The sequence below is a fragment of the Bacillus sp. 7705b genome (assembly GCF_002289525.1).
GTDB classification, from domain to species: domain Bacteria; phylum Bacillota; class Bacilli; order Bacillales; family Bacillaceae; genus Bacillus; species Bacillus halotolerans.
Map to the genome: position 1 here is coordinate 1 of NZ_NSDH01000040.1, position 50220 is coordinate 50220.

Annotated in this window: 54 protein-coding genes, 1 pseudogene and 2 other annotated features; of the genes and pseudogenes, 46 read left to right on the forward strand and 9 right to left on the reverse strand. The window is 44.3% G+C overall.

Going from position 1 to position 50220, the window contains the following annotated elements:
• Positions 1-1164, forward strand: a 1164-nt coding sequence (locus CJU60_RS15925; protein WP_141243791.1) for a LysM peptidoglycan-binding domain-containing protein, incomplete at its 5' end; no start/stop codon positions are given.
• A 32-nt stretch (positions 1165-1196) separates the two neighbouring features.
• The gene (gene cotN, locus CJU60_RS15930) at positions 1197-2222 is read left to right on the forward strand and encodes a spore coat protein CotN (protein WP_095714285.1); all 1026 of its coding nucleotides are present in this window, start codon (positions 1197-1199) and stop codon (positions 2220-2222) included.
• 19 nt (positions 2223-2241) lie between these two features.
• Here the strand turns inward: cotN and CJU60_RS15935 are convergent, their stop codons facing one another.
• Positions 2242-2433 carry a hypothetical protein gene (locus tag CJU60_RS15935; RefSeq protein ID WP_024122364.1) on the reverse strand — a complete coding sequence of 64 codons (192 nt, stop codon included), beginning with the start codon at positions 2431-2433 and terminating at the stop codon, positions 2242-2244.
• 166 nt (positions 2434-2599) lie between these two features.
• Positions 2600-2822: a binding site (T-box leader), on the forward strand.
• A 59-nt stretch (positions 2823-2881) separates the two neighbouring features.
• On the opposite strand from CJU60_RS15935, the gene valS reads away from it, so the two are divergent.
• From valS to rpmA, 16 genes are all read left to right on the forward strand, one after another.
• The gene (gene valS / locus CJU60_RS15940) at positions 2882-5524 is read left to right on the forward strand and encodes a valine--tRNA ligase (protein ID WP_095714286.1); all 2643 of its coding nucleotides are present in this window, start codon (positions 2882-2884) and stop codon (positions 5522-5524) included.
• Between the two features lie 59 nt (positions 5525-5583).
• Positions 5584-6876, forward strand: coding sequence for a bifunctional folylpolyglutamate synthase/dihydrofolate synthase (locus CJU60_RS15945; RefSeq protein WP_095714287.1), 1293 nt, complete (start codon positions 5584-5586; stop codon positions 6874-6876).
• 140 nt (positions 6877-7016) lie between these two features.
• Positions 7017-7763: a prepilin peptidase gene (locus CJU60_RS15950; RefSeq protein WP_095714288.1), complete on the forward strand. Its 747-nt coding sequence runs from the start codon at positions 7017-7019 to the stop codon at positions 7761-7763.
• A 132-nt stretch (positions 7764-7895) separates the two neighbouring features.
• Positions 7896-8894 carry an SPOR domain-containing protein gene (locus CJU60_RS15955; RefSeq protein ID WP_095714289.1) on the forward strand — a complete coding sequence of 333 codons (999 nt, stop codon included), beginning with the start codon at positions 7896-7898 and terminating at the stop codon, positions 8892-8894.
• A 150-nt stretch (positions 8895-9044) separates the two neighbouring features.
• Positions 9045-9614, forward strand: coding sequence for a Maf family nucleotide pyrophosphatase (locus CJU60_RS15960; protein WP_024122358.1), 570 nt, complete (start codon positions 9045-9047; stop codon positions 9612-9614).
• Between the two features lie 37 nt (positions 9615-9651).
• Positions 9652-10347: a RadC family protein gene (gene radC, locus CJU60_RS15965; protein WP_024122357.1), complete on the forward strand. Its 696-nt coding sequence runs from the start codon at positions 9652-9654 to the stop codon at positions 10345-10347.
• Positions 10348-10438: 91 nt separating this feature from the next.
• Complete coding sequence (gene mreB, locus CJU60_RS15970; RefSeq protein ID WP_010335164.1) at positions 10439-11452, forward strand: cell shape-determining protein MreB; 1014 nt, start codon at positions 10439-10441, stop codon at positions 11450-11452.
• Between the two features lie 30 nt (positions 11453-11482).
• Positions 11483-12355 carry a rod shape-determining protein MreC gene (mreC, locus tag CJU60_RS15975; RefSeq protein ID WP_010335163.1) on the forward strand — a complete coding sequence of 291 codons (873 nt, stop codon included), beginning with the start codon at positions 11483-11485 and terminating at the stop codon, positions 12353-12355.
• Positions 12352-12870, forward strand: coding sequence for a rod shape-determining protein MreD (mreD, locus tag CJU60_RS15980; protein ID WP_010335162.1), 519 nt, complete (start codon positions 12352-12354; stop codon positions 12868-12870). The genes mreC and mreD overlap by 4 nt, the downstream gene beginning before the upstream one ends.
• Before the next feature lie 52 nt (positions 12871-12922).
• On the forward strand, positions 12923-13603 hold the full coding sequence (gene minC, locus CJU60_RS15985; RefSeq protein WP_024122354.1) for a septum site-determining protein MinC: 681 nt from the start codon (positions 12923-12925) through the stop codon (positions 13601-13603).
• Position 13604: 1 nt separating this feature from the next.
• On the forward strand, positions 13605-14411 hold the full coding sequence (gene minD, locus CJU60_RS15990; RefSeq protein WP_024122353.1) for a septum site-determining protein MinD: 807 nt from the start codon (positions 13605-13607) through the stop codon (positions 14409-14411).
• A gap of 149 nt (positions 14412-14560) precedes the next feature.
• A complete protein-coding gene (locus tag CJU60_RS15995) occupies positions 14561-15355 on the forward strand; it encodes a M23 family metallopeptidase (RefSeq protein WP_095714290.1) in 795 nt (264 codons plus the stop codon).
• Entirely contained in the window at positions 15348-16214 is an 867-nt protein-coding gene (locus CJU60_RS16000; RefSeq protein WP_095714291.1) for a M50 family metallopeptidase, read from the forward strand. Before CJU60_RS15995 ends, CJU60_RS16000 begins: the two co-directional genes overlap by 8 nt.
• A gap of 57 nt (positions 16215-16271) precedes the next feature.
• Positions 16272-16349: a sequence feature (ribosomal protein L21 leader region), on the forward strand.
• Positions 16350-16362: 13 nt separating this feature from the next.
• The gene (gene rplU, locus CJU60_RS16005) at positions 16363-16671 is read left to right on the forward strand and encodes a 50S ribosomal protein L21 (RefSeq protein ID WP_003222620.1); all 309 of its coding nucleotides are present in this window, start codon (positions 16363-16365) and stop codon (positions 16669-16671) included.
• A gap of 2 nt (positions 16672-16673) precedes the next feature.
• The gene (locus CJU60_RS16010) at positions 16674-17015 is read left to right on the forward strand and encodes a ribosomal-processing cysteine protease Prp (protein ID WP_024122350.1); all 342 of its coding nucleotides are present in this window, start codon (positions 16674-16676) and stop codon (positions 17013-17015) included.
• A gap of 12 nt (positions 17016-17027) precedes the next feature.
• Entirely contained in the window at positions 17028-17312 is a 285-nt protein-coding gene (gene rpmA, locus CJU60_RS16015) for a 50S ribosomal protein L27 (RefSeq protein WP_003222623.1), read from the forward strand.
• Positions 17313-17432: 120 nt separating this feature from the next.
• Here the strand turns inward: rpmA and CJU60_RS21420 are convergent, their stop codons facing one another.
• Positions 17433-17555 (reverse strand): hypothetical protein, encoded by a 123-nt coding sequence (locus tag CJU60_RS21420; RefSeq protein WP_125825434.1) that lies wholly within the window; start codon positions 17553-17555, stop codon positions 17433-17435.
• A 77-nt stretch (positions 17556-17632) separates the two neighbouring features.
• On the opposite strand from CJU60_RS21420, the gene CJU60_RS16020 reads away from it, so the two are divergent.
• Genes CJU60_RS16020 through pheA form a run of 4 tightly spaced genes read left to right on the forward strand, consistent with a single transcriptional unit; the run spans position 17633 to position 20905 of the window.
• On the forward strand, positions 17633-18211 hold the full coding sequence (locus CJU60_RS16020) for a sporulation initiation phosphotransferase B (RefSeq protein WP_095714292.1): 579 nt from the start codon (positions 17633-17635) through the stop codon (positions 18209-18211).
• Positions 18212-18245: 34 nt separating this feature from the next.
• Entirely contained in the window at positions 18246-19532 is a 1287-nt protein-coding gene (gene obgE / locus CJU60_RS16025) for a GTPase ObgE (RefSeq protein ID WP_024122348.1), read from the forward strand.
• Between the two features lie 54 nt (positions 19533-19586).
• Complete coding sequence (thrR, locus tag CJU60_RS16030) at positions 19587-20030, forward strand: transcriptional regulator ThrR (protein ID WP_010335153.1); 444 nt, start codon at positions 19587-19589, stop codon at positions 20028-20030.
• A gap of 17 nt (positions 20031-20047) precedes the next feature.
• Positions 20048-20905 (forward strand): prephenate dehydratase, encoded by an 858-nt coding sequence (pheA, locus tag CJU60_RS16035; protein ID WP_024122347.1) that lies wholly within the window; start codon positions 20048-20050, stop codon positions 20903-20905.
• A 21-nt stretch (positions 20906-20926) separates the two neighbouring features.
• Here the strand turns inward: pheA and CJU60_RS16040 are convergent, their stop codons facing one another.
• Both CJU60_RS16040 and CJU60_RS16045 read right to left on the reverse strand, forming a co-directional pair.
• Positions 20927-21469, reverse strand: a complete 543-nt coding sequence (locus CJU60_RS16040; protein ID WP_095714293.1) for a transcription repressor NadR — start codon at positions 21467-21469, stop codon at positions 20927-20929.
• Positions 21435-22616 (reverse strand): IscS subfamily cysteine desulfurase, encoded by a 1182-nt coding sequence (locus CJU60_RS16045; protein WP_095714294.1) that lies wholly within the window; start codon positions 22614-22616, stop codon positions 21435-21437. Before CJU60_RS16045 ends, CJU60_RS16040 begins: the two co-directional genes overlap by 35 nt.
• 101 nt (positions 22617-22717) lie before the next feature.
• On the opposite strand from CJU60_RS16045, the gene nadB reads away from it, so the two are divergent.
• The 6 genes from nadB to CJU60_RS16075 all read left to right on the forward strand — a co-directional run bounded on the left by nadB (position 22718) and on the right by CJU60_RS16075 (position 29086).
• Entirely contained in the window at positions 22718-24313 is a 1596-nt protein-coding gene (gene nadB, locus CJU60_RS16050; protein WP_095714295.1) for an L-aspartate oxidase, read from the forward strand.
• On the forward strand, positions 24267-25136 hold the full coding sequence (nadC, locus tag CJU60_RS16055; RefSeq protein ID WP_095714296.1) for a carboxylating nicotinate-nucleotide diphosphorylase: 870 nt from the start codon (positions 24267-24269) through the stop codon (positions 25134-25136). The genes nadB and nadC overlap by 47 nt, the downstream gene beginning before the upstream one ends.
• The gene (gene nadA / locus CJU60_RS16060; protein ID WP_095714297.1) at positions 25123-26226 is read left to right on the forward strand and encodes a quinolinate synthase NadA; all 1104 of its coding nucleotides are present in this window, start codon (positions 25123-25125) and stop codon (positions 26224-26226) included. Before nadC ends, nadA begins: the two co-directional genes overlap by 14 nt.
• Positions 26227-26341: 115 nt before the next feature.
• Complete coding sequence (safA, locus tag CJU60_RS16065; protein WP_095714298.1) at positions 26342-27505, forward strand: spore coat assembly protein SafA; 1164 nt, start codon at positions 26342-26344, stop codon at positions 27503-27505.
• 146 nt (positions 27506-27651) lie between these two features.
• Entirely contained in the window at positions 27652-28263 is a 612-nt protein-coding gene (locus tag CJU60_RS16070; RefSeq protein ID WP_024122340.1) for a YhcN/YlaJ family sporulation lipoprotein, read from the forward strand.
• 103 nt (positions 28264-28366) lie between these two features.
• Complete coding sequence (locus CJU60_RS16075) at positions 28367-29086, forward strand: YebC/PmpR family DNA-binding transcriptional regulator (RefSeq protein ID WP_095714299.1); 720 nt, start codon at positions 28367-28369, stop codon at positions 29084-29086.
• 48 nt (positions 29087-29134) lie between these two features.
• Here CJU60_RS16075 and CJU60_RS16080 read toward each other — a convergent pair whose 3' ends face one another.
• Positions 29135-30589 (reverse strand): alanine/glycine:cation symporter family protein, encoded by a 1455-nt coding sequence (locus CJU60_RS16080; RefSeq protein ID WP_095714300.1) that lies wholly within the window; start codon positions 30587-30589, stop codon positions 29135-29137.
• Between the two features lie 267 nt (positions 30590-30856).
• A complete protein-coding gene (locus tag CJU60_RS16085) occupies positions 30857-31183 on the reverse strand; it encodes a DUF5412 family protein (RefSeq protein ID WP_254517810.1) in 327 nt (108 codons plus the stop codon).
• A gap of 204 nt (positions 31184-31387) precedes the next feature.
• Between CJU60_RS16085 and CJU60_RS21425 the strand changes: the two genes are divergently transcribed.
• Complete coding sequence (locus CJU60_RS21425) at positions 31388-31510, forward strand: hypothetical protein (RefSeq protein WP_024122335.1); 123 nt, start codon at positions 31388-31390, stop codon at positions 31508-31510.
• A gap of 41 nt (positions 31511-31551) precedes the next feature.
• On the opposite strand, the gene CJU60_RS16090 is transcribed toward CJU60_RS21425, so the two are convergent.
• Positions 31552-32202, reverse strand: coding sequence for a phosphotransferase (locus CJU60_RS16090; RefSeq protein ID WP_024122334.1), 651 nt, complete (start codon positions 32200-32202; stop codon positions 31552-31554).
• Between the two features lie 237 nt (positions 32203-32439).
• On the opposite strand from CJU60_RS16090, the gene iolG reads away from it, so the two are divergent.
• From iolG to yajC, 9 genes are all read left to right on the forward strand, one after another.
• The gene (gene iolG / locus CJU60_RS16095) at positions 32440-33465 is read left to right on the forward strand and encodes an inositol 2-dehydrogenase (RefSeq protein WP_024122333.1); all 1026 of its coding nucleotides are present in this window, start codon (positions 32440-32442) and stop codon (positions 33463-33465) included.
• 83 nt (positions 33466-33548) lie between these two features.
• Positions 33549-34856 carry an MFS transporter gene (locus tag CJU60_RS16100; protein ID WP_024122332.1) on the forward strand — a complete coding sequence of 436 codons (1308 nt, stop codon included), beginning with the start codon at positions 33549-33551 and terminating at the stop codon, positions 34854-34856.
• 47 nt (positions 34857-34903) lie between these two features.
• A complete protein-coding gene (locus CJU60_RS16105; RefSeq protein ID WP_024122331.1) occupies positions 34904-35413 on the forward strand; it encodes an intercompartmental signaling factor BofC in 510 nt (169 codons plus the stop codon).
• 138 nt (positions 35414-35551) lie between these two features.
• Positions 35552-36157, forward strand: a complete 606-nt coding sequence (gene ruvA, locus CJU60_RS16110; RefSeq protein WP_024122330.1) for a Holliday junction branch migration protein RuvA — start codon at positions 35552-35554, stop codon at positions 36155-36157.
• 10 nt (positions 36158-36167) lie between these two features.
• Positions 36168-37172 (forward strand): Holliday junction branch migration DNA helicase RuvB, encoded by a 1005-nt coding sequence (gene ruvB / locus CJU60_RS16115; RefSeq protein WP_024122329.1) that lies wholly within the window; start codon positions 36168-36170, stop codon positions 37170-37172.
• Positions 37165-37365, forward strand: coding sequence for a DUF2905 domain-containing protein (locus CJU60_RS16120; RefSeq protein ID WP_003222669.1), 201 nt, complete (start codon positions 37165-37167; stop codon positions 37363-37365). Before ruvB ends, CJU60_RS16120 begins: the two co-directional genes overlap by 8 nt.
• A 26-nt stretch (positions 37366-37391) precedes the next feature.
• On the forward strand, positions 37392-38420 hold the full coding sequence (queA, locus tag CJU60_RS16125; protein ID WP_095714302.1) for a tRNA preQ1(34) S-adenosylmethionine ribosyltransferase-isomerase QueA: 1029 nt from the start codon (positions 37392-37394) through the stop codon (positions 38418-38420).
• Positions 38421-38446: 26 nt separating this feature from the next.
• Positions 38447-39592, forward strand: coding sequence for a tRNA guanosine(34) transglycosylase Tgt (gene tgt, locus CJU60_RS16130; protein WP_024122326.1), 1146 nt, complete (start codon positions 38447-38449; stop codon positions 39590-39592).
• A 47-nt stretch (positions 39593-39639) separates the two neighbouring features.
• Entirely contained in the window at positions 39640-39906 is a 267-nt protein-coding gene (gene yajC, locus CJU60_RS16135; protein ID WP_024122325.1) for a preprotein translocase subunit YajC, read from the forward strand.
• A 59-nt stretch (positions 39907-39965) separates the two neighbouring features.
• Here the strand turns inward: yajC and CJU60_RS16140 are convergent, their stop codons facing one another.
• Positions 39966-40352 (reverse strand): TIGR04086 family membrane protein, encoded by a 387-nt coding sequence (locus CJU60_RS16140; RefSeq protein WP_024122324.1) that lies wholly within the window; start codon positions 40350-40352, stop codon positions 39966-39968.
• A gap of 196 nt (positions 40353-40548) precedes the next feature.
• Between CJU60_RS16140 and CJU60_RS16145 the strand changes: the two genes are divergently transcribed.
• Complete coding sequence (locus tag CJU60_RS16145) at positions 40549-41205, forward strand: DUF421 domain-containing protein (protein WP_095714303.1); 657 nt, start codon at positions 40549-40551, stop codon at positions 41203-41205.
• A gap of 3 nt (positions 41206-41208) precedes the next feature.
• On the opposite strand, the gene spoVB is transcribed toward CJU60_RS16145, so the two are convergent.
• Positions 41209-42765, reverse strand: coding sequence for a stage V sporulation protein B (spoVB, locus tag CJU60_RS16150; RefSeq protein ID WP_024122322.1), 1557 nt, complete (start codon positions 42763-42765; stop codon positions 41209-41211).
• A gap of 115 nt (positions 42766-42880) precedes the next feature.
• Here spoVB and CJU60_RS16155 point away from each other — a divergent pair, with 115 nt between their 5' ends.
• From CJU60_RS16155 to relA, 7 genes and pseudogenes are all read left to right on the forward strand, one after another.
• Positions 42881-43177, forward strand: a complete 297-nt coding sequence (locus CJU60_RS16155; protein ID WP_095714304.1) for a post-transcriptional regulator — start codon at positions 42881-42883, stop codon at positions 43175-43177.
• A 37-nt stretch (positions 43178-43214) separates the two neighbouring features.
• On the forward strand, positions 43215-45428 hold the full coding sequence (secDF, locus tag CJU60_RS16160; protein ID WP_095714305.1) for a protein translocase subunit SecDF: 2214 nt from the start codon (positions 43215-43217) through the stop codon (positions 45426-45428).
• Between the two features lie 159 nt (positions 45429-45587).
• Positions 45588-46085 carry a cation:proton antiporter regulatory subunit gene (locus tag CJU60_RS16165; protein ID WP_024122319.1) on the forward strand — a complete coding sequence of 166 codons (498 nt, stop codon included), beginning with the start codon at positions 45588-45590 and terminating at the stop codon, positions 46083-46085.
• A 76-nt stretch (positions 46086-46161) separates the two neighbouring features.
• Positions 46162-46497, forward strand: a complete 336-nt coding sequence (locus CJU60_RS16170; RefSeq protein WP_024122318.1) for a LapA family protein — start codon at positions 46162-46164, stop codon at positions 46495-46497.
• Positions 46498-46563: 66 nt separating this feature from the next.
• Positions 46564-48924: a single-stranded-DNA-specific exonuclease RecJ gene (gene recJ, locus CJU60_RS16175; RefSeq protein ID WP_095714306.1), complete on the forward strand. Its 2361-nt coding sequence runs from the start codon at positions 46564-46566 to the stop codon at positions 48922-48924.
• A 5-nt stretch (positions 48925-48929) separates the two neighbouring features.
• On the forward strand, positions 48930-49442 hold the full coding sequence (locus CJU60_RS16180; protein WP_010335123.1) for an adenine phosphoribosyltransferase: 513 nt from the start codon (positions 48930-48932) through the stop codon (positions 49440-49442).
• Between the two features lie 167 nt (positions 49443-49609).
• Positions 49610-50220 (forward strand): annotated as a pseudogene (relA, locus tag CJU60_RS16185) (GTP diphosphokinase); the annotation flags it as partial.

A 50220-nucleotide genomic window follows, 5' to 3' on the forward strand; every position in this document is an offset into this window, starting at 1 on the left:
GCAGAGGACAGCGGCGGTATAAAAGCAGAAGAAGCGTCAGTTGATCCGCCAGAGCTTGTTGTCTCGGAAGCGAGGCTTCGTGAAGAACAGGAAAATGAAAAGAAGGAAGCTGAGCGATCAGAATCAGCTGCTTTAAAAGCAGAGGGCAGCAAAGATATAAATGCAGAAGAAGCGAAGCCGCCGGAGCTCATTCTTTCAGAGGCAGGGCTTCGTGAGGAAGCGGAAACAGTAGAAGCAGATTCCCCAAAGGCTGCTTCAGGAATAGAGATCCGCGAAAAAGCAGAGACGGAAGAAGAGCAGGCTGAACTGTCAGAACCGCTTGTTTCGGCGGCGGAAATATCACCTGCTGTAGAAGCTGAGCTTCAGCAAGAGGCTGAGCGTGGTGAAGAAAAAACAGAAAAACCAGATTCTTCTATTCTTGAGCATGCTCTGCGTCAAGAATCCCAAAAAACAGAATCGGAGCTATCGGATCACATAGAGCCTGCACCTCGACAGGATGCAGAACAACTGAAGGAAGTCCAGGAAACTATACATGAAGACGTTGTTTCTTTAGAAGGAAGCAGAGAGCAGGAAGAAGCGCCAGCTGCACTTTTAAAGGAAGAAGCAGCAGCTCCAACCCTGCATTTTAATCAAAAGATAAGTGCTGAAGGGGAATCTCAGGAAGAAGAGCTTACGCCGGCCTACCGTACCTTCCTGCCGGAACAAGATTCAGAAGAGCATTCCTTTTATTCAGCGCCTAAGCTGATGGAGGAAGAAGAGCAGAAGAAAGAAAGCTTTGAAATTGAAGTGAGAAAAACACCTACACCTGAAGAATCTGAGGAAGAGGCGTCTTTTCATTCTTACCAGCTGCCAGACACTTCCGAACCTGAAAGGAAGGAAACAGATGCTATTGCTGGGGCTGTTCCTGCTGCTCAAACAAAGGGAACTGAAACAAAGGAAAATCATAATTCTCTTTATTTAACAAAACTCTTTACGAGAGAAGAGGATGAGTTTTCTAGAATGAAAATCTGTATTGTTCAGCAGGAAGATACCATTGAACGTTTATGCGAACGGTACGACATTACCTCCCAGCAGCTGATCAGGATGAATTCTTTGGCGCTGGATGATGAATTGAAAGCAGGGCAGATTCTTTATATCCCTCAATACAACAGCAGCCATGCGTAAGCCGTAAGCGATCGGAAAATGTGGTGAATGGAATGGAAGATGTCCAATCGGTTCTTCAGGAATACGGACTGACGGCTCAATTTATTGAGCCAGTCAGTTCTCGTGTGTGGAAAGTGTATTCAGATTATGGGGTATTTGCGCTGAAAAAAATGAAATCGGTTCGCGGCAAACATTTTACAGATCAAATGGTGGCAATTGAGGAAAAAGGCTTTCATTCCTTTGTTCCCATTTACAGAACAAATGGGGGAGAGTTTTTCTCCGGGGGCGTACAAACTGGAGACTCCTATTACTTAATGCCTTGGCTCCAATTTGACCAAGAGGAAGAGCGGGATCAGAAACATGCCTATCTATTTAGAGAAACAGCCCGCCTTCACGAGAGAACTGCGCAGGAAATCAAGGTCAGGCGTGAAGACATTGAACGCCACTATGAACAAACGAGAAAAAAGTGGGAAAATGAAAAGGTCATTTATGAACAGTTTGTAGACAGAGCTGAGAAAGAATGGTACCTTTCCCCCTTTGAATTGCAGGCTGTAACCTATTATTCAGAAACCATTTCCGCCGTAAACTTTGCGCTTGAGCGGATTAAGGACTGGTATGAAGCGGCAAAAGAAAAAGGCTCCTCAAGGGTTGTCATTACCCACGGCAGCCTGTCTATTCACCATTTTCTGTATAATGATGCAGGGACCGGATACTTTACGAATTTTGAGAGAGCGTCTGTGGGGCCGCCGCATAACGACTTGCTCGGCTTTTACACACGAATGTTCAGCGGTTTTCCAAAAGCTTGTCCGGAGTGTGTCGATTGGTTTTATGCATATACGAAAGCATTTCCTCTGCATGAGGCTGAAATCAGTCTTTTTCTCAGTTACATGGCTTATCCGGCAACGGTGTACAAAGTGCTGAACCGCTATCAGACCGGGAAAAGACGGCGTGAAAAAGATGAATGTACACACTTATTAAAGGCATACTGGCAAATGAAAAATATTGAGCCGTTTGTGATGAAAATCCATCAAATTGAACAAGAGAAAAAATTTCAGGCGGAAAACGAGTCCACGTCTTAATTGGCGCGGACTTGTTTGTTTATATCCATTCCAAATGAAGCGCACAGGCTAACAGAATCAATATTGCGAGCAGCAAGACATCAAAGGTTGTCGGAAAGAAAATGGTTCTGATACCTTGGAAAATTGTAATCGGGATAATCACTTGCGCGGATACAAGCCGAATTTGCCTGACCCACGGCGGCAGGGAATAAGAGCTGAAACGTTTCTTCACGGTGCATCCTCCTCAACGCATTTACAAGCATTATATGTATACTTGGTCAATAGGTGCCTGCCCATCTTGTATAGGACGCAGTATTTTTGGAAAAGATGATTGACGAATCAAAAACACTTTTACTATAATAAAGAACATAAATAAAGTATATAATGAGCTGATAGATACACCTGCTTAGAACGGGAAGAGTACAAGAAAGACGCATGCAGAGAGAGAAGCCGCTTGCTGAAAGGCTTCTTATGTTGTCTGATTGGAAGGTCGCCCGGGAGCATAATTTCTTGAAAGAAGAGTAGAGAAATTCGGGAAACCCCCGTTATCCGTTGAAGCGCATGAACTGACAAAGTTCATGAAAAAAGGTGGTACCGCGAAAGAGCTTTTTCGTCCTTTTCCCAAGGATGAAGGGCTCTTTTTTCGTTCTCAGCCATTTTAAACATGCTGGAGGGTTATGATGGAAACGAATGAACAAACAATGCCGACGAAATACGATCCGGCTGCGGTTGAAAAAGACCGATATGATTTTTGGCTAAAAGGTAAGTTTTTTGAAGCAGGCAGCGATCAGACAAAAGAGCCGTACTCTGTCGTTATTCCGCCGCCAAACGTAACAGGAAGGCTTCACCTTGGCCACGCTTGGGATACCACGCTGCAAGACATTGTAACAAGAATGAAACGCATGCAGGGGTATGATGTACTGTGGCTTCCGGGTATGGACCACGCCGGTATCGCGACACAGGCTAAAGTTGAAGCGAAACTTCGTGAAGAAGGCACAAGCCGGTACGATTTAGGCCGTGAGAAATTCCTTGAAGAAACGTGGAAGTGGAAGGAAGAGTATGCTGACTTCATCCGCAGCCAGTGGGCGAAATTAGGGCTTGGCCTTGATTATTCCCGTGAACGCTTCACGCTTGATGAAGGCTTAAACAGAGCGGTTCGCGAAGTATTCGTCAAACTTTATGAAAAAGGCTTGATCTACAGAGGCGAATACATCATAAATTGGGACCCTGCAACAAAAACTGCTTTATCAGACATTGAGGTCATTTACAAGGATGTTCAAGGTGCGTTTTATCACATGAGCTATCCGCTTGCTGACGGATCAGGTTCAATTGAAATCGCGACGACACGTCCAGAAACGATGCTTGGTGATTCGGCCGTTGCGGTTCACCCTGAAGATGAGCGCTATAAGCACCTTATCGGAAAAACGGTTATTCTGCCTATCACAAATCGTGAAATACCGATTGTCGGCGATGACTATGTTGATATGGAATTTGGTTCAGGTGCGGTGAAAATTACGCCTGCCCACGATCCGAACGACTTCGAACTTGGCAACCGTCATAACTTAGAGCGCATTCTTGTCATGAATGAAGACGGCACGATGAATGAAAATGCGTTGCAATATCAAGGCATGGATCGCTTTGAATGCCGTAAAAAGCTCGTTAAAGATTTACAGGAGGCAGGCGTTCTCTTCAAAATCGAGGACCATCTGCACTCTGTCGGACATAGTGAACGGAGCGGAGCGGTTGTTGAACCATATCTTTCTACCCAATGGTTTGTGCGTATGCAGCCGCTTGCTGATGCAGCAATTGAATTGCAGGAGAAAGAAGAAAAAGTCAACTTTGTTCCTGACCGCTTCGAAAAAACGTATTTGCATTGGATGGAAAATATCCGCGACTGGTGTATTTCCCGTCAATTATGGTGGGGCCACCGCATTCCTGCCTGGTATCATAAAGAAACAGGCGAGTTATATGTCGGTCTTGAAGCGCCGGAGGACAGCGAAAATTGGGAGCAGGATACAGACGTGCTGGATACATGGTTCAGTTCTGCGCTCTGGCCTTTCTCCACTATGGGCTGGCCTGATTTGCCAGCTGAAGACTTTAAACGCTATTATCCGACTGACGTTCTCGTTACAGGCTACGACATCATTTTCTTCTGGGTGTCACGCATGATTTTCCAAGGGATTGAATTTACTGGCGAACGTCCGTTTAAAGATGTTTTAATCCATGGCTTAATCCGTGATGAGCAAGGCAGAAAAATGAGTAAATCTCTTGGCAACGGTGTCGATCCGATGGACGTGATTGACAAGTACGGAGCCGATTCCCTTCGCTATTTCCTGGCGACTGGAAGCTCTCCTGGCCAAGATCTTCGCTTCAGCTATGAAAAAGTGGAATCGACTTGGAATTTTGCCAATAAAATTTGGAACGCTTCTCGTTTCGCATTAATGAACATGGATGGCATGACATATGATGAGCTTGATCTTTCAGGTGAGAAATCAGTAGCTGACAAGTGGATTTTAACGCGTTTAAACGAAACGATCGAAAGTGTGACACAGCTAGCTGATAAATATGAATTTGGTGAAGTCGGCCGCCATTTATATAACTTTATTTGGGACGATTTCTGTGATTGGTATATTGAAATGGCGAAGCTTCCTCTATACGGAGAAGACGAAGCGGCTAAGAAAACAACCCGTTCCATTCTTGCTTATGTTCTGGATCAAACGATGCGCCTGCTCCATCCGTTTATGCCATTCTTAACGGAGGAAATTTGGCAGCACCTGCCTCACCAAGGAGAATCCATTACTGTAAGCAAATGGCCTGCTGTTGTGCCTGAGCATACAGACACTGAAGCTGCTGCTGACATGAAGCTTCTCGTTGAACTGATCCGTTCTGTGCGTAATATCCGCAGCGAAGTAAACACACCGATGAGCAAGCAAGTTGAATTGTACATTAAAGCGAGCACGGACGAGGTCGCAGCCCGTCTCGAAGCAAACCGTTCTTATGTGGAACGCTTTACAAATCCGAGCGCGCTGAAAATCGGTACAGATATCGAAGCTGTTGATAAAGCAATGACGGCAGTTGTCACAGGAGCAGAGGTCATACTTCCGCTTGAAGGTTTAATTAATATCGATGAAGAAATCGCCCGTCTGCAAAAAGAATTCGATAAGCTGACGAAAGAAGTCGAGCGTGTCCAAAAGAAACTTGGAAACGAAGGATTTATAAAAAAAGCGCCTGCGCACGTAATTGATGAAGAACGTGAGAAAGAGAAAGATTATGTGGCAAAGCGTGACGCTGTTCAAAAACGAATGGCTGAGCTGAAGGGCTAATGAAAAGCCGAGGCGGTTTCTTGAGAAACCGCCTTGTCTTATAAAAGAGGGGATTATCATTGTTTACTGCATATGAAGAAGCGCGCAGCTGGATTCACAGCCGTCTAAAATTCGGAGTGAAGCCCGGTCTTGATCGAATGAAGCAGCTGATGGCGCGATTGGACCATCCTGAAAAGAAAATCCGCGCGCTCCACGTGGCGGGAACAAACGGCAAAGGATCAACTGTCGCTTTTATCCGTTCTATGCTGCAAGAAGCGGGATACACTGTCGGTACGTTTACATCGCCTTATATCATCACATTTAATGAGCGCATCAGCGTAAACGGCACACCTATTACAGATGAGGAGTGGGTCACACTCGTTAATCAGGTGAAACCGATCGTTGAAGAGCTTGATCAAACTGAACACGGTCAGCCGACAGAATTTGAAATTATGACGGCTTGTGCATTTTTATATTTTGCTGCGTATCATCAGGTCGATTTTGTTATTTTTGAAACAGGTCTGGGCGGAAGGTACGATTCTACTAATGTTGTCGAGCCGCTTTTAACTGTCATCACAAGCATCGGACACGACCATATGAACATTTTAGGAAACACCATTGAAGAAATCGCAGGCGAAAAAGCCGGGATTATAAAAGAAGGCATTCCGATCGTGACAGCCGTTACCCAGCCGGAAGCCTTACAGGTAATCCGGCATGAAGCTGAGCGAAAACCTGCTCCTTTTCAGTCATTGCATGATACAAGCAGGATTTATAATGAAAAGGCTCTCCCTGCAGGAGAACAGTTTTCTTTAAAAACCGGAGAAACGTGTTATGAAGATATGCGAACATCTCTCATCGGTACGCATCAAAGACAAAATGCGGCATTGTCCATTTTGGCTGCCGAGTGGCTTAACAGGGAAAACATTGCTGAAATTAGTGGTGCTGCGTTAAGAAGCGGGCTCGTAAAGGCTGCTTGGCCGGGCAGATTAGAGTTGGTTCAGGAACATCCGCCGGTATATTTAGACGGCGCCCATAATGAAGAAGGGATCGATAAGCTGACTGAAACGATGAAGCAGCGTTTCCCAGATTCCGATATTTGTGTGGTGTTCAGTGCGTTAAAGGATAAGCCGTATCATGACATGATTAAGAAACTGGAAACGATCGCGCACTCGATTCATTTTGCTTCTTTTGATTTTCCGCGTGCTTCTCTTGCGAAAGATCTGTATGATGCTAGTGAAATCAGCAGCAAAAGCTGGAATGAAGATCCGGAGCATGTGATCAAATTAATAGAAAGCAAAAAAGGCTCAAATGATATCGTGCTCATTACGGGATCACTTTATTTTATTTCTGACATTCGAAAAAGAATGCTGTAATGACTTTGGCCCGGCAGAATCAATAATGATATTCTGCCGGGATTTTTTTTGTCAAAATCTAAAATTGCTTATTATAGATCAATATGCTTGCTGTGCTACAATCCATAACATAATCTAAAGAGAGTAAAGGTGTGTTGTCTATGATTCCGATTCTTTTTGTCCTCGGCCTTATCCTCGGTTCATTTTATTATACGGTTGGATGCCGTATCCCCTTGCACATATCCATCATAAGTCCGCGTTCGGCATGTTCCTTTTGCCGTCGAACCCTAACCCCGACGGAATTAATCCCTGTTTTATCTTTTATTCTGCAAAAAGGCAATTGCAAAAGCTGCGGCCAAAAGCTCTCTCTTATGTACCCGGCGGCAGAGCTCTCGACAGCGAGTTTATTTGCAGCCGCGGGATTTCGTTTCGGTTTGTCTTGGGAACTGATTGTTGCTTTGGTGTTTCTATCTCTTCTAATTATTGTTTCTGTGACAGATATTCACTTTATGCTGATTCCAAATCGCATATTGCTATTCTTTCTTCCCTTTCTGGCGGCTGGCAGAATCATTTCTCCGCTTCTTTCTTGGTATGAAGGCTTTATAGGCGCGGCTGCCGGTTTTCTTTTACTGGCCTTTATTGCCGTCATCACTCATGGAGGAATAGGGGGAGGGGATGTTAAATTATTTGCCGTTATCGGCCTTGTGCTTGGTGTAAAAATACTTGCTGCCGCCTTTTTCTTTTCAGTTTTTATAGGCGCATTGTACGGAGCTGCCGCTGTACTGTTCGGAAGGCTGGCCAGAAAACAGCCGATTCCCTTTGCCCCGGCAATTGCGGCTGGAAGTATTTTCGCTTATTTATACGGTGACTCTATCATTTCCTTTTATGTCAAAACGGCGTTAGGCTGACTGTTGAAAAATTTGACGAACGTTTTTTGGACAAGACGACAAAAGTCTTGTTCTTTTTTTTTTCGCCTGTGCTAAAGTGTGTAGCATGAAAAGCCACAAGAACGGTCACACAAATGAAGGGAGGAAGCAGAATTGAAAAAAAGGAAGCAAAAAAAAATCAGTAAAGCGGAAGAAAAAGCCCTTAAGGTGACGATTAATGGAAAAGAAGAAACAGTTTATGAACAAGAGACACCGGAGACAGAGCAAGAAAAAAACATGACGTTTTCAAATTGGGAGGAAAAGAGAAAGGCGGAGCAGGAGGTTGCGGCATCCCATGAACATCCTGATGAAGATGAATTCAACTGGGATTCAGACGAGGATAAGGTGTTTAAAGATGACCCCAAAGTTGTTCCGCCTTATCAAAAGAAGAAATCGAAGCTCTATTCAAAAGGAAAGTCAGGGTCGGCCAAGCCAGTAAAAAGAGTGGCGGCGACAATTGCCTTTGCTGCGGTTTTAGGCACAGGCTTAGGGCTATTCGCATTGAATATATCAGGCAATAAAGAAGCGTCGGCGCCAGCCTCCTTAGACGATTCTTTAGGCAGCCAGACGGCAAAAGCAGGAGATACATCTGCGGAGAAACAAAGCACCGGCGGTGAAAAACAAGCGGCACAAACGGAAGGTACATATAAAACATATGCAGTTCAAGCAGGAAAGTTTTCAAATGAAAAGGGTGCTGAGACGTTAACTGAACAGCTGACTGAAAAAGGATATTCCGCCGTCTCCCTGTCAAAGGATGACGGGTACACGTGTGTCATTGCGGGCCTGGCAAATGATAAGGCTGTATCACAGCAGTTAGGGCAGCTTTTGATCGACAGCGATTTTGAAGCTTGGGGAGGCAAGGAATTATCCTTATCAATAGAGTCGGATATGACAGATTCTTTCAAGAAAACAGCAGAGCTCTCTGCGAAGGCGATTCTCGGAGAAGATATCACAAAAGCAAGTGTTAAAAAAATAGAAAAGTCGCTCGGTGAATCAGAAGCGGCTGAAACGGGAGAGAAAAAAGCAGTTTTGCAGGCGTTAAAGGAATTAGAGGACCCAAGTGCTGAAGCCGGATGGAAGGCTCAGCAGCAGCTTTTAGCCGTAATTAAATAATAGAAAGTGCCTGAGCCTTCGTCCTTAGTGACAGGCTTTTTTTATTTTGTCATGAAAAAGTTATTTTTCTGAAATTGTGGCGAGCCTCATGATTTGGTAGGATAAATGAGTATCTTTTTTTCTTAAGCAAACCCTGAAAGGATGACGAACATGGCTAAGCCGCTTATACTTGCATCACAATCTCCGCGAAGAAAAGAACTCCTCGATCTGCTTCAGATCCCCTACACCATTATTGTCAGTGAAGTAGAGGAAAAATTAAATCGAAACTTTTCACCTGAAGAAAACGTCCAATGGTTGGCAAAACAAAAAGCTAAGGCTGTGGCCGATCTCAATCCGGGCGCAATCGTAATCGGTGCTGATACAATGGTATGTCTTGACGGTGAGTGCCTTGGAAAACCGCAAGATCAAGAAGAAGCCGCTGCAATGCTTCGCAGGCTTTCCGGCCGTAGTCATTCAGTGATAACCGCTGTCAGTATTCAAGCCGCAAATCACAGCGAAACGTTCTATGATAAGACTGAGGTTGTGTTTTGGCCCCTCAGTGAAGAAGATATTTGGACTTATATTGAAACGAAAGAACCGATGGATAAAGCAGGTGCTTACGGCATCCAAGGAAAAGGCGCACTTTTTGTAAAAAAAATAGACGGAGATTATTATTCAGTCGTAGGGCTCCCTATATCAAAAACAATGAGAGTTCTGAAGGATTTTGATGTAGAAGCCTGACGATTTTTATAAACGGGAAGGGAAAGAAAAGGAGGGCTTGATCATACACGATCTGCCATTAAAACTCAGAGATTTCCCAAAGAAAGAAAAACCTAGAGAACGGCTGCTGAAAGTCGGAGCCGAGAACTTAGCAAACAACGAACTTTTGGCTATTTTATTGCGGACAGGCACAAAGAACGAGTCTGTTATGAACCTTTCAAACAGGCTTCTGCGCTCGTTTGACGGGCTGCGTCTGCTGAAAGAAGCTTCCGTTGAGGAGCTGTCCAGCATCCCGGGAATCGGTCTGGTGAAGGCTGTGCAAATACTGGCAGCAGTTGAACTGGGAAGCCGTATTCATAAATTAGCCAATGAAGAACATTTTGTAATCCGCTCCCCGGAAGACGGCGCAAACCTGGTCATGGAGGATATGCGCTTTTTAACCCAGGAGCATTTTGTCTGTTTATATTTAAATACAAAAAACCAAGTCATCCATAAACGCACTGTTTTTATCGGAAGTCTGAATTCATCTATTGTCCACCCCCGGGAGGTATTTAAAGAAGCGTTCAAACGATCTGCCGCTTCCTTTATTTGTATCCACAATCATCCTTCGGGGGATCCGACGCCGAGCAGGGAAGATATTGAAGTGACAAGACGGCTGTTTGAATGCGGAAACCTGATTGGCATCGAGCTGCTTGACCATTTGGTGATTGGCGACAAAAAATTTGTGAGTTTAAAGGAAAAAGGATATTTGTAACACTTTTTTTTTCGTCGAATTAAGCTATAATAGAGTTTATGAGTTTTTCCCTTTAGGGTATTTTTGCTTTAAGAAAGGAAGATACATACATATGTTTGGAATTGGTACAAGAGACCTTGGTATAGATCTTGGAACTGCGAATACGCTTGTTTTTGTGAAAGGTAAAGGAATTGTTGTGAGAGAGCCGTCAGTCGTTGCTCTGCAAACGGATACGAAATCGATTGTTGCTGTCGGAAATGATGCGAAAAATATGATTGGACGGACTCCTGGAAACGTAGTAGCTCTTCGCCCGATGAAAGACGGCGTTATCGCTGATTATGAAACGACGGCTACCATGATGAAATATTACATCAATCAGGCCATTAAAAATAAAGGCATGTTTGCCAGAAAACCTTATGTGATGGTTTGTGTGCCATCCGGCATTACTGCGGTTGAAGAGCGTGCTGTTATCGATGCGACAAGACAAGCCGGAGCGCGTGACGCGTATCCGATCGAAGAACCGTTTGCTGCGGCTATCGGCGCCAATCTGCCGGTTTGGGAACCGACTGGAAGCATGGTTGTTGATATCGGTGGCGGAACGACAGAAGTTGCGATTATTTCCCTCGGAGGTATTGTAACATCTCAATCCATCCGCGTTGCCGGTGATGAAATGGACGATGCGATTATCAACTACATCAGAAAAACATACAACCTGATGATCGGGGACCGCACTGCTGAAGCGATTAAAATGGATATCGGCTCTGCTGAATCCGCAGAAGAATCCGATAAAATGGAAATCCGCGGCCGTGACTTGCTGACAGGTCTGCCGAAAACGATCGAAATTACTGGAAAAGAAATTTCTAATGCTTTGCGTGACACTGTGTCAACTATTGTAGAGGCAGTGAAAAGCACACTTGAAAAAACACCGCCTGAGCTTGCCGCAGATATCATGGACAGAGGTATTGTGTTAACCGGCGGCGGAGCGCTTCTTCGTAATTTGGACAAAGTCATCAGCGAAGAAACAAAAATGCCGGTCCTTATCGCTGAAGACCCGCTTGATTGTGTAGCGATCGGTACAGGAAAAGCACTGGAGCACATCCATCTTTTCAAAGGAAAAACAAGATAATCGGGAGTTCAATAGAAGAGGTGTAACACGATGCCGAATAAACGGTTAATGCTATTACTTCTGTGTATTATCATATTGGTGGCTATGATTGGATTTTCGCTGAAGGACGGCCGTAATACCACCTGGCCTGAGAAACTGATCGGTGATACGACGGGAGTATTTCAAAACATTTTTCATACGCCTGCCGAATTTTTTGCAGGGATATTTGAGAACATTAGTGATTTAAAAAACACATACGAAGAAAACGAGCGTCTGAGAGAAAAGCTTGACGGACAGACAAAATATGAAGCCAAGCTCCAAGAACTTGAAGACGAAAACAAATCCTTGCGTGACGAACTCGGCCATGTGAAATCAATAAAAGATTACAAGCCGATTTTGGCGACAGTCATTGCCAGAAGTCCTGATAACTGGGCGAAGCAGGTGACTATTAACAAAGGGACTCAGCAAAACGTAGCGAAAGATATGGCTGTAACGAACGAAAAAGGCGCATTAATCGGGAAGATTAAAAGCTCCGGCCTTAATAACTTTACGTCTACGGTCCAGCTTTTAAGCGATACTGACCGGAATAACAGAGTCGCAACAACCATTTCCGGGAAAAAAGGCAGCAAAGGCTACGGTTTAATCGAAGGCTATGATAAAGACAAAAAACGGCTTAAGATGACCATAATCGAACGCAAGGATAAACAAGATGTGAAAAAAGGCGATCTGATCGAAACGTCGGGCACAGGAGGCGTATTTCCAGAAGGGCTGACAATCGGTGAAGTGACTGAGATCGAGTCTGACTCTTATGGATTAACGAAAGTTGCCTATGTAAAACCTGCGGCTGATCTTTCTGATTTAAATAATGTGATCGTTGTTAATCGTGATGTGCCGACTGTCGATACAGAGGAGGAAGGATCGTGAAACGTTTCCTTCTCCCTTTCGTTATGATGTTGGTTTTTTCGGCGGAAAGCATCTTTACTGATCTGGTGCATTTCCCGTTCGTCACGGACGACCAGGTGCTTGTCCCGCGTTTTCTGATGCTTGTGCTGATTTTTATGTCGGCTTTTATCAATCAAAAACACGCGGTGATCTACGGTTTTATTTTCGGCTTTCTATATGATATGAATTATACAAGTCTATTAGGTGTTTATATGTTTGGCTTTGCGGGGCTAAGCTATTTGGCGTCAAAAGCGTTTAAAGTGCTGCACACAAACGCTTTTGTCGTCATCCTGATTGCTGTTCTCGCAGTTTGCCTGCTTGAATTTTATGTATTCGGCATTCAGTCGCTGATTCACAAAGACATTATGACGTTTAATGGCTTTGTGCTAGACCGGTTTATACCGACAGTTTTATTAAATATGATAAGCGCACTCATCCTGGTTCTCCCATTTAGATTATTTTTTATGAGTCTAAAGAAAGAATTGAGAGATGAGTAAAAAGGATTTTATCTTTTTTTGACGAAATGAGTATGTTGTTGAGGTGAATATTGTGAAGACCAAAAAGCAGCAATATGTAACGATAAAAGGAACAAAGAATGGTTTGACATTGCATCTTGATGATGCATGTTCTTTTGATGAGCTTCTCGATGGTCTTCAGAATATGCTGTCAATTGAACAATATACAGATGGAAAAGGCCAGAAAATCAGCGTTCACATTAAGCTGGGCAATCGCTGCTTATATCAGGAGCAAGAGGAACAGCTGACCGAATTAATTGCGTCAAAGAAAGATTTGTTTGTTCATTCTATTGAGAGTGAAGTCATTACTAAAAAAGAAGCACAGCGTATGAAAGAGGAAGCTGAAATTATTTCTGTTTCAAAAATTGTCCGTTCAGGCCAAGTGCTCGAGGTGAAGGGCGATTTGCTTCTAATCGGAGATGTGAACCCGGGCGGGACAGTCAGAGCCGGCGGAAACATTTTTGTTCTGGGTTCGCTGAAAGGGATTGCCCACGCCGGATTTAACGGAAATAATCATGCGGTCATTGCTGCCTCTGAAATGCTGCCGACACAGTTAAGAATCAATCACGTGTTAAATCGCTCCCCAGACCACATTCAAAAAGGGAACGAAATGGAATGTGCTTATTTAGATACAGACGGAAATATGGTCATTGAACGCCTTCAACATTTGGCTCATTTAAGACCTGATCTAACAAGGCTTGAGGGAGGAATGTGAATTGGGTGAGGCTATCGTAATAACTTCGGGAAAAGGCGGAGTAGGTAAAACAACAACATCTGCTAACCTCGGTACCGCCTTAGCCATTTTAGGGAAGCGTGTATGTTTAGTAGATACTGATATAGGACTGCGCAACCTGGATGTAGTAATGGGTCTTGAAAATAGAATTATTTATGATCTCGTAGACGTTGTAGAGGGCAGATGTAAAATGCATCAGGCGCTCGTAAAGGATAAACGTTTTGATGATTTGCTCTATTTAATGCCCGCTGCTCAAACGAGCGATAAAACGGCTGTTGCTCCTGAACAAATTAAAACTATGGTCCAAGAGCTCAAGCAGGAATTTGATTATGTCATCATAGACTGCCCCGCAGGAATTGAGCAAGGATACAAAAACGCCGTTTCCGGGGCTGACAAGGCGGTAGTGGTCACAACGCCTGAAATTTCAGCTGTGCGAGATGCTGATCGCATTATAGGGCTTTTGGAACAAGAAGAAAATATTGAACCGCCGCGGCTCGTCGTAAACAGAATCAGAAATCACCTGATGAAAAACGGTGACACGATGGATATCGATGAAATCGTTCAGCATTTGTCGATTGATTTGCTCGGTATCGTTGCCGATGATGATGAAGTGATTAAGGCATCTAACCATGGTGAACCGATTGCAATGGACCCTAAAAATCGCGCCTCCATCGCATATCGCAATATTGCCCGCCGCATTTTAGGCGAATCTGTTCCTTTGCAGGTGCTTGAAGAGCAAAACAAGGGAATGATGGCTAAGATTAAGTCATTTTTCGGAGTAAGATCATAATTTCATAGAATAAAAGAGAAGAATCTGACAAAGCAAATGCTGTGTCAGGTTTTTTTGTTTCTGACTGCTCTGTGCTGAAGGTAAATCGAATAATTGCCGTGGACAAGACATATGATGTACAAACCCAACGAATGCAAAGGATGATGGCAATGAGTCACAGAGCAGATGAAATCAGAAAACGATTAGAGAAAAGAAGGAAACAGGTTTCCGGCTCAAAACGTTTCCCTACTCAGACAGGTTCCGAAAAGCAAAAACCGCCGTCCTGGGTCATGATGTCTGAACAGGAAAAACATGGAACCCTCCCGGTATATGAAGATGGCAATTCGAATTTCAGCGGAAGACACCCTTTGGTGAAAACAGACTCAATTATTCTGAAATGTCTTCTATCGGCCTGCCTTGTTCTTGTTTCTGCCATAGCCTATAAAACAAATATTGGACCCGTCAGCCAGATCAAGCCGGTCGTTGCACAAACCTTCGAAACAGAATTTCAATTTGCTTCAGCAAGCCATTGGTTTGAAACGAAATTTGGCAGCCCGCTTGCATTTCTCGCTCCTGAAAAGAAAAATAAGGAACAGCAGGTTGAAGTGGGTCAGGATCTCGTCGCACCCGCATCTGGTAAAGTTCAGCAGGATTTTCAGGACAACGGGGAAGGCATTAAAGTCGAAACAAGCAGTGATACAATCGATTGTATAAAAGAAGGCTATGTTGTTGAAGTCAGTAAAGACGGTGAGACGGGGCTGACAGTGAAAGTGCAGCATGCTGACAATACCTACAGCATTTATGGCGAAATGAAAGACGTGGATGTCGCTTTATATGATTTTGTAGATAAAGGAAAAAAGCTCGGTTCGATTAAACTCGATGATCATAACAAAGGGCTCTATTATTTTGCCATGAAAGACGGCGACAAATTTATTGATCCGATTCAGGTGATCTCATTTGAATAAATGGCTTGACCTCATCTTGAAAATTCATGTTCATCCTTTTCTTTGGATTATCGTGGCGCTGGGGCTGATTACAGGGCATATGAAAGCATTGCTGTGTTTGCTTGTGATTGTTCTGATCCATGAGCTGGGGCATGCCGCTCTGGCCGTGTTTTTTTCTTGGAGAATCAAGCGTGTTTTTTTGCTGCCATTTGGAGGAACAGTTGAAGTGGAAGAGCACGGAAATCGGCCGTTAAAGGAAGAGTTTGCGGTTATTATTGCCGGACCTCTTCAGCACATTTGGCTTCAGCTTGCGGCTTGGATGATTGCAGGCCTCTCAATAATTGATCAGCAGACCTTTGAACTGTTTACATTTTATAATCTATCTATTTTATTTGTGAATCTGCTGCCGATTTGGCCGCTTGATGGCGGCAAGCTGTTATTTTTAATTTTTTCAAAGCATCTGTCTTTTCAAAAAGCGCACCGGCTGAATCTGAAGACTTCACTTGTGTGCTGCCTGCTTCTCGCATGCTGGGTTTTATTTGCGGTTCCTCTGCAAATCAGTGCATGGGTTTTGTTTGTCTTTCTGGCTGTTTCTCTGTTTGAGGAGTACAGGCAAAGACACTACATCCATGTGAGGTTTCTCCTGGAAAGATATTATGGGAAAAACCGTGAGCTTGAAAAATTGCTACCGCTTACCGTTAATGCTGAGGACAAAGTCTATCATGTCATGGCGGAATTCAAACGAGGCTGCAAGCATCCCATTATTATAGAAAAATCCGGCGAGAAGCTAAGCCAGCTGGATGAGAATGAAGTGCTGCATGCCTACTTTGCTGATAAACGGACAAATTCCTCCATGGAAGAGCTGCTGCTCCCTTATTAAAATCGATTGACAAACGCCTTGTATTCTGATATATTTTTTAATGTTATGGATGTAGCACCAATGCTACAACCGCTCAGTACAGGTGTTAAGAGTTGTTTTACAGCCCCCTGGTATCTGGCGAGTCTTAGTCTAATAGGAGGTGCAGAGAATGTACGCAATCATTAAAACAGGCGGTAAACAAATTAAAGTTGAAGAAGGCCAAACTGTTTACATCGAGAAACTTGCTGCTGAAGCAGGTGAAACAGTTACTTTTGAAGACGTTTTGTTTGTTGGCGGAGACAATGTGAAAGTCGGCAACCCTACAGTTGAAGGCGCAACAGTAACGGCTAAAGTTGAAAAACAAGGCCGCGCGAAAAAAATCACTGTTTTCAGATACAAAGCAAAGAAAAACGTTCATAAAAAACAAGGTCATCGTCAGCCTTACACTAAAGTGACGATCGAAAAAATCAACGCGTAAGCATGATTCAGGCAACAATCAGACGGTCCCGTACTGACAAAAGCTTATTGTCTTTTGAAATGACGGGCCACGCCGACTTTGCTGAACATGGACAAGATCTCGTTTGTGCCGGAGTAACAGCCGTTGTGTTTGGATCCGTTAACGCGGTCATCGCGCTGGCGGGCTTCGAGCCGCTTCTTGATATAGGAGAAGACGGGGGTTATTTCTACTTTGAATTCCCTGAATCTCTTGATCCGGAGGCGCGCCAAAAAGCTCAGTTGCTGATCGAAGGCATGATTGTTTCGTTAGAGACAATTGAGCGGGATTATAAAGATCACTTGCGTGTGACCACAAACATAATATAGGAGGTGAGCTACATGCTTAGATTAGATCTTCAGTTTTTCGCTTCTAAAAAAGGAGTAGGTTCTACAAAGAACGGACGTGACTCTGAGGCTAAACGTTTAGGTGCTAAACGTGCTGACGGTCAATTCGTAACAGGCGGTTCTATCCTTTACCGTCAACGCGGAACAAAAATTTACCCAGGTGAAAACGTGGGCCGCGGCGGAGATGACACTCTTTTTGCGAAAATCGACGGAACTGTTAAATTCGAACGTTTCGGCCGTGACCGCAAAAAAGTGAGCGTATATCCTGTAGCTCAATAATGATTCAAAAACTCCGGTCGATGATGACTGGAGTTTTTTTTTGCAATATGCGGAGTAAGCATCAAGAATGTTATGCAGAGTATGTGCGAGCAGACCCCGCCAAGAATGAGAACGAATGTCTCAAACCCACTGGATATGTTCCCCAAGCAGTAATACATAAAATGTTCTGCCTGGCTGAAAATCAACCGAAGCCAGAAAAAAGGAACATGATATTTCTGGGAAAAACAATTGTTTTTCTATCAAAGCCTTCTCTGTTATAATTCATAATACACACTTATACAGACTCCTAAATAAGAAATCAAATGATTGGGAGTGCGAAAATGAAGGATGTTTCAAAAAATCAAGAAGAAAATATAAGCGATACGGCTTTAACAAATGAACTGATTCATCTTCTTGGCCATTCCCGGCATGATTGGATGAATAAGCTGCAGCTAATTAAAGGAAACTTAAGCTTGCAGAAGTATGACCGCGTCTTTGAAATCATTGAAGAAATGGTGATAGACGCTAAGCACGAATCAAAGCTCTCAAACCTGAAAACACCGCATTTAGCGTTTGATTTTCTTACGTTTAATTGGAAAGCCCAATGTATGACACTTGAATATGAAGTTCTCGGGGAAATTAAGGATTTGTCAGCTTATGATCAAAAATTGGCGAAACTGATGAGAAAGCTGTTTGATCTGTTTGAACAAGCAGTCACTAGAGGCAGTGAAAATCATTTAACCGTTTCGCTTCAAACCGATCATCCTGACAGACAGCTGATTCTGTACCTTGATTTTCACGGCACTTTTGCCAATATATCTGCCTTTGACGATTTTCGGCAAAATGGATATGAGGACTTTGATATCATGCGTTTTGAGATCACAAGTCACGAATGTCTGATTGAAATTGGGTTGAACTAGCGGAGTTTTTTAACGGTTTAGAACGGAGGACATTATGTTTGTAGATCAGGTGAAAGTGTATGTAAAAGGCGGCGACGGAGGCAACGGGATGGTTGCGTTTCGCCGTGAAAAATATGTGCCGAAAGGCGGCCCTGCCGGCGGCGACGGCGGAAAAGGAGGAGACGTCGTTTTTGAAGTGGACGAAGGTCTCCGTACTCTTATGGATTTTAGATATAAAAAACACTTTAAAGCGATTCGCGGCGAGCATGGCATGTCAAAAAACCAGCATGGACGAAATGCTGATGATATGGTCATTAAAGTTCCGCCTGGCACTGTTGTGACAGACGATGATACAAAACAGGTCATTGCCGATTTAACCGAACATGGACAGCAGGCTGTCATCGCAAGGGGCGGAAGAGGCGGAAGAGGGAACTCACGCTTTGCCACACCGGCGAACCCCGCACCTCAGCTCTCAGAAAACGGTGAACCGGGAAAAGAACGCTATGTTGTTCTTGAATTAAAAGTGCTTGCAGACGTCGGGCTTGTCGGGTTCCCAAGTGTAGGGAAATCGACTTTGTTGTCCGTCGTTTCATCTGCAAAACCGAAAATTGCGGATTATCATTTTACGACACTTGTTCCGAATCTTGGCATGGTCGAAACAGATGATGGACGGAGCTTCGTTATAGCCGATTTGCCTGGACTGATTGAAGGGGCTCATCAAGGCGTCGGGCTTGGCCACCAATTTTTGCGCCATATTGAGCGGACCCGTGTTATCGTTCATGTCATTGATATGTCCGGCTTGGAAGGCCGCGATCCGTATGAGGATTATGTGACAATTAATCAGGAATTGAGCGAGTACAATTTGCGTCTCACTGAGCGCCCGCAAATTATTGTCGCAAATAAAATGGACATGCCGCAGGCGGCGGAAAATCTTGAAGGGTTTAAAGAAAAGCTGACGGATGATTATCCGGTGTTCCCGGTCAGTGCAGTGACAAGAGAAGGTCTTCGCGAGCTTCTGTATGAAGTTGCCAATCAGCTGGAAAACACTCCGGAATTCCCGCTGTATGACGAGGAAGAGCTTACGCAAAACCGTGTTATGTACACGATGGAGAATGAAGAAGTGCCATTCAGCATTACGCGAGATCCTGACGGAGTCTTTGTGCTTTCAGGAGACAGTCTTGAGCGGTTATTCAAGATGACTGATTTCTCACGTGATGAATCTGTTAAACGATTTGCAAGACAGATGCGGGGAATGGGTGTTGATGAAGCACTCAGAGAACGCGGGGCCAAAGACGGAGACATTATCAGACTTCTTGAATTCGAATTTGAATTTATTGATTAATGATGGGTGAGAGCCTGGATATCAGGCTCTCTATTTTCAAAAGGGGGGATGCAAGTGAAAGAGGAGACGTTTTATCTTGTCCGTGAAGATGTGTTGCCTGATGCGATGAGAAAAACATTGGAAGTCAAAAAACTGCTGGATCGAAAAAAAGCAGAATCAGTGGCAGATGCCGTTCAAAAGGTGGATTTAAGCAGAAGTGCATTTTATAAATACAGAGATGCCGTTTTTCCTTTTTATACAATGGTTAAAGAGCAAATTATCACACTTTTCTTTCATTTAGAGGATCGCTCCGGGGCGTTATCTCAGCTCCTTCAGGCGGTGGCTGACTCTGGAAGCAACGTTCTTTCCATTCACCAGACCATCCCGCTTCAAGGGAGAGCAAACGTAACGCTGTCTATCAGTACATCTGCAATGGAAGAGGATATTCATACATTAATGAACAAGATGAGAAAGTTTGACTTTGTAGAAAAGGTTGAAATATTAGGTTCAGGAGCGTAAGGGGAGAGAATATTGTCATGAAAGTCGGTTATTTAGGTCCAGCAGCTACATTCACACATCTAGCAGTCAGTTCTTGTTTCCAAAATGGCGCCGAGCATGTTGCTTACCGCACGATACCGGAATGTATAGATGCGGCAGTCGCAGGTGAGGTTGATTTTGCTTTTGTTCCTTTAGAGAACGCATTAGAAGGATCAGTAAATTTAACAATAGACTATTTAATACATGAACAGCCTCTGCCCATCGTAGGTGAAATGACATTACCGATTCATCAGCACTTACTCGTTCATCCTTCCAGAGAAAATGCGTGGAAAGATCTAGACAAAATTTATTCTCACTCACATGCGATTGCGCAGTGCCATAAATTTCTCCATCGGCATTTTTCTTCCGTGCCGTATGAATACGCCAATTCAACCGGAGCGGCGGCAAAGTTTGTCAGTGACCATCCCGAGCTGAATATCGGGGTGATTGCCAATGAAATGGCGGCTTCTACATACGAATTAAAAATCGTAAAACGGGATATACAGGATTATAGAGACAATCATACGCGATTTGTCATTCTGTCTCCTGATGAAAATATAACCTTTGAAGTGAATTCAAAATTGAATTCAAGACCAAAAACAACACTGATGGTGATGCTTCCGCAGGATGATCAGTCCGGAGCGCTGCATAGAGTGCTGTCTGCTTTTTCTTGGAGAAACTTAAACCTGTCAAAAATCGAATCCCGTCCGACCAAAACCGGGTTAGGGAATTATTTCTTTATTATTGATATTGAACAGGCGTTTGATGAAGTATTAATCCCTGGGGCTATGCAGGAGCTTGAAGCGCTCGGATGCAAAGTAAAGCTGCTTGGTACATATCAATCTTATCAATTATAAAAAGCCCTATTAGGGCTTTTTTTAGTCTTCAATCAAAATACCGGCTTCTTCGAGTGCTTGACAGGCTTGATCGATGCGATGTTCATCGGGTGCTGTCAGTGTATGAAGATGCACACCATCTGTCAGCTGTGATAAATAGGCGGCATTTGTGGAATTGATCTTTTTGATGAAATGTTCGACTTCTTTTCGCGTGCCGACTTGGATCGCTGCAGTTAAATCTCCGTATACAGGGTGCTCAATTTTTACGTCTTTTACAGTTACCCCTTCATCCACGATGAGCTGCAATTCTTCTTCTGTCCGTTCAGGCCCGTGCAGACACGCTATGATTCTTTCTGCCTGCTGATGCTTCTGAGCGGCGGCGTCCAGATAGACATAGCCTTGGCTTGTGGCGATAATCGGCTCGTTTCTCGCTTTTAAAAGCGAGATATCCTGAACGATCACCTGTCTCGAAACATTTGCTTTTTTTGCGAGCTCTCCTCCTGTCAGCGGCGATGTGGATTCCTTCAGCCACAAAAGAAGCTGCTCACGCCTATTGGCGCCCAAGAGCTTTAATTCTTCGGTCAATATGATATTCTCCTTTCCTTTGTTCCAAAAGCGCTGTAAACGTATGTAATAACATATCCAGCTGTTCAGTTGTTGTGTTTTTTCCGAAAGAGATGCGGATAAATTGCAGGGCTTCCTGTTCTGTTTTTCTTAACGCTTTCATCGTTTCAGACGGCCCGTGATAACCTGCAGAACAAGCGCTGCCCGTTGAAATGCAAATATTATTCCGATTACATTCTAACATAACATATTGTCCTTCAAATGAGCCAAAAAAACACCCGATAATATGGGGCAGACATTCTGTGTTTGCACCATCTGCCGCAAGGGTTACAGGGAGAGACCGAATACGGATTTGTTCTAAAAAGTATTGTCTTAACATTTGATTATGGGATATCTGACTTTCCATTTCACTTACGATCAGCTCCGCTGCCGCTGTAAAGGCTCCGATACCCGGTACGTTTATCGTGCCTGCTCGAAACCCATTCTCATGAACAGTGTCAGGGTACACCGGTTTCCAATTGACGTCCGGCCGAATATAGACAGCTCCGACTCCTTTAGGGCCGTGAATTTTGTGACTGGAAATAGAGAGAGCATCCACCCCCATTTCTTCAGTATGGATGGGCAGTTTGCCGAATGTTTGAACCGCATCACAATGAAGAAGAATTTTCCTGTTGTGAAGATACGATGACAGGTGTTTAATGGGCTGAATAATTCCTGTTTCTGAATTGGCATGCTGAATAGAAACCAGGCCTGTGTCCGGGCGAATATGAGCTGCCAATATTTCCTCGGTAATAAGTCCGTACTCGTTAGGCTTAATGATTGTCACGTCAAAGCCATGATTCTGCAGTAAAGCAGCACAGTTATGGATTGATTGATGTTCCATGGCAGTCGTAATAAAATGTCTTTTTGTTTTTGGCAGGCCGTTTAACAATGATTGAATGGCAAGAAAATTGGATTCAGTGCCGCCGCTTGTAAAATATATACCGCCTGTTTCTCCGCCGATTATGTCAGCTATTTTCCCCCGGCAGTACTCCAGTATATGATTTGCTTTTCCCCCAGCGTCATGCAAGCTGCTGGCATTCCCGTACATATCAATGCTGAGCTTCTGAAATACGTCCAGTGCTTCCTCGCAAATTGGCGTGGTTGCTGCATAATCTAAATAAATCATCCGGTCTTTCCTCCATAGTTCTTCATAAAAAACTCTTGAGTTTATTTTATCGTTGTGTAAATATAGGTGTCAAGACAGGTGTAAACAACAGGAGGTGGCATATGTCTATAAAGGCGATTGCGGTTATTGGTTCAGGAGCGGCGGCACTTGCCCTGGCTTCTGCACTTCCGCCATCATACCAGGTGACTGTCATCACGAAAAAAAGCACAAAAAACAGCAATTCAAGACATGCACAGGGCGGAATTGCGGCGGCTTATGCAAAAGATGACTCGATTGCGTCTCATATGGAGGATACGTTATATGCAGGCTGCGGACATAACGATCAAAACATCGTATCAGACGTTTTACTTGATGGAAAAACCATCATTGAGAACTTTTTGGAGAATGACTTTCCATTTGACCGGGATAAACAAGGCAAAGTCAGCCTTGGCAGGGAAGGAGCCCATACGCGTAACCGCATATTTCATGCGGGCGGAGACGCTACAGGCAGCATGCTTATTGATTACTTGCTGAAACAAATCAATAGCCAAATCGAAGTCATCGAGAATGAAACAGCGGTTGATTTGCTGATGAAGAATGGGCGCTGTGCCGGTGTAGTGACGAAAGACAGCCGCGGCCGGATCAATTTGCGGCATGCGGATGAGGTTGTGCTGGCAGCTGGCGGATGCGGAAGCTTGTTTCAGCACCATACGAACGATCCATCTGTCACGGGTGATGGTCTTTCACTTGCTTACCGGGCCGGAGCGGAATTAACTGATTTAGAGTTTACCCAGTTTCATCCTACACTTCTAGTCAAAAATGGCGTCTCGTGTGGGCTTGTTTCAGAGGCAGTCAGAGGTGAGGGCGGTTTTATAACAGACCAAAACGGCCGCCGTATTATGGCCGGACGGCATCCGCTGGAGGATTTAGCACCACGGGACGTCGTCTCGCGGGTGATTCATGAAGAAATAGCAAAAGGAAAACGTGTGTATATTGATTGCAGCGCTATTTCTGACTTCGAAGTGCGTTTTCCCACAATCACCTCTATTTGCGAAAAGGCAGGGGTTGATATTCGTAAAAGAAAAATACCTGTTGCGCCGGGAATGCATTTCTTAATGGGAGGCGTTTCAGTCAATCGGTGGGGAGAAACAACTGTGCCCAGGCTATACGCGATAGGGGAAACTGCATGCACCGGCTTACACGGAGCCAATCGTCTTGCGAGCAATTCCTTGCTGGAGGCACTTGTGTTTGGTAAAAGAGCAGCAGAACATATCATGAGAAAACCGGTTGATAACAGGTATAGTCAATTCAACGGTGAAACCAGCGGAGTTTATGAGGTGCCGAATATCGAGCTTTCTGAACTGCAAAACAGAATGACAAGCGACATGTCCATAGTAAGAGAAAAAGACAGACTGATTGAGATGAGCAATTGGCTTTATGGGCTCCCATCTCAGAAGATAAATGTGAAGGATATCACAATTCCGCAGCTGGAGCTTTCTCACTTGTGGCAGGTTGCAAAGCTGATGACTTCGTCTGCTCTATTGCGGGAAGAAAGCAGGGGGGCGCATTTTCGAATTGATATTCCTCAGGCTGATGCAGGCTGGCAAGGAAAACAAATTGTCCATACAAAAAAGGGAACCAAAATGAGAAAAAACGAAGGGATTTGGAAAAATGAATCATTTACAGCTGAAAAAATTGCTGAATCACTTTTTTCATGAGGATATAGGGACGGGAGATCTTACATCACAGTCCATCTTTGAAGGACAGAACTGTGAGGCCTCAATTGTTGCAAAGTCAGACGGCATTTTCGCCGGAGCTGCGGTAATAAAGGAAGGCTTTTCCTTTTTAGATGAAAAGGTTCAGACGTTTTTACACAAAAAAGATGGAGATCATTTGCGAAAGGGTGATGTGATTGCCGTCTTACGCGGGCCGGCCGCTGCTCTTCTTTCTGGAGAGAGGGTAGTATTAAATCTTATTCAAAGGCTGTCGGGTATTGCGACGATGACAAGGCAGGCTGTTGAACGGCTTGATGATGAACAGATTAAGGTTTGTGACACAAGGAAAACGACGCCGGGGTTAAGAATGCTCGAAAAATATGCGGTCAGGGTCGGAGGGGGATATAACCATCGATTCGGCCTGTACGACGGAATCATGATCAAAGATAATCATATTGCAGCTTGCGGTTCCATTGTAAAGGCGTGTGAAAAAGCGCGGCAGGCAGCAGGGCACATGGTGAATATTGAAGTGGAAATTGAATCTGAGGAGCAGCTCAGAGAAGCCATTCTTGCTGAAGCTGATGTCATTATGTTTGACAATTGCCCGCCTGACACTGTCCGCCATTTTGCAAATATCACACCGGATCACATTAAAACCGAAGCTTCCGGAGGAATTACATTAGAATCTCTGCCCGCTTTTAGAGGGACGGGTGTGAATTATATTTCCTTAGGATTTCTGACTCATTCGGTCAGAAGCTTAGATATCAGCATGGATGTAGCGTTAACAAATCAGTCAGTGGAGGAATGCGGTTATGTCAATTCTTGATGCAATCAAACAATTTGAAATGATGCCTGACCATTATAAAGGGCTGTCAATGAAAGAGATGGAGAGACGTGTTGCAGCCATTAAGGAAAAGTTCGGGAGCAGGTTGTTTATTCCAGGCCATCATTATCAAAAGGATGAAGTAATTCAATTTGCTGACCAAACGGGCGATTCACTCCAGCTTGCCCAAATGGCGGAAAAAAATAAGGATGCGGAATATATTGTATTTTGCGGCGTACATTTTATGGCAGAGACCGCTGATATGCTGACAGGTACGGACCAAACGGTCATCCTGCCAGATATGAGAGCGGGCTGTTCTATGGCTGATATGGCTGACATGCAGCAGACGAACAGGGCGTGGGAGAAACTTCAGCATATATTCGGCGACACCATCATACCATTAACCTATGTGAATTCTACAGCGGAGATCAAGGCTTTTGTCGGAAAGCACGGCGGAGCGACTGTAACCTCATCCAATGCCAAAAAAGTGCTTGAATGGGCGTTTACACAGAAAAAACGCATTTTATTTCTGCCTGATCAGCATTTAGGAAGGAACACCGCTTATGAACTGGGTATCCCGCTTGAGGACATGGCTGTCTGGGACCCGATTCAAGATCAATTAGAGAACGAGGCAGAACAAAACGATATCAAGGTTATTCTTTGGAAAGGCCACTGCTCTGTACATGAAAAATTCACCGTGAAAAACATAAATGATTTGAGAGAACGAGATTCTGACATCCGGATCATTGTTCATCCTGAATGCTCCCATGAAGTCGTAATGCAAAGCGACGACAGCGGATCAACGAAATATATTATTGATACAATCAGCCACGCTCAGCCGGGAAGCAAATGGGCAATCGGTACAGAAATGAATCTTGTTCAGCGACTGATTCAAGAGCATTCCGACAAACAGATCGAATCACTCAATCCGGATATGTGTCCATGTCTGACGATGAATCGAATTGACCTCCCGCATTTGCTCTGGTCTTTAGAACAAATAGAAAAAGGAGAACCAGCAGGCGTGATCAAAGTGCCGAAAGTCATTCAGGACGATGCCCTTCTAGCGCTGAATCGAATGCTTTCCATCACGTAAATCAGAAATATTTCCCCTCCTGTACTCATAATTTCTTTTGATCAGGCATATGTTGTGAAGAAACATATTGTAATCACAACTGAACTGTTCACGTTTTGCATAGGAGGGGAAAACGTTGAAAATCCATATCGTTCAAAAAGGCGATTCACTCTGGAAAATAGCTGAAAAATACGGAGTTGATGTTGAGGAAGTAAAAAAACTCAATACGCAGCTCAGCAATCCAGATTTAATCATGCCTGGAATGAAAATAAAAGTGCCTTCTGGGGGTGTTCCAGTCAGAAAAGAGATAAAAGCGGGCAAAAGTCCGGCGGCAGTCGGGGATGAGAAGCAAGAACACCCATTTTCCAAGGAGAAGCCTAAATCCGTTGTCGACGTAGAAGACACAAAACCGAAAGAAAAGCAGTCTGTTCCTTTTGTCCCGCCGATGCCGAATTTGCATGATAATGTGTATCCTGAAGCTGATGTGAACGATTATTATGATATGAATCAGCTTTTTCAGCCTTGGTCGCCTCCTAAACCGGAGGAGCCTAAAAAGCATCATGACGGAAATATAGATCATATGTATGACATGCAAGATCAATTTCCACAACAGGAGGCAATGAGTAATATGGAGAATGCAAATTATCCGAATATGCCTAATACGCCTAAAGCGCCAGATGTAGGCGGTATGGAAGAAGAAAACATCCACCACACTGTTCCGAATATGCCGGCAGTTCAGCCATACTATCCGTATCCAGCCCATTTTGTGCCATGTCCGGTTCCTGTCTCACCGATTCTGCCTGGATCCGGCCTGTGCTACCCATACTATCCTGCACATGCATTTCCGATGCATCAGCCTTATGGCTTCCAGCCAGGTTTTGTATCACCTTCGCAATATGATCCGGGTGAATATGATAACCAGCATCATGAAAACAGCCATCACGGGCATTACGGATATCAGCCTTCGCACGGCGCGCCTCAATATGCATCGCCGGCTTATGGATCTCCTTATGGGCATATGCCATATGGTCCTTATTATGGCGCTCCTCAAGTGATGGGTGCTTATCAGCCAAATGTGGCACATGGTTATATGCCGCCATTTAAGGATCATGATGATTGCGGGTGTGACGATGATCAGCAGCCATACTTCTCAGCACCTGGATATCAGGGAGGAGCATATGGAACTCCTTATATGCCTTACGGAGGAGCAAATCCGAATCCGTATGCAGCCGGAACTTCCATGCCAAATCAGCCTTCAACAAACCAGATGTTTGGACGCCCGGAAGAAGAAAGTGAATGATTGTTCGGGACGATGTAAATCGTTCCTTTTTTTATATTGTCTTACAATCGTCGAATGGTCATAACTGACACGCTTAACATATCTCCCTGATGCACATGATAAAAACGAGCACAACATGCTCAATCAGTCCTCGGGGGGGTTTTCCATTGGGTAGAAAGTTAACAATTGCAGGCCTCATTTTGATGACAGCCGGATTAACAGCATGCGGCGCAAATAATGATGCCCTTAATGATACGCGTAATAACGGTAATAACGGCAATACCCGTCCAATCGGATATTATACAAATGAGAATGATGCTGACAGACAGGGAGACGGGATGGATCACGACGGTCCGGTCTCTGAATTGATGGAGGACCAGAACGGCCAGAACGGCCGTGACCGAAACACAACCAATGTAAACGACCGTGTTACTGCAGATGATCGCGTCCCATTGGCAACTGACGGAACATATAACAACACAAATAACAGAAACATGAACCGAAATGGGACGAACAACAACGGGTATGACAACCAAGAGAACAGAAGACTTGCCGCAAAAATCGCCAATCGTGTGAAACAAGTCAAAAACGTCAACGACACACAAGTGATGGTAACGGATGACAAAGTAGTCATCGCAGTCAGAAGCCACGCTGATTTTACACAGTCTGACAGGCAAAATGTCAAAAAAGCCGCACGAAACTATGCGGATGGCCGTGACGTTCAAGTATCTACAGATAAAGGACTGTTCACAAGACTTCATAAAATGAACAGACGCTAGGACTAAGAAGGCTGCCGGAGAGTGATTCCCGGCGGTCTTTTTCTTTACAACGGCTTGCAATACCCATTAAAGTGTACATAGAAATATCAAGGAAGGTGAAAGCATGGCTGGCCATTCTAAGTGGAAAAACATCCAAAAAAGAAAAAATGCGCAAGACGCAAAGCGCGGAAAAGTATTTATGAAGTTTGCTAAAGAAATCTATGTGGCAGCAAAGCAAGGCGGAGACGATCCTGAAGCAAATTCAGCATTGCGGCTTGTGATTGAAAAAGCAAAAGGCGCCAATATGCCAAATGATAATATAGACCGTGCCCTAAAAAAAGCCGCAGGAAGCCAGGACGGCAGCAGCTACGAGGAAATCACCTATGAAGGCTACGGCCCCTCAGGGGTTGCCGTCATGGTGGAGTGCTTAACTGATAATAAAAACCGTACGGCGACAAATGTGCGGACAGCTTTCAATAAAAACGGCGGAAGTCTCGGAGAAAGCGGATGTGTAGCATTTTTATTTGAGCGGAAGGGGTACATTGCAATTGACCGTACACATCGGCAAATAGAAGAGGATGACTTGATGCTTGATGTCATAGAAGCGGGCGGCGAAGAGCTGCAGACAGAGGATGAATTCTTTGAGGTATTAACAGCGCCTGAACGTTTTGAAGAGGTAAAAACAGCACTTGAAGCAAATTATCCAGTTGATTCAGCTGAAGTAACCATGATTCCGAAAACATATGCAGAGGCTGATGATGAGGCTGTTGAAAAACTGGAAAAATTGATCGATGCGCTTGAAGACGATGATGATGTTCAGGCAGTGTATACAAATTACCAGTAATATAAAAATGACCGGCGCGAAGTGATCTCAGGCCGGTCTTTTTTCATCTTAAGAGACGCGCTCATTTTCGTGTGTATATTCTTTCTCCCAGAAATCAGCGTTTTTGATGCCGAGAGCTTTAGGATCAAAGACTGGGTCTAAGCCTTGTTTCTTCTGTTGCTCATAATCCTTTAACGCAATAAGCGCCGGCTTGGCGAGCAAAACAATGGCAATGACGTTCAGCCAAACCATAATGCCAAGTCCCGCGTCACCTAATGCCCAAGCAAGTGTAGCGGTTTTGACAGCACCGTAGAATGTCGCGGCTAAAATGATCATTTTTAAGCCGAGCATTGCCCACTTGCTTTCTCTGCCTCTCGCTAAATATGCGATATTTGTTTCAGCGATGTAGTAATAAGCCATAATGGTTGTAAAAGCGAAGAAGAACAAAGCAATAGCGACAAAGCCTGCACCAAAGCCGGGCAGCACACTGTCAATGGCGGCCTGAGTGAAGCCCGGTCCAGCTTCTACACCTTTCAGGTGATTGACAATAAATGAACCGTCGGCAGCCTGTGTATTGTACATACCGGTAAATAAAATCATGAATGCTGTAGCGGAACATACAAATAAAGTGTCGATATAAACAGAAAATGCCTGAACCAATCCTTGCTTTACCGGATGAGATACCTCTGCGGCGGCAGCAGGATGAGGGCCTGTTCCTTGTCCGGCTTCGTTTGAATAAATGCCTCGTTTGACGCCCCATGAAATGGCCATGCCGATGAGACCGCCGAATGCGGAATCTAATGCAAAAGCACTTCTGAAAATCAAAGAAATGACAGCAGGCAGTTCAGAAATATTCATCACAATGATGATCAGAGAGAGCAGAATGTATCCGACTGCCATAAACGGGACAATCATTTGTGCGGCACTGGCGATACGTTTTACACCTCCGAAAATGATAAAACCTAATAAGAGAACGAGAAAACAGCCAGTAATGGCAGGAGAGATGCCGAATGCATTTTGGACGCCCGCTGCAATGGAGTTGGACTGGACCCCTGGCATAAGGAGAGCCATTGCAATAAGGGCCGCAGCCGCAAATAAAACAGCAAACCACTTAATGCCTAATCCTTTTTCTATATAATAAGCGGGTCCGCCTCGATATTGGCCGCCTTGTTTCACTTTATAAATTTGGGCAAGAGTAGATTCAACAAAGGCGCTCGAAGCACCGATAAAAGCAATGGCCCACATCCAGAACACCGCGCCGGGTCCGCCGAACGCAATTGCTGTTGCCACACCTGCAATGTTTCCGGTCCCCACCCTGCCGGACAGAGCGATTGATAATGCTTGAAACGAAGATACCCCTGCCTCTGAGCTCTTGCCTTGAAACATCAGCACAATCATTTCCTTGATGTGTCTGACTTGTAAAAAACGGGTCACAATAGAAAAGATCAATCCAATTCCTAATAAAATATAAATGACGGGTGTACTCCATAAGACCGCGTTTAAACTAGCAACAAAATCTGCCATCAAGCTTCCTCCTCATGTCGTTTCGATTTCATTTTATAAAGAGGATTTTGGGCTAATTGAACTATTTTTACAATCAATCTGTCACATTATATAACGTGTAATGATCATGAGAGGGGATAATGGGTGAAAAAAAGCGCAGCGTATGAAGTACGCCGCGCTTCTGTTTAAAAAGGCATGTCACCAATTGTAAACAGTCCTAGAGAAATAAATAGCCAAGCTCTGCCGTTGCGCATATAAAAGGCAAGGCGATAAGGATCTTTCATAATCTTACCTCACTGATGCTTGCGGCGGTTCCTCACGAATCCAATGATCATCCTTTCGCCAATCATAAGTTTCATCGATATCAAGATGTAAAGTCTGGCCGCCGATTTTTACTGTATTGTTGTTCAACCATTTAACAGCTGGTCTGCTGTCAGGATAATTCCAGTAGATTGTTTTTTTGACAAGTGTTTTTTCATTCACGAGTTCGCCTCTGGCGGCATCTAAGCCTAAGGTATTTTTGGATACATAAGTGTTTAGCGTATAGCTTCCGTCCGGTGATTCCACTGATTGTACGAGGCTGCCTTTCGGAACGTTTTTGAGTGAAAAAAACATCCAATAAACGGCACCGCCGAAGAACAGAAGACATGAGAATATAATAAGAGGGACTTTACTGCGTGTTTTGATGTGACTCTCTCCCTTTTTTTCTCTCATTTTATCATATCGCGGATTTTATACGATCTTTACATTTCTTTAAAATTTCCTCAATAAAGTGAAGGTATGATAAAGGAAAATAGATAAAGGGTGGGGGAGACAGAAATGGAAAACACATATTGTCATTCCAGCGAAAAGAACTCAGACGCGGTTTATTTGAGTGTGAGAGGATATCGCATCAAGCTGTCGCCTGAACAAATGAAATTGATTTCTGCTGTCAGAAAGTAAAAATAAAATGATAAAGGCAGCCGCTTATGCGGCTGCCTTTTCTATGAAGAATATTTTCTTTTCCGTTGTGCAAAGTGCTTCTGAAACCAATCTTTTTTATATAAAAAAGCAATAACCTCAAGCCAAAAGCCCGGGATTTTTTTCGGGAAAATCGGCTTTTTATAAAGCGTATGATACGCCGTTTTTAAATCGTCCCACTGCGTGCACGTTTTCGTCTGTTCAAATCTCGCAACATCAATGACCCGCACTGCTCCGGATTCTGTCAGAATCAGATTGCGCAAATGAATGTCTGACGGGTTGAGGCCAGCAGCACGGGCGTCAGAAAGTGCGTCCTCTACCTGCTGAATCATATCGTCGCTGATCGCGATGCCTTTTTTCAGGCAGTTGTAAAAGGTATCGCCTTTAATATATTCCATTAAAATAAATGAATCACCAGTTTCATAAATGTCAGGGTAGAATGCGGATCCGGCTAATTTTTCATAAATCGCTGCTTCTTTGACGGCTGTCGCTTGATACTCCGGAAAAAATACCTTCAGCGCCATTTTCCGGTCACCTTCTGTTATGGCAAACACATAGGCGCTTCGTCCCTTGCCGATCAATGTTAATTCCTCGGGTTTCTCTTTGACTTTATCAAATCTGCTGTTTTGGCGGTATATGACTGAATGGGCCAGTGCCTCTGCTTTTGTCAGCATTTCATTCACCTTCTTTGCTCTATTTTATGCAGTTGTTTATAGGAAAATCCAAAACTGTTCAGGAAAAAGAGCCTAAATATAGTGTATCTGGTCTTGGGAAAGAAGGCTACCTATAAGCTTTGATTGTGATAAAAGAGACATGAAAACGTTTATCCCACTCCTTGAAAAGCGCTTACAAATAGGATACTATTAATTTGAAATAAAGCGCTTTCGTAAACTATCAAGGGGGAACACGCTATGACGAAACAGATGGTGACAGGAATTATCGGTGCAGGGCGCATCGGCAAACTTCATGTTCAAAATATACATCGGATTCCTCATATGAAAATAAAAGCGGTTTCTGATATTTCTGCAAGCTGTTTACAGGATTGGGCCGCCAGTCACCACATTGAATACATAACCGCTGACTATAGAGATTTATTGCTTGATCCTGATATTGACGCTGTTTTTATCTGTTCGCCAACAAACACACATGCGCAAATCATCAGAGAAGCAGCCGAGGCGAAAAAACATATTTTTTGTGAAAAACCAATCAGTTTTTCTCCTGATGAAACGAAGGAGGCACTTGCGGCCGTGCGGAAACATGGGGTTAAGCTGCAAGTCGGATTTAACCGCCGTTTCGACCCTCATTTTAAGAAAATCAAAACCATTGTCTCAAATGGTGAAATCGGCCCGCCTCATTTATTAAAAATTACGTCACGGGACCCTGAACCCCCGAATGTTGATTATGTCCGCACATCAGGCGGCTTATTTATCGATATGTCGATTCACGATTTTGATATGGCGAGATACATCATGGGAAGTGAAGTGACGGAAGTGTATGCAAAAGGAGCGGCTTTGGTGAATCCGTCCTTTGCAGAGCTGGGGGACATTGATACGGCTGTCATTACCTTGACATTTGCAAACGGTGCCATGGGTGTGATAGACAACAGCCGTCAAGCTGTGTACGGATATGACCAGCGGGTCGAGGTTTTCGGCACGAAAGGCTCGGCAGCAGCGGATAACAGCAGGCCGACGACGGTAGAAGTGTCAACGGCTGACTTTGTCATGAAGGATAAACCGCATTTCTTTTTTCTTGAACGCTATAAGGAAGCCTACACAGAAGAGATTCTTCAGTTTGCAGATGCGATCAAAACCAATCGGGAGACTGCCTGCACCGGCGAGGACGGCTTTCAGGCGGAACGAATAGCAAGGGCGGCTCAGCAGTCGCTCGCTTTAGGCATGCCTGTCAGCATTGAACATACTGAAAAAATTGTTTTTTAATATTCAGATAAAGGGATTACAATACAGCAAGCTTGGGTATATACATTCCATTGATACTTTATAAAAAGTAGGCGGTGGAAATCATGAATACAGCACATGCTAAAGGAAATGCTTTAAACAAAATCGGTATTCCTTCTCACATGATTTGGGGTTATATTGGTGTGGTCATCTTTATGGTTGGAGACGGACTTGAGCAAGGATGGCTGTCTCCTTTTCTTGTTGATCACGGTCTCAGTATGCAGCAATCTGCTTCGCTGTTTACGGTGTATGGCATTGCTGTCACGATTTCGGCTTGGCTATCAGGAACCTTTGTCCAGACTTGGGGGCCAAGAAAGACGATGACGGTCGGTTTACTTGCTTTTATCCTCGGTTCGGTTGCTTTTATCGGCTGGGCGATTCCTCATATGTACTATCCGGCTCTCTTGGGCAGCTACGCGCTCAGGGGCTTGGGATACCCGCTGTTTGCATACTCGTTTCTTGTATGGGTATCATACAGCACCTCTCAGCAAATCCTTGGTAAAGCCGTCGGCTGGTTTTGGTTTATGTTTACGTGCGGCCTGAACGTGCTTGGACCGTTTTATTCGAGCTATGCGGTTCCGGCGATTGGAGAAATCAATACGCTTTGGAGCGCTTTACTATTTGTGGCAGCAGGCGGAGTTCTCGCACTGTTTTTTAATAAAGATAAATTTATGCCTGTACAAAAACAAGATCAGCCGAAATGGAAAGAGCTGTCGAAGGCGTTTACAATTATGTTTGAAAATCCTAAAGTCGGCATCGGCGGCGTAGTCAAGACAATAAATGCTATCGGACAATTCGGATTTGCGATATTTCTTCCGACCTATTTGGCGCGTTACGGCTATTCTGTTTCAGAATGGCTGCAAATTTGGGGGACGCTGTTTTTTGTCAACATTGTATTTAACATCATTTTCGGCGCGGTCGGAGATAAACTGGGCTGGCGCAATACTGTCATGTGGTTTGGCGGAGTCGGCTGCGGCATTTTTACACTGGCGCTCTATTACACGCCGCAATTGATCGGGCATCAGTACTGGGTGCTGATGATCATTGCCTGCTGCTACGGTGCGGCACTGGCCGGATATGTTCCATTAAGCGCGCTTTTGCCGACGCTTGCGCCTGATAACAAAGGTGCTGCCATGTCTGTGTTAAATCTGGGGTCGGGTCTGTGCGCTTTTATTGCTCCCGGCATCGTGAGCCTTTTTATCGGCCCGCTCGGCGCAGGCGGCGTGATATGGATTTTTGCGGCATTATATTTTCTCAGTGCTTTCCTGACACAATTTCTGACGATTTCAGAACGGCACGCCGATATGTATCCAGAGGAACGGCTTGTCAGGAAAAATGTGCAAACAAATTTTGAGGAAACGGTTAAGCAGTAGCCTCTTTGGTCAGACTAGTCATAAACGTGTGCAAAGAGGTGTAAAGGGTGAAACGATTTAGCACTGCGTATCTGTTGCTGGGGATTTTATGCTCAGCCGCAGCTTTTCTAATGGGCGCTCCCCGCGCGTCAGGGGCGGAAGTGGAGCACTATGAACCGCTGCAAGTGCATGTGCAGCTTGAAAAAGTGTATTTGGATGGAGAGGTCAGCATCGAGCATAAGCGTGAAAAGGTGCTGTCCATGGATGACTTTTGGGCGGATTATGCGGGATGGACGCTTGTCGAACATAAAAATGGGTACGTTCTATTTCGGAAGCAGGTGGACGATATTTCTCCGCTCAGCAAGGTGAATGGTTATATCGGCGTTTCTGACAGCGGAGTAATTTCCACATTTCATGGACGGCCGGAGTCGGATTCTGAACCGATTCAATCTTTTTTTCAAATTGACTTAGAAAGACTGGAGAGCCATATGCAAAAAAATCTCGAAAAAGGCATTCCGTTTCGGACGAAAGCGGAGTTTGAAGATGTCATAGAACATATCAAGACGTACAGCGGGTGACCACTGCTGATTGAAGACATGTGCTCATGTCTTTTTTTTCGTGGAACAATGAATGAGAAGCGAACATATGTTAACTTTTCTTTAAGCCTTTGGCTGTTTTTATGGTACAATGAAGAACAGTCAAAGAGGTGAATTTTCGTGATCGAATTTGTTAAAGGGACGATTGATTATGTATCTCCCCAATATATTGTGATAGAAAACGGCGGCATCGGCTATCAGATTTTTACGCCAAATCCGTTTATATATAAGGAGAGAAGTCAAGAAACCATTTTTACGTACCATCATGTAAGAGAAGATGCGTTTTTACTATACGGCTTTTCAACAAGGGAGGAAAAAGCGCTCTTTACAAAGCTGTTAAATGTGACCGGAATCGGTCCAAAAGGGGCACTCGCCATTTTGGGATCAGGTGACCCGGGAGCGGTCATTCAAGCAATTGAAAATGAAGATGAAGCCTTTTTAGTCAAGTTTCCGGGTGTCGGCAAAAAAACTGCTCGCCAGATTATCCTTGATTTAAAAGGAAAGCTGGCTGACGTCGTGCCTGAAATGATTGAAAATCTGTTCAATCATGAAGAAAGACTTGAAAAACAAACGGCAGAAACGGCGCTTGAAGAAGCACTCGAGGCCCTCAGGGTACTTGGTTATGCCGAAAAAGAAATCAAAAAGGTACTTCCTCACTTAAAAGAGGATATTGGTCTGACAACAGACCAGTACGTAAAAAAAGCATTACAAAAACTATTGAAGTAAGGTGATGTTCATGGATGAACGGCTCGTCTCAAGTGAAGCAGACAACCATGAATCAGTGATAGAGCAAAGCCTGAGGCCTCAGCGCCTGGTTCAATACATCGGGCAGCATAAGGTAAAAGAGAATTTGCGTGTTTTTATAGATGCCGCAAAAATGAGACAGGAAACGCTTGATCATGTTCTTTTATACGGTCCGCCAGGGCTTGGAAAAACGACGCTTGCTTCCATCGTTGCCAACGAAATGGGAGTGGAGTTGCGGACGACTTCGGGACCTGCGATTGAAAGGCCGGGTGATTTGGCTGCGATCTTAACGGCGCTCGAGCCGGGGGATGTATTATTTATCGATGAGATACATAGGCTGCACAGATCGATTGAAGAGGTGCTTTATCCGGCAATGGAAGATTTTTGTCTTGATATTGTCATTGGAAAAGGGCCTTCTGCCCGTTCAGTCCGTCTTGATCTTCCGCCTTTTACACTGGTCGGCGCCACGACAAGAGTAGGGCTTTTGACTGCGCCTTTAAGAGATCGATTCGGCGTCATGTCGCGGCTTGAGTATTATACACAAGAAGAGCTTGCTGATATTGTTACGAGAACGGCTGATGTGTTTGAGGTTGAAATTGATCAGCCGTCAGCGCTTGAGATTGCCAGAAGATCAAGAGGAACGCCGCGGGTGGCCAACCGCCTGCTGAGAAGGGTCCGGGATTTTGCACAGGTGTTAGGCGACAGCCGGATTACAGAAGAGATTTCTCAGGACGCTTTGGAGCGGCTTCAAGTCGACCGTCTTGGTTTGGATCACATTGATCACAAGCTGCTGATGGGAATGATCGAAAAATTTAACGGCGGTCCGGTGGGGCTTGATACGATTTCAGCCACGATCGGCGAAGAACCGCATACGATTGAAGATGTATACGAACCGTATCTTCTGCAAATCGGTTTTATCCAGAGAACGCCGCGGGGAAGGATCGTCACACCGGCCGTTTATCATCATTTTCAAATGGAGGCTCCCCGATATGACTGAATTTCCTAAGATCATTATGATTCTTGGTGCTGTTTTGCTTATTATCGGAGCGGTTTTGCATTTTGTCGGCAAGATGCCGGGAGATATTTTTGTGAAAAAAGGAAATGTGACGTTTTTCTTCCCGGTTGTCACTTGTATTATCATAAGTGTGGTATTATCAATCTTGCTTAATCTTTTCGGCAGAATGAAATAACAAAAGACTAGAATAAAGGTGAAATTATGAAAGTTGATTTATTTGATTTTGAACTTCCGGAACGTTTAATTGCACAGGTGCCATTGGAACAGCGTGACGCTTCAAGGCTGATGGTGCTTGATAAACATACAGGAGAGCTGACAGACAGCTCGTTTAAACAGATTATCAGTTTCTTTAAAGAAGGGGATTGTCTCGTGCTGAACAATACCCGCGTTTTGCCTGCCCGGTTATTTGGAACAAAAGAGGATACGGGGGCAAAAGTAGAACTGCTTTTGCTGAAACAGGAAGCCGGTGACAGGTGGGAAACGCTCGTCAAACCGGCAAAACGGGTAAAAAAAGGAACCGTTGTAACATTTGGGGACGGCAGATTAAAAGCTGTCTGCACGGAAGAGCTGGAGCATGGCGGCAGAAAAGTTGAGTTCCAATACGACGGTATTTTTTACGAGGTGCTGGAATCACTCGGAGAAATGCCGCTTCCGCCATATATTAAGGAACAGCTTGATGACAGAGAGCGCTACCAAACGGTGTTTTCAAAAGAAATCGGATCTGCCGCTGCGCCTACAGCCGGTCTTCATTTCACGGAAGACATTTTAGAGCAGCTGAAGGACAAAGGTGTTCAGATTGAGTTCATCACACTGCATGTCGGTCTCGGAACGTTTCGTCCGGTCAGTGCCGATGAAGTGGAAGAGCATAATATGCATGCAGAGTTCTATCAAATGTCAGAAGAAACGGCCGCGGCTTTAAACAGCGTAAGGGAGAAGGGCGGACGGATTATTTCTGTCGGCACGACCTCAACCCGCACGCTTGAAACGATTGCCGGTGAACATGATGGGCGATTTAAAGCATCAAGCGGATGGACATCTATTTTTATTTATCCGGGCTATGAATTCAAAGCCATTGACGGAATGATTACAAACTTTCACTTGCCGAAATCGTCATTGATTATGCTGGTCAGTGCGCTTGCAGGCAGAGAAAACGTTCTGCGTGCGTATAACCATGCGGTTGAAGAAGAATACCGTTTCTTCAGCTTCGGCGACGCAATGCTGATTATATAAATTGAGAACAGGAGGCCTCATAAAAAGTGGCTGAACAACCAATACGCTATGAATTTATAAAAGAATGCAAACAAACAGGGGCGCGCCTGGGCAGAGTGCATACTCCCCACGGCTCCTTTGAAACGCCTGTTTTTATGCCGGTCGGCACACTGGCGACAGTCAAAACAATGGCGCCTGAAGAGCTGAAGGCAATGGACGCGGGCATCATATTAAGCAACACATATCACCTATGGCTTCGCCCGGGACAGGATATTGTAAAAGAAGCGGGCGGACTCCATAAATTTATGAACTGGGACCGCGCAATTTTAACAGATTCCGGCGGTTTTCAGGTCTTTTCATTAAGCAAGTTTCGTAATATAGAGGAAGAGGGCGTTCACTTCCGCAATCACTTAAATGGAGATAAGCTGTTTTTATCTCCGGAAAAAGCGATGGAGATCCAAAACGCACTCGGCTCTGATATTATGATGGCATTTGACGAATGCCCGCCATATCCGGCAGAATACGATTACATGAAACGGTCAGTTGAGCGGACAAGCCGCTGGGCTGAACGCTGCCTGAATGCCCATGCCCGGCAGGACGAGCAAGGCCTGTTTGGTATTGTTCAGGGGGGAGAATACGAAGATTTGCGTACACAAAGCGCGAAAGACTTGATTTCCCTTGATTTTCCGGGATATGCTATAGGTGGATTGTCCGTTGGTGAACCGAAAGACGTTATGAACCGGGTGCTTGAATTTACGACACCGCTTTTACCGAAGGATAAGCCGAGGTATCTGATGGGAGTCGGTTCTCCGGATGCTCTGATTGACGGAGCGATCCGCGGAGTAGACATGTTTGACTGTGTGCTGCCTACCCGTATTGCACGGAACGGCACGGTGTTTACTGCTGAAGGACGGCTCAATATGAAAAACGCAAAATTTGAGAGAGACTTCCGTCCGATTGATGAAGAGTGTGATTGCTACACATGTAAAAATTACACACGGGCGTATATCAGACACTTGATTCGCTGCAATGAAACGTTTGGACTCCGATTAACAACTTACCATAACCTTCATTTTCTGTTACACTTAATGGAGCAGGTAAGACAGGCTATTCGCGAGGATCGTCTGGGTGATTTCAGAGAAGAGTTCTTTGAGCGTTACGGCTATAACAAGCCAAATGCGAAAAGCTTCTAATATAAAAAGCCATAATGGCAAGTTTGTTTCAGAAAGGGGGGAAAAAGATGACAGGTACTTTAGGTACATTAGTTCCTATTATTTTAATGTTTGCGGTTCTTTATTTCTTGCTGATCCGTCCGCAGCAGAAGCAGCAAAAAGCTGTGCGTCGAATGCAGGAGGAACTGAAAAAAGGCGATTCAGTCGTGACAATCGGTGGATTGCACGGTACAGTTGACTCTATCGACGAAAGCAAAGTCGTCATTAAGACTGGTGATAACACACGTCTTACTTTCGACCGCCGCGCGATCAGAGAAACTTCTGCTGCTGAATAACAGCAGGAGTTCATACATAGCAAACAAAAAAAGAGCGGGTAACCCCCGCTCTTTTTTTATTAGGAAGATCTGCTTCCTCTCAAATTCACTCCGAAAATGCCGCCAAGCATACATACGCCTAAAAAGCCAAGATGGAAGAGCAGCTGTTCTGCTGTAAATGTTTTTCCGAATCCCAGATATTGAAACAGTAAAATAATCAAGGAAAAGCTTAAAGCAGTCAATGCCCCAATCAGCCATCCTCTTTCCTTCCCTTTCCCGCCAGATATGAATCCGCCGATAAATAAAGAAAGAAATGATACGGCGGTGATCAGCCAGTTGAATGATGATTCTTCAAGCGAGGTTGCTGTCAGTAAAAGTGAAACGGCTAAACTCGTTAGGAGCATGGCTGAAAAAATAGCGATTAAGCCGTAGAGTATGCCTTTTCCAACTTGTTTCGTTTCCTCCATGAATTTCTCCTCCCTGCCTATCTATAAAGGCTTCTGTTCTTTTTAAACAAAGCCTCAGACATGCTGATGGCTCGTCTTTGTAAAAATGTATTCCCTCGTTCCGTGAATTAGACGTAAAAGCTTTATGAAATACGATCACTTTTTCTTACATAAATCGTATGTTTTGTTGCATGCTATGATGAGTTGGAGGTGCATGATGGAAGAGCTTCTTACTATAACGTTTCGCACAGTCGTATTATATTTTGTGATCCTGATTATTTTTCGTTTCATGGGCAAGCGGGAGATCGGAGAGCTTAGTATATTAGATCTCGTTGTCTTTATCATGATGGCAGAAATTGCTGTCCTGGCCATAGAAAACGTAGAGGACCATCTGTTTCATACCATTTTGCCAATGCTTGTGCTAATGATGATCCAAGTGACGTTTGCATACATATCCTTAAAAAACCGGAACGTACGTCAGCTTCTTGACGGCAAGCCCACCATTATCATTAAATACGGAAAAATTGACGAAAACGCCATGAAATCACAGCGTTATAATTTTGATGATTTGATGGTTCAGCTAAGAGAAAATAATATCGACAGAGTGGCTGATGTATCATTTGCTATATTAGAGCCGTCAGGCAAACTGACTGTCGTAAAAAAACAAAACAATGATGAACATAGACAGCTGGAGATGCCGCTTATCATTGACGGTGACATTCAAACTGAGAACCTGGCCCGGATCGGCAAAGATAACCAGTGGCTTGAGGAGAATTTATTGAAACAGGGATATACGAATCCTTCAGCTATATCATTTTGTTCGTTTACTGACGGCGAATTTTTTATTGATGAAAAAGATGGGCGCCGCACCTGATTTTCATCGGACGATCAGGCGTCCGATAATAGGGATGCGGCGAAGCTCATCTTTTTTGATTAAACGGAAAACGAGCAGCAAGATGATATAGAAAACAGCGCTTATCGCAATCCATCCGGCAACATTCACAGCCTCCGACTCTCCGAACCGCACATATTGTTTGACAGCAGAGCTGAGGAACCCGCATATAAAAATAACCGCAAAGCAGAGCACGTACTCTTTTATTTTGATGCTGATCGGCAGCACTTTGCTCACTGTCGCTGCATGCAAAAGGGTGACGAGCACCATGCCCGTTACAATCGCTAATGCAGCACCCATGATGCCGAGAGACGGTCTCGTGGCAAGGACGAAAATAAGGCCTGTTTTTACAAGGGCTCCGATCAAGCTGTTCATCATTGCAGCTCCTGCTAAATTGAGCGCCTGCAGCACAGCCTGAAGCGGACCCTGGAAATAATAAAGCAGAAAAAACGGAGCCATGACTTTTATAAACACAGCTGCGCCTGAGGACCCATACATCACGCTCATCAGCTCATCCGCAAACACATATAAAATCACTACTGAAATGCCCCCGCTAAGCAGGCACAGCCGCATGGCCTGCTCCAATCGGTATTCAACCACCTGAAGTTTTTTCTGTTCCATTCCTTCACTTATCGCAGGAACAAGCGCGGTCGACAAAGAATATGTAATAAAGCTGGGCAGAGTCAGCAGCGTCATGGCAAAGCCGGTCAGTTCCCCGTATTGCTTTGTAGCCGCAACTGTCGCCACTCCGGCAATTGCAAGGCTTTGCGCGACAACAATGGGTTCAAAAAACCAAGACAGGTTGCCGATAAAACGGCTGCCGGTTGTAGGAAGTGAGACGCTCATTAATTGAGAAAAAGTTTCTTTTCCATTTTTAATCGATTGAAAAAAATGTTTTCTGATTTTCATTGTCTTTTTGAATTTGAAACAAATGAATAAATAAACAAGTGACGCCAGCTCTCCTGCAACTGAAGAAAGCATGGCTCCCGCTGCGGCATATTCAATTCCGTAAGGGAGAAAAATCGTCGTACATACAGCCACGAGAGAAATGCGGACGACCTGTTCCAGGACTTGTGAAACGGCAAGCGGGTTCATGTTTTGTTTTCCTTGAAAATACCCTCTCAGCACACTGGATATGGCGATAATCGGCACGACCGGAGTAATGGCCAAGAGGGGGTACAGCGTCCTCTGATCTGTCAGCATGGTTTCCGCCATTACCGGGGCGAAAAATAAAAATAGCGGTGTGAAAATCAGGCTGAGAATCCCAGTGATGGTAAGAGACATGACTAAAATATTTTTCGTTTTTTGATGATCTCCGCGTGCGCTGGCTTCAGCGACAAGCTTACTGATCGCGACGGGAAGACCGAATTGAGTTAATGTAGTGGCTAAGAAAAAGGTAGGAGCCGCCATCATATAGAGCCCGACCCCTTCTTCACCGATAAATCGGGCGATGACCACCCGGTTGACAAAGCCGAGCATTCTTGTGACCATCCCTGCTGCGATAAGGATAAGAGTGCCCTTTAAAAACGTCTGTTTCGCCATTTTTACCCCCTGCCTTCTCAAACTACCTGGAATCATATACAATAAAGATATGCGTATATATCGTCCAAGCATGACAAGTCTTCTTGAAAAACAATAAAAAAGGAGCGTGGAATTCGTGGATAAGCATCCAGCCGATCTGTATAAAGACCACGTAAGGCCGTTTCTTTACAGCAAACTGGAAGAGTTTAAGATTCTGGGATATGATGATGTTGAGCTCGATAGTTTGTGGTCATACTTAAAAAACAAGAAGTGGAAAAAGAAATCGGAGCTGCACATCTATGAACTGACAAGGGATATTTTATCAGTGAAAATTGGAGAATTTATGAACTATGCAACTGTTGAGTCATTTAAAGCGTCTAATTGGCTGGGCAGTGAAGAAGGTCAGGAAGCATTGGAAGAACTACTGAGGTAGCAGTTGATCTGCATAGGTTTAAGGGAGGATATACATAATGAAAAAAGGACGCTTGATTGCGTTTTTCCTTTTCGTTCTATTGATTGGCACGGGGCTGGGCTACTTTACAAAGCCTGCTGCAAACAATATTACGTTAGGATTGGATTTGCAAGGAGGATTTGAGGTGCTGTATGACGTACAGCCCGTAAAAAAAGGTGACAAAATCACAAAAGACGTTCTGGTCAGCACAGTAGAGGCTTTGAACCGCAGGGCGAATGTCCTCGGTGTCAGTGAACCGAACATCCAAATTGAAGGAAATAACCGGATTCGTGTTCAGCTCGCTGGTGTGACAAACCAAAACAGAGCGCGGGAAATTTTGGCGACTGAGGCTCAGCTTTCTTTCAGAGATGCAAATGATAAAGAATTGCTGAATGGTGCGGATCTCGTCGAAAACGGCGCACAACAAACTTATGATAGTACAACAAATGAACCGATTGTCACTATCAAATTGAAAGACGCTGATAAATTCGGAGAAGTGACGAAAAAGGTCATGAATATGGCGCCAAACAACCAGCTTGTTATTTGGCTGGATTACGAAAAAGGCGATTCTTTTAAAAAAGAAGTTCAGAAAGAGAACCCTAAATATGTTTCCGCTCCGAATGTAAGCCAGGAATTAAATACAAAAGATGTAAAAATTGAAGGGCATTTTAAAGTCCAGGAAGCGAAAGATTTAGCCAGCATTTTAAATGCCGGGGCGCTGCCTGTTAAACTGACTGAAAAATACTCAACATCAGTAGGCGCACAATTTGGACAGCAGGCGCTGCATGATACGGTGTTTGCGGGTATTGTCGGAATAGCTATTATTTTCCTATTTATGCTTTTCTATTACCGCCTGCCAGGATTGATTGCGGTGATTACGCTATCAGTTTATGTATACATTACGCTCCAGATTTTTGACTGGATGAACGCTGTTCTCACTCTTCCGGGAATAGCCGCACTCATTTTAGGCGTCGGGATGGCTGTAGATGCCAACATCATCACCTATGAGCGGATTAAGGAAGAGCTTAAGCTAGGAAAATCCGTCCGTTCTGCCTTCCGCTCAGGAAACAGACGGTCATTTGCGACGATTTTTGACGCGAATATTACAACCATTATTGCAGCGGTTGTGCTCTTTGTCTTTGGGACAAGTTCTGTTAAAGGGTTTGCGACAATGCTGATTCTGTCGATTCTGACAAGCTTTATTACCGCAGTCTTCTTATCAAGATTTCTGCTCTCGCTTCTTGTGGAAAGCAGATGGTTAGACCGGAAAAAAGGCTGGTTTGGCGTCAAAAAGAAACATATTGTGGACATCCAGGACACAGATGAAAATACAGAACCGTATACGCCGTTCCAAAAATGGGATTTTACGAGCAAGCGAAACTTTTTCTTTATTTTCTCAAGTGCAGTTACCGTTGCCGGGATTATTATTCTGCTTGTATTTAAACTGAATCTGGGCATTGACTTTGCGAGCGGCGCACGGATTGAAGTGCAAAGTGACCATAAGCTCACGACAGAGCAGGTGGAGAAGGACTTTGCATCACTTGGCATGGAACCTGACACGGTTGTCTTGTCAGGCGAAAAGAGCAATATTGGTGTTGCCCGCTTTGTAGGAGTGCCTGATAAAGAAACCATTGCAAAAGTGAAAGATTACTTTAAAGACAAGTACGGATCCGAGCCGAATGTCAGCACGGTGTCACCTACTGTTGGTAAAGAACTGGCGAGAAATGCATTGTACGCAGTAGCCATTGCTTCAATCGGAATCATTATTTACGTTTCCATCCGATTCGAGTACAAAATGGCGATTGCTGCGATTGTTTCACTGCTTTATGATGCTTTCTTTATCGTCACTTTTTTCAGCATTACAAGGCTGGAGGTAGATGTTACCTTTATTGCGGCCGTCCTGACGATTGTCGGTTATTCGATTAACGATACAATCGTTACATTTGACAGGGTTCGCGAGCATATGAAAAAGCGCAAGCCGAAAACGTTTGCCGATTTGAGCCATATCGTAAACCTAAGCTTGCAGCAAACCTTTACAAGATCCATTAATACTGTATTAACTGTAGTGATTGTTGTCATAACACTGCTGATCTTTGGGGCATCTTCTATTACAAACTTCTCAATCGCTCTATTGGTTGGGCTGTTAACAGGTGTTTATTCATCTCTCTACATTGCCGCGCAAATTTGGCTTGTTTGGAAAGGGAAAGAATTAAAAAAAGGTACGGAACAATAGAGTAACTGTCAGGCTGTCCATTATGGGCAGCCTGATTTTTTGGCGTTTGATTGATCTTAAAATAGACATTTGCTATAATGACATACGCTTACAATTAAACATATAAATGGTGTGAAGAGGATTTGTGACAGGTTTTCATTTATGTGGGAGGGTTTGGGTATGAAGGTTCGCGAGTCGGAGCTGCCGGGTATCGGGCAAAAAGTTGAGATTGTCACCAGAAACCAAGATAAAATATCAATTATCATTCATGACGACGGCAGAAGAGAGCTGTATTATTTTGACGAAAATGATCATGAAGAATGTGTGACATCCGTACAGTTTGATGATGCGGAAGCGAGGCAGATTTCTGCGATTCTGGGCGGGATGGCATATAAACCGAAAGCGTTAGAAACCGTGGAAGTGGCTCTTGACGATTTGATCATAGAATGGTTTAAAGCAGAAGCAGGAGCACCAGCCGTTCACAAGACAATCGGTGATTTGGACGTGCGGCAGGAATATCAAGCGACAGTCATCGCTATATTAAAGAAGAATCAGAAAAAGCAATTGAATCCAGGGTCTGAAACAGTGATAGAAGAAGGAGATACACTCGTCATCTCTGGAGAGAGAGACGGACTGAAGAGGCTGATCCGTGAAAAATTAACCGCACTGGGGGCTTGACCTCGCGTCAAGCCATGTTTAAAACCAATGTGAATAGGGAAACTAACCTCAATAAGTGAAGTTTGGGGGTAATCGAATGAACAAACAATGGACGATTATATTTGCACTTATTTTTACGTTGCTTGTTGCTGTTTTTGCAGTCATTAATGTAAGATCCGTAGAAGTTGATTACCTGTTTGGCAGATCAGAGTGGCCGCTTATTCTAGTCATTTTAGGTTCAGTACTGATGGGGGCGCTGATCGTTTTTTCTGCCGGAATTTTTCAAGTCATGAAATTAAAGAGAGAAATAAAAGCGTTGCGGAAAGAAACCAAAACCGCACAGGATGTGATACATAACCAAGAGGATGCTCATTTGAATGATGTTCAAGCCGACACACAGGATGCATCCGCCATTATTGAGAAAAAAGACTAGTTTTCGAATTATATTTGAAACCCCTCAGCCTGCTCTAGTATAATAGGGTGGTTGAGGGGTGAATTTATGTTAGCGTCAAAAATGCGATGGGAAATCCAGCGACCAGATCAGGAAAAGGTCAAATCACTCACAGAACAATTGGACATAACACCTCTTGTTGCGTCGCTGCTTGTAAAAAGAGGCTTTGATACGGCAGAAAACGCGAGGCTGTTTTTACATACAAAGGATACCGAATTCTATGATCCCTATGAGATGAAGGGGATGAAAGAAGCGGTAGAACGAATAAAACAGGCGATTTCACAACAAGAACAGATTATGATATATGGCGATTATGACGCCGATGGAGTTACCAGTACGTCAGTGATGCTGCACACTTTGCAAAAGCTGTCGGCGCAAGTTGATTTTTATATACCTGACCGGTTTAAAGAAGGCTACGGCCCTAATGAACAGGCATTTCGCTCGATTAAAGAACGAGGCTTCTCACTCATTATTACGGTTGATACGGGGATTGCCGCTGTCCATGAAGCGAAGGTAGCAAAGGAACTTGGCTTAGATGTCATCATTACCGACCACCATGAGCCTGGACCGGAGCTTCCGGATGTCCATGCGATCGTTCACCCGAAGCAGCCTGGCTGCACCTATCCTTTTAAGGAGCTTGCAGGAGTGGGCGTGGCGTTTAAGCTTGCCCACGCATTATTGGGCGAATTGCCAGATGAACTTCTTGACCTGGCGGCAATCGGCACCATTGCCGATCTAGTTCCGCTGCATGATGAAAACAGATTAATTGCAACATTAGGTCTCGAAAAGCTCCGGCGGACGAACCGGCTTGGCTTAAAAGAACTGATTAAGCTCTCAGGCGGAGAAATCGGAGAAGCGAACGAAGAAACCGTCGGATTTCAGCTCGCACCGAGACTGAACGCAGTCGGAAGAATTGAACAGGCCGATCCTGCTGTTCATTTGCTGATGTCAGAGGACCCGTTTGAAGCGGAAGAGCTTGCCGCTGAAATCGATCAGCTTAATAAAGAACGGCAAAAGATGGTCAGCAAAATGACGGATGAAGCGATTGAAATGGTTGAACAAGAAGGGCTTAATCAAACTGCGGTTGTCGTGGCAAAAGCAGGATGGAATCCCGGAGTCGTCGGAATTGTTGCTTCAAAGCTTGTAGACCGTTTTTACCGCCCGGCCATTGTCCTTGGAATTGATGAAGAAAAAGGGATCGCCAAAGGTTCGGCACGAAGCATCAGGGGATTTAATTTGTTTGAAAGCCTTTCTGAATGCAGAGATATTCTTCCGCACTTTGGAGGCCATCCAATGGCGGCTGGCATGACGCTGAATGCCGAAGATGTGCCGGAATTGCGGAACAGGCTGAATGAGATAGCTGACAATACGCTTACAGAAGAAGATTTTATTCCTGTACAGGAAGTAGACCTCGTATGCAGCGTGGAGGACATTACGGTTGAAAGCATCACAGAGATGAATCTGCTTTCCCCCTTCGGCATGCTGAATCCGAAACCGCATGTGATGGTAGAAAACGCAGTGCTGGAAGATGTCCGCAAAATCGGGGCGAATAAAAATCATGTCAAAATGACGATTAGAAACGATTCCTCCCAGCTTGACTGCGTCGGTTTTAACAAAGGCGAGCTTGAGGAAAGTATAGTGCCCGGTTCAAAAATTTCGATTGTTGGTGAAATGTCGATCAATGAATGGAATAACAGAAAAAAACCGCAGCTGATGATCAAGGATGCGGCTGTTGCTGAATGGCAGCTGTTTGACTTAAGAGGAAAACGCACGTGGAAAGATACGGTTTCCGCCCTTCCGTCTGATAAACGAGTCATTGTCTCCTTCAAAGAAGAAACCGCAATGCTTCTTCAGTCTGAAGATCTTCGCCATGACGTGCACGTTATCAGTTCTGAAGACCAAGCGAAGGCATATGAACTTGACGGTGCATATATTGTATTACTGGATTCACCGCCTTCGCTGGACATGCTCGCACGTTTGTTGGAAGGCAAAGCGCCTGAGCGGATTTACTTCATCTTTCTCAATCATGAGGAACACTTTTTATCATCTTTTCCGGCAAGAGACCACTTTAAATGGTATTATGCATTCTTGCTGAAAAGAGGCACTTTTGACTTGAATAAACACGGCTCAGAGCTTGCGAGGCATAAAGGCTGGTCCGTTGAAACAATCAATTTCATGACAAAGGTGTTTTTTGATCTCGGTTTTGTTAAAATAGAGAATGGTGTGCTGTCTGTAATAAGCGGAGCGAAAAAACGCGATTTAACAGACTCGCAAACATATCAAGCAAAACAGCAGCTGATGGAGCTGGATCAAAAGCTGAATTATTCTGCGGCTGAAGAGCTGAAGGAATGGCTGAATAAGCTGATGAAACAAGATTCAGAGGCTTATGAAAGTACGAGGAGGACATAAAACAGATGGATTTAAAACAATACGTAACAATTGTACCGGATTACCCGAAAGAGGGCGTGCAATTTAAAGATATTACGACACTGATGGATAAAGGCGATGTCTATCGCTATGCAACAGATCAAATTGTGGAATATGCGAAAGAAAAACAAATTGATTTGGTTGTCGGTCCAGAGGCACGCGGCTTTATTATCGGCTGTCCGGTTGCCTACGCGCTTGGCGTCGGTTTTGCACCGGTGCGCAAAGAAGGCAAATTGCCGCGTGAGGTCATCAAAGTGGATTACGGTTTGGAGTATGGCAAAGACGTATTAACGATCCACAAAGATGCGATTTTACCAGGCCAGCGTGTGCTTATTACAGATGACCTGCTTGCAACAGGCGGCACAATTGAAGCAACAATCAAACTTGTTGAGGAGCTTGGCGGCATTGTAGCTGGTATCGCTTTCTTAATCGAGCTTTCTTACCTTGATGGCAGAAATAAACTTGATAATTATGACATCTTAACATTAATGAAATACTAAAGATAACCTCATAAAGGAAAAAGCACTCGATACAGGGTGCTTTTTTCCTATTGTTTTGCATTTATTTGATATATTATTTGGTGATTTGAACTTCTGCTCTTTACATCTATCGTTTTTTTCTTGATAATAAACTACAATACAGTTTACATTTTAAAAAAGGTGATTCCATGGCGAACGAACAAGTATTGACTGCCGAGCAAGTTATTGATAAAGCGCGCAGTTATCTATCCGATGAGCATATCGCATTTGTCGAAAAAGCATACCTGTACGCTGAAGATGCTCATCGCGAGCAATACCGCAAATCAGGCGAGCCTTACATTATTCATCCGATTCAGGTTGCGGGAATTCTCGTTGATCTTGAAATGGATCCATCCACAATCGCGGGCGGATTTCTGCATGATGTAGTGGAGGATACTGATGTGACGCTTGATGACCTGAAGGAAGCATTCTCCGAGGAAGTGGCAATGCTTGTGGACGGTGTAACGAAGCTCGGTAAAATTAAATATAAATCTCAAGAGGAACAGCAGGCGGAAAATCATCGCAAAATGTTTGTCGCTATGGCTCAAGATATCCGGGTCATACTGATCAAGCTGGCGGATCGTCTTCACAATATGCGGACACTGAAACATCTTCCCCAAGAAAAACAGCGTAGAATTTCTAATGAAACGCTGGAAATTTTTGCTCCTTTGGCTCATCGCCTCGGGATTTCAAAGATTAAATGGGAACTGGAAGATACGGCGCTCCGTTATTTGAATCCTCAGCAATATTACAGAATTGT

Excerpts from the sequence above, each read along its gene's own strand:
- cotN (WP_095714285.1), top strand. The coding sequence starts at position 1,197 with ATGGAAGATGTCCAATCGGTTCTTCAGGAATACGGACTGACGGCTCAA.
- valS (WP_095714286.1), top strand. The coding sequence starts at position 2,882 with ATGGAAACGAATGAACAAACAATGCCGACGAAATACGATCCGGCTGCG.
- CJU60_RS15950 (WP_095714288.1), top strand. The coding sequence starts at position 7,017 with ATGATTCCGATTCTTTTTGTCCTCGGCCTTATCCTCGGTTCATTTTAT.
- CJU60_RS15960 (WP_024122358.1), top strand. The coding sequence starts at position 9,045 with ATGGCTAAGCCGCTTATACTTGCATCACAATCTCCGCGAAGAAAAGAA.
- mreB (WP_010335164.1), top strand. The coding sequence starts at position 10,439 with ATGTTTGGAATTGGTACAAGAGACCTTGGTATAGATCTTGGAACTGCG.
- mreC (WP_010335163.1), top strand. The coding sequence starts at position 11,483 with ATGCCGAATAAACGGTTAATGCTATTACTTCTGTGTATTATCATATTG.
- CJU60_RS15995 (WP_095714290.1), top strand. The coding sequence starts at position 14,561 with ATGAGTCACAGAGCAGATGAAATCAGAAAACGATTAGAGAAAAGAAGG.
- rplU (WP_003222620.1), top strand. The coding sequence starts at position 16,363 with ATGTACGCAATCATTAAAACAGGCGGTAAACAAATTAAAGTTGAAGAA.
- CJU60_RS16010 (WP_024122350.1), top strand. The coding sequence starts at position 16,674 with ATGATTCAGGCAACAATCAGACGGTCCCGTACTGACAAAAGCTTATTG.
- rpmA (WP_003222623.1), top strand. The coding sequence starts at position 17,028 with ATGCTTAGATTAGATCTTCAGTTTTTCGCTTCTAAAAAAGGAGTAGGT.
- CJU60_RS16020 (WP_095714292.1), top strand. The coding sequence starts at position 17,633 with ATGAAGGATGTTTCAAAAAATCAAGAAGAAAATATAAGCGATACGGCT.
- obgE (WP_024122348.1), top strand. The coding sequence starts at position 18,246 with ATGTTTGTAGATCAGGTGAAAGTGTATGTAAAAGGCGGCGACGGAGGC.
- pheA (WP_024122347.1), top strand. The coding sequence starts at position 20,048 with ATGAAAGTCGGTTATTTAGGTCCAGCAGCTACATTCACACATCTAGCA.
- CJU60_RS16045 (WP_095714294.1), bottom strand. The coding sequence starts at position 22,616 with ATGATTTATTTAGATTATGCAGCAACCACGCCAATTTGCGAGGAAGCA.
- nadB (WP_095714295.1), top strand. The coding sequence starts at position 22,718 with ATGTCTATAAAGGCGATTGCGGTTATTGGTTCAGGAGCGGCGGCACTT.
- nadC (WP_095714296.1), top strand. The coding sequence starts at position 24,267 with ATGAATCATTTACAGCTGAAAAAATTGCTGAATCACTTTTTTCATGAG.
- nadA (WP_095714297.1), top strand. The coding sequence starts at position 25,123 with ATGTCAATTCTTGATGCAATCAAACAATTTGAAATGATGCCTGACCAT.
- CJU60_RS16075 (WP_095714299.1), top strand. The coding sequence starts at position 28,367 with ATGGCTGGCCATTCTAAGTGGAAAAACATCCAAAAAAGAAAAAATGCG.
- CJU60_RS16080 (WP_095714300.1), bottom strand. The coding sequence starts at position 30,589 with ATGGCAGATTTTGTTGCTAGTTTAAACGCGGTCTTATGGAGTACACCC.
- CJU60_RS16085 (WP_254517810.1), bottom strand. The coding sequence starts at position 31,183 with ATGTTTTTTTCACTCAAAAACGTTCCGAAAGGCAGCCTCGTACAATCA.
- CJU60_RS21425 (WP_024122335.1), top strand. The coding sequence starts at position 31,388 with ATGGAAAACACATATTGTCATTCCAGCGAAAAGAACTCAGACGCGGTT.
- CJU60_RS16090 (WP_024122334.1), bottom strand. The coding sequence starts at position 32,202 with ATGCTGACAAAAGCAGAGGCACTGGCCCATTCAGTCATATACCGCCAA.
- iolG (WP_024122333.1), top strand. The coding sequence starts at position 32,440 with ATGACGAAACAGATGGTGACAGGAATTATCGGTGCAGGGCGCATCGGC.
- CJU60_RS16100 (WP_024122332.1), top strand. The coding sequence starts at position 33,549 with ATGAATACAGCACATGCTAAAGGAAATGCTTTAAACAAAATCGGTATT.
- ruvB (WP_024122329.1), top strand. The coding sequence starts at position 36,168 with ATGGATGAACGGCTCGTCTCAAGTGAAGCAGACAACCATGAATCAGTG.
- CJU60_RS16120 (WP_003222669.1), top strand. The coding sequence starts at position 37,165 with ATGACTGAATTTCCTAAGATCATTATGATTCTTGGTGCTGTTTTGCTT.
- queA (WP_095714302.1), top strand. The coding sequence starts at position 37,392 with ATGAAAGTTGATTTATTTGATTTTGAACTTCCGGAACGTTTAATTGCA.
- yajC (WP_024122325.1), top strand. The coding sequence starts at position 39,640 with ATGACAGGTACTTTAGGTACATTAGTTCCTATTATTTTAATGTTTGCG.
- CJU60_RS16140 (WP_024122324.1), bottom strand. The coding sequence starts at position 40,352 with ATGGAGGAAACGAAACAAGTTGGAAAAGGCATACTCTACGGCTTAATC.
- CJU60_RS16145 (WP_095714303.1), top strand. The coding sequence starts at position 40,549 with ATGGAAGAGCTTCTTACTATAACGTTTCGCACAGTCGTATTATATTTT.
- spoVB (WP_024122322.1), bottom strand. The coding sequence starts at position 42,765 with ATGGCGAAACAGACGTTTTTAAAGGGCACTCTTATCCTTATCGCAGCA.
- secDF (WP_095714305.1), top strand. The coding sequence starts at position 43,215 with ATGAAAAAAGGACGCTTGATTGCGTTTTTCCTTTTCGTTCTATTGATT.
- CJU60_RS16165 (WP_024122319.1), top strand. The coding sequence starts at position 45,588 with ATGAAGGTTCGCGAGTCGGAGCTGCCGGGTATCGGGCAAAAAGTTGAG.
- CJU60_RS16170 (WP_024122318.1), top strand. The coding sequence starts at position 46,162 with ATGAACAAACAATGGACGATTATATTTGCACTTATTTTTACGTTGCTT.
- recJ (WP_095714306.1), top strand. The coding sequence starts at position 46,564 with ATGTTAGCGTCAAAAATGCGATGGGAAATCCAGCGACCAGATCAGGAA.
- CJU60_RS16180 (WP_010335123.1), top strand. The coding sequence starts at position 48,930 with ATGGATTTAAAACAATACGTAACAATTGTACCGGATTACCCGAAAGAG.